Origin of the sequence: Paenibacillus sp. CFBP 13594, from assembly GCF_014842675.1 — a bacterium.
In the GTDB taxonomy this organism is placed as follows: domain Bacteria; phylum Bacillota; class Bacilli; order Paenibacillales; family Paenibacillaceae; genus Paenibacillus; species Paenibacillus amylolyticus_B.
Window position 1 is genome coordinate 115344 of record NZ_JACYVQ010000010.1, and the last position, 57671, is coordinate 173014.

Annotated in this window: 52 protein-coding genes (2 of these 52 cut by a window edge); 45 read left to right on the plus strand and 7 right to left on the minus strand. The window is 46.3% G+C overall.

From position 1 onward, the window contains the following. From IFU39_RS26205 to IFU39_RS26215, 3 genes are all read left to right on the plus strand, one after another. Positions 1 to 1233, plus strand: partial view of a glycoside hydrolase family 32 protein gene (locus IFU39_RS26205; protein ID WP_197997929.1) — the 3' portion only. The gene continues 330 nt to the left of window position 1, outside the view; only the last 1233 of its 1563 coding nucleotides appear in the window; its start codon lies beyond the left edge, outside the window; it ends in the stop codon at positions 1231 to 1233. Positions 1234 to 1316: 83 nt separating this feature from the next. Further along, the gene (locus tag IFU39_RS26210) at positions 1317 to 2810 is read left to right on the plus strand and encodes an alpha/beta hydrolase family protein (protein ID WP_192135745.1); all 1494 of its coding nucleotides are present in this window, start codon (positions 1317 to 1319) and stop codon (positions 2808 to 2810) included. Between the two features lie 25 nt (positions 2811 to 2835). Further along, entirely contained in the window at positions 2836 to 3237 is a 402-nt protein-coding gene (locus IFU39_RS26215) for a MerR family transcriptional regulator (RefSeq protein WP_091019207.1), read from the plus strand. 90 nt (positions 3238 to 3327) lie between these two features. Here IFU39_RS26215 and IFU39_RS26220 read toward each other — a convergent pair whose 3' ends face one another. The 4 genes from IFU39_RS26220 to IFU39_RS26235 all read right to left on the minus strand — a co-directional run bounded on the left by IFU39_RS26220 (position 3328) and on the right by IFU39_RS26235 (position 6666). Continuing rightward, positions 3328 to 4005, minus strand: coding sequence for a succinylglutamate desuccinylase/aspartoacylase domain-containing protein (locus IFU39_RS26220; RefSeq protein ID WP_192135747.1), 678 nt, complete (start codon positions 4003 to 4005; stop codon positions 3328 to 3330). A 96-nt stretch (positions 4006 to 4101) separates the two neighbouring features. Beyond that, a complete protein-coding gene (locus IFU39_RS26225; protein ID WP_192135831.1) occupies positions 4102 to 5070 on the minus strand; it encodes an ABC transporter ATP-binding protein in 969 nt (322 codons plus the stop codon). A gap of 22 nt (positions 5071 to 5092) precedes the next feature. Next, positions 5093 to 5893, minus strand: coding sequence for an ABC transporter permease (locus IFU39_RS26230; RefSeq protein WP_192135750.1), 801 nt, complete (start codon positions 5891 to 5893; stop codon positions 5093 to 5095). Beyond that, positions 5890 to 6666 (minus strand): ABC transporter permease, encoded by a 777-nt coding sequence (locus IFU39_RS26235; protein ID WP_149846811.1) that lies wholly within the window; start codon positions 6664 to 6666, stop codon positions 5890 to 5892. The genes IFU39_RS26230 and IFU39_RS26235 overlap by 4 nt, the downstream gene beginning before the upstream one ends. A gap of 305 nt (positions 6667 to 6971) precedes the next feature. Between IFU39_RS26235 and IFU39_RS26240 the strand changes: the two genes are divergently transcribed. The 10 genes from IFU39_RS26240 to IFU39_RS26285 all read left to right on the plus strand — a co-directional run bounded on the left by IFU39_RS26240 (position 6972) and on the right by IFU39_RS26285 (position 16027). Continuing rightward, positions 6972 to 7823 carry a DegV family protein gene (locus IFU39_RS26240; protein ID WP_149846810.1) on the plus strand — a complete coding sequence of 284 codons (852 nt, stop codon included), beginning with the start codon at positions 6972 to 6974 and terminating at the stop codon, positions 7821 to 7823. Positions 7824 to 8029: 206 nt separating this feature from the next. Beyond that, complete coding sequence (locus IFU39_RS26245) at positions 8030 to 8695, plus strand: response regulator transcription factor (RefSeq protein ID WP_446740356.1); 666 nt, start codon at positions 8030 to 8032, stop codon at positions 8693 to 8695. Next, positions 8692 to 9624, plus strand: coding sequence for a sensor histidine kinase (locus IFU39_RS26250; protein ID WP_192135755.1), 933 nt, complete (start codon positions 8692 to 8694; stop codon positions 9622 to 9624). The genes IFU39_RS26245 and IFU39_RS26250 overlap by 4 nt, the downstream gene beginning before the upstream one ends. A 128-nt stretch (positions 9625 to 9752) precedes the next feature. Continuing rightward, positions 9753 to 10676, plus strand: a complete 924-nt coding sequence (locus IFU39_RS26255) for an ABC transporter ATP-binding protein (RefSeq protein ID WP_091019219.1) — start codon at positions 9753 to 9755, stop codon at positions 10674 to 10676. Then, positions 10660 to 11367: an ABC transporter permease gene (locus tag IFU39_RS26260; RefSeq protein WP_274599300.1), complete on the plus strand. Its 708-nt coding sequence runs from the start codon at positions 10660 to 10662 to the stop codon at positions 11365 to 11367. Before IFU39_RS26255 ends, IFU39_RS26260 begins: the two co-directional genes overlap by 17 nt. Before the next feature lie 105 nt (positions 11368 to 11472). Next, positions 11473 to 12285, plus strand: coding sequence for a bifunctional hydroxymethylpyrimidine kinase/phosphomethylpyrimidine kinase (gene thiD, locus IFU39_RS26265; protein WP_192135759.1), 813 nt, complete (start codon positions 11473 to 11475; stop codon positions 12283 to 12285). A gap of 250 nt (positions 12286 to 12535) precedes the next feature. Continuing rightward, positions 12536 to 13216, plus strand: a complete 681-nt coding sequence (locus tag IFU39_RS26270) for a response regulator transcription factor (protein WP_091019223.1) — start codon at positions 12536 to 12538, stop codon at positions 13214 to 13216. Beyond that, a complete protein-coding gene (locus IFU39_RS26275; RefSeq protein WP_091019224.1) occupies positions 13213 to 14961 on the plus strand; it encodes a sensor histidine kinase in 1749 nt (582 codons plus the stop codon). The genes IFU39_RS26270 and IFU39_RS26275 overlap by 4 nt, the downstream gene beginning before the upstream one ends. Positions 14962 to 14982: 21 nt before the next feature. Next, positions 14983 to 15528, plus strand: coding sequence for a CDP-diacylglycerol--serine O-phosphatidyltransferase (pssA, locus tag IFU39_RS26280; protein ID WP_091019226.1), 546 nt, complete (start codon positions 14983 to 14985; stop codon positions 15526 to 15528). A gap of 13 nt (positions 15529 to 15541) precedes the next feature. Further along, complete coding sequence (locus tag IFU39_RS26285) at positions 15542 to 16027, plus strand: DedA family protein (protein WP_091019228.1); 486 nt, start codon at positions 15542 to 15544, stop codon at positions 16025 to 16027. A 302-nt stretch (positions 16028 to 16329) separates the two neighbouring features. On the opposite strand, the gene IFU39_RS26290 is transcribed toward IFU39_RS26285, so the two are convergent. After that, the gene (locus tag IFU39_RS26290; protein WP_091019230.1) at positions 16330 to 17520 is read right to left on the minus strand and encodes a cation:proton antiporter; all 1191 of its coding nucleotides are present in this window, start codon (positions 17518 to 17520) and stop codon (positions 16330 to 16332) included. 379 nt (positions 17521 to 17899) lie between these two features. On the opposite strand from IFU39_RS26290, the gene IFU39_RS26295 reads away from it, so the two are divergent. From IFU39_RS26295 to IFU39_RS26315, 5 genes are all read left to right on the plus strand, one after another. Further along, the gene (locus IFU39_RS26295; RefSeq protein WP_017692198.1) at positions 17900 to 18472 is read left to right on the plus strand and encodes a DUF420 domain-containing protein; all 573 of its coding nucleotides are present in this window, start codon (positions 17900 to 17902) and stop codon (positions 18470 to 18472) included. Positions 18473 to 18545: 73 nt separating this feature from the next. Further along, positions 18546 to 19289, plus strand: a complete 744-nt coding sequence (gene gpmA / locus IFU39_RS26300) for a 2,3-diphosphoglycerate-dependent phosphoglycerate mutase (protein WP_076328872.1) — start codon at positions 18546 to 18548, stop codon at positions 19287 to 19289. A gap of 216 nt (positions 19290 to 19505) precedes the next feature. Continuing rightward, positions 19506 to 19676: a hypothetical protein gene (locus IFU39_RS26305; protein WP_190945097.1), complete on the plus strand. Its 171-nt coding sequence runs from the start codon at positions 19506 to 19508 to the stop codon at positions 19674 to 19676. A 181-nt stretch (positions 19677 to 19857) separates the two neighbouring features. Beyond that, a complete protein-coding gene (locus IFU39_RS26310; protein WP_192135761.1) occupies positions 19858 to 20766 on the plus strand; it encodes an aldo/keto reductase in 909 nt (302 codons plus the stop codon). 85 nt (positions 20767 to 20851) lie between these two features. Continuing rightward, on the plus strand, positions 20852 to 21178 hold the full coding sequence (locus IFU39_RS26315; RefSeq protein WP_091019235.1) for a thioredoxin family protein: 327 nt from the start codon (positions 20852 to 20854) through the stop codon (positions 21176 to 21178). A 661-nt stretch (positions 21179 to 21839) separates the two neighbouring features. Here the strand turns inward: IFU39_RS26315 and bacA are convergent. Next, complete coding sequence (bacA, locus tag IFU39_RS26320) at positions 21840 to 22649, minus strand: undecaprenyl-diphosphate phosphatase (RefSeq protein ID WP_017692204.1); 810 nt, start codon at positions 22647 to 22649, stop codon at positions 21840 to 21842. A 214-nt stretch (positions 22650 to 22863) separates the two neighbouring features. Here bacA and IFU39_RS26325 point away from each other — a divergent pair, with 214 nt between their 5' ends. The 26 genes from IFU39_RS26325 to IFU39_RS26450 all read left to right on the plus strand — a co-directional run bounded on the left by IFU39_RS26325 (position 22864) and on the right by IFU39_RS26450 (position 56561). Beyond that, positions 22864 to 23496, plus strand: a complete 633-nt coding sequence (locus IFU39_RS26325; protein ID WP_091019239.1) for a TetR/AcrR family transcriptional regulator — start codon at positions 22864 to 22866, stop codon at positions 23494 to 23496. A 114-nt stretch (positions 23497 to 23610) separates the two neighbouring features. After that, positions 23611 to 24462 (plus strand): substrate-binding periplasmic protein, encoded by an 852-nt coding sequence (locus tag IFU39_RS26330; protein ID WP_091019240.1) that lies wholly within the window; start codon positions 23611 to 23613, stop codon positions 24460 to 24462. Positions 24463 to 24494: 32 nt separating this feature from the next. Continuing rightward, on the plus strand, positions 24495 to 25139 hold the full coding sequence (locus tag IFU39_RS26335; RefSeq protein ID WP_017692207.1) for an amino acid ABC transporter permease: 645 nt from the start codon (positions 24495 to 24497) through the stop codon (positions 25137 to 25139). 16 nt (positions 25140 to 25155) lie between these two features. Further along, complete coding sequence (locus IFU39_RS26340; RefSeq protein ID WP_047841601.1) at positions 25156 to 25902, plus strand: amino acid ABC transporter ATP-binding protein; 747 nt, start codon at positions 25156 to 25158, stop codon at positions 25900 to 25902. A gap of 277 nt (positions 25903 to 26179) precedes the next feature. Further along, complete coding sequence (locus IFU39_RS26345) at positions 26180 to 26602, plus strand: OsmC family protein (RefSeq protein ID WP_017692209.1); 423 nt, start codon at positions 26180 to 26182, stop codon at positions 26600 to 26602. A 217-nt stretch (positions 26603 to 26819) separates the two neighbouring features. Further along, the gene (locus IFU39_RS26350; RefSeq protein WP_192135763.1) at positions 26820 to 28610 is read left to right on the plus strand and encodes a sensor histidine kinase; all 1791 of its coding nucleotides are present in this window, start codon (positions 26820 to 26822) and stop codon (positions 28608 to 28610) included. Beyond that, positions 28603 to 30201, plus strand: coding sequence for a response regulator transcription factor (locus IFU39_RS26355; RefSeq protein WP_192135765.1), 1599 nt, complete (start codon positions 28603 to 28605; stop codon positions 30199 to 30201). Before IFU39_RS26350 ends, IFU39_RS26355 begins: the two co-directional genes overlap by 8 nt. A 175-nt stretch (positions 30202 to 30376) precedes the next feature. Next, complete coding sequence (locus tag IFU39_RS26360) at positions 30377 to 33286, plus strand: glycoside hydrolase family 2 protein (RefSeq protein WP_192135767.1); 2910 nt, start codon at positions 30377 to 30379, stop codon at positions 33284 to 33286. A 278-nt stretch (positions 33287 to 33564) separates the two neighbouring features. Continuing rightward, positions 33565 to 34548 carry an ABC transporter permease gene (locus tag IFU39_RS26365; protein WP_036606891.1) on the plus strand — a complete coding sequence of 328 codons (984 nt, stop codon included), beginning with the start codon at positions 33565 to 33567 and terminating at the stop codon, positions 34546 to 34548. A 15-nt stretch (positions 34549 to 34563) separates the two neighbouring features. Beyond that, on the plus strand, positions 34564 to 35466 hold the full coding sequence (locus IFU39_RS26370) for a carbohydrate ABC transporter permease (RefSeq protein ID WP_036606894.1): 903 nt from the start codon (positions 34564 to 34566) through the stop codon (positions 35464 to 35466). Positions 35467 to 35652: 186 nt separating this feature from the next. Continuing rightward, a complete protein-coding gene (locus tag IFU39_RS26375; protein WP_192135769.1) occupies positions 35653 to 37341 on the plus strand; it encodes an ABC transporter substrate-binding protein in 1689 nt (562 codons plus the stop codon). Positions 37342 to 37715: 374 nt separating this feature from the next. Continuing rightward, a complete protein-coding gene (locus IFU39_RS26380) occupies positions 37716 to 39419 on the plus strand; it encodes an ABC transporter substrate-binding protein (protein WP_192135771.1) in 1704 nt (567 codons plus the stop codon). A gap of 321 nt (positions 39420 to 39740) precedes the next feature. Then, positions 39741 to 41438 (plus strand): ABC transporter substrate-binding protein, encoded by a 1698-nt coding sequence (locus IFU39_RS26385; protein WP_017692217.1) that lies wholly within the window; start codon positions 39741 to 39743, stop codon positions 41436 to 41438. A 189-nt stretch (positions 41439 to 41627) separates the two neighbouring features. Beyond that, the gene (locus IFU39_RS26390) at positions 41628 to 44009 is read left to right on the plus strand and encodes a glycoside hydrolase family 95 protein (RefSeq protein WP_192135773.1); all 2382 of its coding nucleotides are present in this window, start codon (positions 41628 to 41630) and stop codon (positions 44007 to 44009) included. A gap of 16 nt (positions 44010 to 44025) precedes the next feature. Further along, positions 44026 to 45387: a GH1 family beta-glucosidase gene (locus tag IFU39_RS26395; protein ID WP_091019252.1), complete on the plus strand. Its 1362-nt coding sequence runs from the start codon at positions 44026 to 44028 to the stop codon at positions 45385 to 45387. A gap of 360 nt (positions 45388 to 45747) precedes the next feature. After that, positions 45748 to 46011, plus strand: a complete 264-nt coding sequence (locus IFU39_RS26400; protein ID WP_036606904.1) for a hypothetical protein — start codon at positions 45748 to 45750, stop codon at positions 46009 to 46011. A gap of 318 nt (positions 46012 to 46329) precedes the next feature. Further along, positions 46330 to 47304, plus strand: a complete 975-nt coding sequence (cyoA, locus tag IFU39_RS26405; protein WP_036606906.1) for a ubiquinol oxidase subunit II — start codon at positions 46330 to 46332, stop codon at positions 47302 to 47304. A gap of 21 nt (positions 47305 to 47325) precedes the next feature. Then, a complete protein-coding gene (locus IFU39_RS26410) occupies positions 47326 to 49296 on the plus strand; it encodes a cbb3-type cytochrome c oxidase subunit I (RefSeq protein WP_076212762.1) in 1971 nt (656 codons plus the stop codon). Further along, positions 49297 to 49917, plus strand: coding sequence for a cytochrome o ubiquinol oxidase subunit III (cyoC, locus tag IFU39_RS26415; RefSeq protein ID WP_192135775.1), 621 nt, complete (start codon positions 49297 to 49299; stop codon positions 49915 to 49917). Then, positions 49918 to 50247, plus strand: coding sequence for a cytochrome o ubiquinol oxidase subunit IV (gene cyoD, locus IFU39_RS26420; RefSeq protein WP_091019256.1), 330 nt, complete (start codon positions 49918 to 49920; stop codon positions 50245 to 50247). A 225-nt stretch (positions 50248 to 50472) separates the two neighbouring features. Continuing rightward, on the plus strand, positions 50473 to 51462 hold the full coding sequence (locus IFU39_RS26425) for a zinc-dependent alcohol dehydrogenase family protein (protein ID WP_192135776.1): 990 nt from the start codon (positions 50473 to 50475) through the stop codon (positions 51460 to 51462). 153 nt (positions 51463 to 51615) lie between these two features. Continuing rightward, a complete protein-coding gene (kduI, locus tag IFU39_RS26430; protein WP_036606918.1) occupies positions 51616 to 52455 on the plus strand; it encodes a 5-dehydro-4-deoxy-D-glucuronate isomerase in 840 nt (279 codons plus the stop codon). An 87-nt stretch (positions 52456 to 52542) separates the two neighbouring features. Next, entirely contained in the window at positions 52543 to 53301 is a 759-nt protein-coding gene (locus tag IFU39_RS26435; protein WP_091019281.1) for a DeoR/GlpR family DNA-binding transcription regulator, read from the plus strand. A 78-nt stretch (positions 53302 to 53379) separates the two neighbouring features. Next, entirely contained in the window at positions 53380 to 54132 is a 753-nt protein-coding gene (gene kduD, locus IFU39_RS26440) for a 2-dehydro-3-deoxy-D-gluconate 5-dehydrogenase KduD (RefSeq protein WP_192135777.1), read from the plus strand. 37 nt (positions 54133 to 54169) lie between these two features. Next, positions 54170 to 55015, plus strand: coding sequence for a sugar phosphate isomerase/epimerase family protein (locus IFU39_RS26445; protein ID WP_192135778.1), 846 nt, complete (start codon positions 54170 to 54172; stop codon positions 55013 to 55015). A gap of 238 nt (positions 55016 to 55253) precedes the next feature. Then, entirely contained in the window at positions 55254 to 56561 is a 1308-nt protein-coding gene (locus IFU39_RS26450; RefSeq protein WP_192135779.1) for a homocysteine synthase, read from the plus strand. A 183-nt stretch (positions 56562 to 56744) separates the two neighbouring features. On the opposite strand, the gene IFU39_RS26455 is transcribed toward IFU39_RS26450, so the two are convergent. Further along, the gene (locus IFU39_RS26455; RefSeq protein ID WP_192135780.1) at positions 56745 to 56897 is read right to left on the minus strand and encodes a hypothetical protein; all 153 of its coding nucleotides are present in this window, start codon (positions 56895 to 56897) and stop codon (positions 56745 to 56747) included. A gap of 84 nt (positions 56898 to 56981) precedes the next feature. Here IFU39_RS26455 and IFU39_RS26460 point away from each other — a divergent pair, with 84 nt between their 5' ends. After that, positions 56982 to 57671, plus strand: the beginning of a protein-coding gene (locus tag IFU39_RS26460; protein WP_192135781.1) for a heavy metal translocating P-type ATPase. Its footprint extends 1326 nt past the window's final position; only the first 690 of its 2016 coding nucleotides appear in the window; it begins with the start codon at positions 56982 to 56984; the stop codon falls past the right edge of the window.

Below are 57671 nucleotides of genomic sequence, written 5' to 3' on the forward strand. Positions count from 1 at the left end.
CCTGTTGCACTGGCACCCGATCAGAGCTACGACAGTGGAGGCTGTTTCTCTGGAAGTGCGATCGTGCAGGATGGCAAGTTGGTGCTGATGTACACGGGGCATGTGGTGACTGGACCCGACAAGGATAACGATTACTTGCAGACACAGAATATCGCTGTCTCGGACAATGGAATTGATTTTGTCAAAAGCGCGATGAATCCCGTCATTCGACTGGATCAAATCCCAGCTCATACCAGTCCCAAGGACTTCCGTGATCCAAAAGTATTTGAACGAAACGGTGTGTACTATTGTGTCCTTGGATCGAATGATGCTGCGGGCAAAGGTGTCATTCTGTTATACCGTTCAACGGACTTGCAGGATTGGAGTTATGTTAACATTATGGCCCAGAGTGACGGGACGCTTGGCGACAATTGGGAATGTCCCGATCTGTTCACACTGGATGGTCAAGATGTGCTGATCATGTCTCCGCAGCGCATGCCTGCTCAGGGAGATAACTATCGCAACTTGCATTCGACCGTTTATATGATGGGAACGCTGGATGAAGACCAAGGTGTGCTGAAGTACGAGCAGTACGTTCCGCTGGATTGCGGCTTCGACTTTTACGCACCTCAGACGATGGAGGATGCACAGGGACGACGAATCATGGTGGCCTGGATGGATACGTGGGAAACGGAAATCCCGACACAACAGTCTCATGCCTGGGCTGGAGCGATGACGTTGCCGAGACAACTAATTCGCAGGGGAGAACGATTGATATTCCGGCCTCTGCCCGAACTTATACAGTACAGATCGGAAGGCAATGAGCAGTATGGTATACATTTAAGTGGTGATGAACATGATCTTGATCTTGGAATCAGCGGAGACCGTTACGAAATGTATGCTGTATTCGAAGCGGAGCAAGCACAGCACTTTGGGTTGAAACTGCGCACGGGTGAGGACGAAGAAACCGTGATTTCCTATGATGTGCAGCAGCGTCGTCTATGCTTAAATCGCGAGCGGGCGGGACAAGGGCCGGGGGGAGAACGTGCTGCGACCGTGGAACTGCTTGACGGGAAGCTGGAACTTCATATTTTTATGGATGTCAGCTCCATTGAGGTGTTCATTCAGCAGGGAGAGCAGGTAATGACAGGGCGGATATATCCTGGGCCGAACTCAACAGGTATTAAGGCTTTCGCGTCCGGAACGTGTACATTGACCGAACTTAGCAAATGGGATATACGAATTCCTCAATAAATTGTTTCTGAAATTCAGCCTTGACCTTGAAGTATACTTCAAGGTTTATTCTGGTTTCATCAACAACGTTTGGAGGATAAATGATGAAACTAATGGAATGGATACTGGTACTTGTAACGATTGCTGCAGCGTTGTGTATACCTTTGTACTCAAAGCGTCGGAAACTTGCGGCAGGGATGTCGGCTGCCTTGATATTAGCATTGCTGCTTCACGGCATATTAGATTCGTTTCGCGTGATGCTGCTGCCAACGTATCTTGTTGCAGGCATAATCTTCATCGTATTAATCATTAAGGTAGTGAAAGAGTATCGTAACAGAGTCACTGGGTATTTTGCAGAGAAGCAGAAACCGAAATGGCGTTCTTGGCTTCAACTCACGCTGGTTGCGATGCTGTCGCTGGTCTCTGGCGCTGGCTCAGGACTGCTCACTTGGTATTTTCCAGCATTTAAGATACCTGATCCTACAGGGCAGTTTGCAATCGGTACATTTTCGCAACAATTGGTGGATGAAACCCGTGAAGAGACGTTTACACCCGAAAGCGGGGACAAGCGGGAACTGATGATTAACGTGTGGTATCCAGTGAACCCGGAGGATGCCAAGGGGATAACTCCTGAGTCTTACCCGTCTGAACTTGGAGAAGCCATCAGTCTGGTATTTGGTATCCCGCCCAAGGTGTTCAGCTACCTTGATACCATTCCGACACATGTGGTTAAAGGCGCAGCCATATCAGACGCAAGCCGTTCTTATCCGGTGGTGCTGTTCTCTCCCGGTGTCCGTTCTGCCCGTTTCCAGAGCATGACTGCTGTCGAGGAGCTGGTCAGCCATGGCTATATTGTTGTAGGTATGGATCATCCGTATACCTCAGCTCGCGTTACCTTCCCCGATGGGCGTAAAGTGTCTTATGAAGCCGGGCCTGAATTTGCAACGTCAGAAGAACTGTATCAATATAATGTTGAGGGCGTAGGCATTCGTGCAGCAGATGCACGTTTTGTACTCGACACGCTTGAACAGTGGAATCGGAATGATCCCAATCAGGTGTTGGAGGGCAAGCTTGACCTGAATCATACAGGCATTATGGGGCACTCTTATGGCGGGGCTACAACAGCCGAAGCACTCGCACAGGATGAACGTTTACGTGCAGGACTCAGTCTGGAAGGCGGCTTCTGGGGCAGCGTCTCCAAGACGTCATTAAAACAGCCTTTTATGTACATCATGTCTGGTGAAACGGCTAAAAGCTTCGATCCGAATGCTACATCCAAAGATAACGTGTTCTACCCTGAGTTTGAGCCGGATCTGGACCATGTGATGACGAGCAGTCTGAATGATACCTATTATCTGAAGGTGGAGAATTTCTTCCATCAAAGCTTTACGGATATTTCATTAATTTCACCGAAACTATTTGCCAGAGGCATGACGCCAGAACATAATGTGGATATAACTAGATCCTATGCGCTCGCATTCTTTGACCGTTATCTCAAAGGAGAGGAGCAGCCGTTATTGCAAGGCCCTGCATCTCAGTTTTCTGAGGTTACTTATGATGCCACGTATACCAAGATACGCAACAAACAAACACAATAAATTCGCAAGGGGTGGAGGAGTAGGCATGGAAACCATGACAAGAGGAATGTTGGCCAAGCGTACAGGTGTGAGTATGGCAACTCTCCGTTATTACGAAGATAGTGGAATTCTGCCTGCTCCCCGTCGTTCCTCCAACGGATATCGGGTGTATACCGAGGATTATCTGGTCAAAATTAAGTTCATTAAGGATGCCCAGTTGCTGGGTTATTCCTTAAAGGAGATACAAGAGACCCTGCAACTGCTCAGCCAGGAAGACATGGAAAAAGATACGTTAAAAACACTCGTCCGTGACCAAATCGCTGATATTCAGAAGCATATTGACCATCTGGAACAGATGCAGATTCATCTGGCACGACTGTTGCATACACCGGAGGACGATATTGACAATTATATTCAATCGTTCAGGGTGCAAAAGAAAGAGTTATAAACTGTAAAACCTCGAACAAAGAGCGCCTTAAGATGTACTTCGGGCGCTCTCTGTCCGAGGTTTCTTTTAGTTCTATTGTAATGTTCTTCATCACGACATGCCCGCCTCACGCAGAAAATGGTGAACAATCTCCGTCTGATACTTGATTCGGGTCGCGCGCTTCAGACTCCAGCAGGTCTCCACCGTAACAGAACGGGCTTGTAATAGTCTTGAAGCCGCTGTACGGGCAGATCCCGGCAATTCATGCTGCTTGAGGTTAAAATGACGATCACGAATGGCAATCGATCGATTCATCCGTTCGATAACTCTTCTGCAAGCTGGAATGGTGCGACTGCCGGGATTGGTGATCAACGTCTGTCCAAGCACCCGCGAACTCAGTTGAGACAGGCCGTTGGCTTCATGCAGATCGAGCCACCAGTCGGCCCGATGTTCACGCGCCAAACGAAAAACTGCCGCAGCGAGCGGATGCTTGGCCTTGCCTGACATACGGCGTGGAAACGTACGATTCAGATCTGGCTTGCCTCTGATTTTCTTAACGTAGGCTTGCTGGTTCACGCGTGGCACGATAATTAACAGCCCCCGCTGAATGGCGTGACGACCTGTCGCACAATCATCTGCGAGTTTTTGCGCAGCAGCCATGCTCGCCGTTTCGTTCCCGTGAACCCCGGATGTAATGAACATCACGGGCCCCGGCGTGATGCCACGTACGATGAAGTAGGGAGTAGCGTGTACGCTGGATGCTGCAAGGACATGTTTGGTCACAAGCATGACGCTTCACCTCCAATAGTACAGTACGCCATGTCCCTCTTTCATGTAACGGCGTAAGAACAGGTCTTCATCCTATTTCCTCACAAAATGGGCCAACTAATACACCCGGTGGATGATATCTTCGAAATCGGGTTCCTTCATCTCCACATCTTCAATCTCACCCCATTGCTCAAGCTGCTTCAGAATGTCCATCGTGCTCCATTCCTTCCGGTTAACTTCGACGGTGACAATCTGCCCTTCCACTCCTGTGATCTGAATGGCGGACGGTATGGTATCAGGCATAAGAAATGAACCCCGATACGTAACTCGGATAAGTGTCGGCAGACCGATAGTGTCACGCAGAGAAGGGATCGAGCCGTCATATGTAAGTTGACCGTGATTGATCACCATCACCCGACTGCATAACTGCTCAATGTCATCCATATCATGGGTGGTCAGCAAAATCGTTTTGCCAAACGTTTCATTTAATGTACGTAGAAATTGACGAATGTTCCGCTTTGCGTTCACATCCAGTCCAATCGTTGGTTCATCGAGAAAAAGCAGTTCGGGATCATGCAGCATGGAAGCTGCGAGATCCGCACGCATGCGTTGTCCAAGCGAGAGCTTGCGGACAGGCGTGGCCCAGAACGATTCAAGGTCCAGCAGCTCGGAGAACTGGGACAGCCGTCTCTTTTTGTCCTCGGTACGGACGCCGTACATCTCGGCCAGAATATCATATGAATCTTTCACGGGCAGATCCCACCAGAGCTGGCTGCGCTGTCCAAACACGACGCCGAGTCGACCCACGGTCCTGCGCCTGTCCTGATGCGGGTTCATACCGTCAAGCCTTACCTCACCCGAGGTGGGGTGCAGGATACCTGTCAGCATTTTGATTGTGGTAGACTTGCCAGCCCCGTTCGGACCGATGTAACCCACAAACTCACCTGGGCCGATATCAAAACTGATATCGCGTACCGCTTCCTTGGACACATATTCACGTGAAAATAACGTACGTAGACCTGAGAAACGTCCTTCGCGAATAACAGGAGTTTTGAATTCCTTTTGCAGATGCCGTGCTGTGATCATGTTCATAATTCGTTACGCCTCCTTAGCTACCTGTACTTTGATATTTGGTCATGCCGAATTGCCAGAAACGCAGACTTGCAGCCAAGCTCAGTACGGCAACCGCAGCAACAGCAACAAGGACCCATGCTCCTCCTTCACCCCGCAGTAGATAGAGTGACGGAATATAGTTGACGAATCCCACGGGAATCACCGTTAGCAGAATGCCAGACATCCATTTGGGATATAACGTTAGCGGATATTGGGCAGCCGTTCGTGCTGCATCTTCAGTAATCGTCTGTAATTCCTCGATGCGTGTGGTCCAGAATCCGAGTGTGGCAGTAGCGAGTCCAATGGAAAAGAGAATGACTGCACCCGTCAGGATAATAAACAGGGAGAAGGGAATGGCGATCCAGCCAATCTGTCCGCTATGCATCATGCCTACCAATGACCAGCAGAGAATGAACCCGCCTTGCAGGACTTCCCCAGCCATGATGCGGAAGTTTTGCGGCAGCAGTGCCAGCAATACGGGCATGGGACGTGTTAACAGTTGATCAAGCTCACCATTAACCAGATATTTTTCCAGATGATGAACTTCGTTTCCGAATGTGCGATACAGTGTTTTGGATAACGTCATGATGGCAAAGAGATAACCGATCTCATGGAGGGACCAGCCTTTAATTGCTCCGAATTTGTGCAGCACGAGAGCAACCATCAGAAACTCGGAGATCTGAATTAAAGCGGCCAGTACGGACGCCATGATGAAATTGAACTTGTATTGCATCCGGCTGCGGATGCTTGTTCGAATCAGCATTTTATATAAATTGAACCAGGAAGTTCGCTTCATCCGCCTTGTACCTCCACTTTACGACGTAACACTTGGGTAATCGCAAGACAGATCAACGTCATACAGACACACCAAAGCAAGGTTCCCCATAACAAGGAGCCATCTTCGAAACCAAGATAGATTCGGGTAGGTACATAGAGCAGGAAAGGGTAGGGGGATATCCAGGCAAGTTGTTCAAGCCAGTCCGGTAGCCATTCCAGCGGAATGAAAAAACCAGCCAGCAGATTCATCATCGCGTGATTGCCCCAGTGAAGCCAGGAGGACTCCGTGGTCCACATCGACGTGGCACCAATAATGTAGTTCATGCAGATGGACAAGTATGCGGCACCGGCAAGACCAAGTGCGGCATAGAATAGTGTTGAAACGTCTGAGGGCCAATCCAGGGAAAAGACAATGGAGAAGAGCAGGTAGATTGGAATACTTTTGTACACGAACTGGTAGGCAATCTGCCCCCATTCGCGTGCCAACAGGTGGGTGAACAGATGAACAGGCCTCATCAGATCAAGTGCGATCTGCCCTGTCCTGACGGATAAGGGAATACCCAATCCGTTCGTGAGAAAACCCGAGATCCAGAGAGAGGATTGCGTGAACGCAATGTAACTGATCATCCCCTGTGTCCCGTATTCTCCGAGCGTATGGTCGGCCCCGATGCCGATCCAGAGGCAGGCATACATGTAACCAAACATGGCGCTTGCCAAGTTATGTACCATGTGTGCCCCGCGGTATTGCAGATTCCGGGAGTAGGCTTTGGAAGCCAGAGTGAAATAAAGCATGTGACACCTCCGATAAGTGGATTGAACGGCGTTTCCGTTCACTTCAGTCAAGGCGAAAAAGAGAGAAGGACAACAGCATACCAATTTATTCCTTCACAGGCAAGACATTTTTTTAGCTAATAATGGTATAAACAGGGGTGTTCATGATTGCGCCACAAGACAACGGTCTGTCCGTTCATTTATAATTGAGAGGTAGTATCGCAAACGTTTACAATGTGAAATATTCAAATTTTAAATAAACCGCCGGGCTTGTGCTTGACGATTGAAGATACAGAACAAACAATCCGGCAAGAGAGAAGGATGTCATGAAGAAAATTGCATGGGTCACCGATAGTACCAGTACACTGGATCCCGTTTTTGCGGAGCAAAATCATATCTACATCGTACCGCTGCGCATCGTATTTGGAGAGGAATGTTACCGGGAAACCGATGACATTACATCTGAAATGTTCTATGAGAAACTTGCGGAGGCTTCACGTGCGAGCAGTTCGCAGCCACCCATTGGCGAATTCATTGAACTGTATGAGTCGCTCAAAGACAAGTACGATGAGATTATTACGATTCATTGCTCTACAGAGCTTAGTGGAACGCTGCATACGTCCATGCAGGCTGCAGAGATTGCAGGAGTGACGGTGACCGCAATTGATTCGAAGGCAGGTGCCTATCCTCACCGTGAGATGATTATGCAAGGACTGGAATGGCAGAAGCAGGGATGTTCAGCTGCCGAGATCAAAGTAAACATTGAACAGATGATTGATAACATGTCCTTTTACCTCATCCCGGCCAGTCTTCAGAATCTTCATCGCAGTGGACGGGTGTCCGGCACACAGCTAATCATCAGTCAACTGCTCAAGATCCATCTGCTGCTTCGATTTGAAGAGGGCAAAGTGGTTGTGAATGAGAAGATTCGCACGTTCAAGCGAACGAAAGATCGCATGCTGGATATGCTCAAGCTGGATATGGAGAAAGTAAAACATGTGTGCATTATGCATGCGAACAATCAGGAAGAAGCCGTCACGATCAAGAAGCAGATTGCCAATCTGCTCCCTAAATTAAAGACCGAAATCATGCCGTTTATCCCTGTGGTGAGTATTCATGCAGGTGCAGGAACCATTGGACTGTGCTGGATTCACAGTGAGAACGGATATAGAGAATAGAAGCACCAGCATTTATCTACAGACACTCATAGACCTGGCCGGAAACACACTTTATACCGAAGTGTACTTCCTGTCAGGTTTTTTCGGTATATCATTGCCAATTCAAACAAACTGTGAGGTAATAAAGAAAAAATGTTCATGCTGGAGGGGAAATCGTGTCAAGTTACCGCTTGTTGCTTGTTGAAGATGATCGTTCAATTAGTGAAATGGTCGGACCTTATCTGGAAAAAGAGGGCTACGACGTCACTTATGCATATGACGGCTTAGAGGCAGAACGTCAGTTCAGCCAGTCACAACCCGGGTATGATCTGGTTATTCTGGACCTGATGCTCCCTCGCAAGAGTGGGATGGATGTGCTGCAAACCATTCGGGCAGTCAGTCTGGTACCTGTGCTCATTCTGTCTGCGAAGGATGGGGAGGTGGACAAAGCGTTAGGTCTGGGCTTCGGTGCAGATGATTACTTGAGCAAACCGTTCTCGTTAATCGAACTGACTGCCCGCATCAAAGCTGCGATTCGCCGCGCCAATTATACGACTCAGCCTGTGGCTGAAGTGGCTAAAGATCAGCGTATTCACATTGGAGGACTCGTAGTTGACATGGAGACGTACGAGGTAGAACGTGAAGGTACACCCGTCAAGCTGACATCCAAGGAATTTGGAATTCTGAAGCTGTTGGTTGCCCATCCTGGTAAAGTGTTCACCAAGGCTCAGATCTACGCCTCCGTCTGGAACGATCATTATTATGGAGACGAAAATATCATTAACGTACATATGCGTCGTCTGCGTGAGAAACTGGAAGCAGATCCTTCGGCTCCCCAGTATATCAAGACACTCTGGGGCATCGGATATAAGCTGGAGGCGGAGCAGGGATGACACTGATTTTTGCCAGTACAACAGCTATTCTGGCCATTGCCTTCATTGTATTGTGGTTGAAATTCAGGAAAAGAAACCAACACCTGTCCTATATTCATCAGAAAATATCCTCTATTTTGGATCAAGGCACCTTTGAGCGATTACTCGTATTCAATAGTGATGACCAAGTCAGTCAGCTTCTAAAAGACATGAACCAGCTGCTTGACTATGCCCACCGCGCTAAGGCCGGTTATGCGAATCAGGAGAAGGAGATGCGTAATATGCTCTCCAACATTTCACATGATCTGAAAACGCCACTCACGGTGGTGCTGGGTTATAGTGAGACCTTGCTGCACAGTCCATCACTGACCGATCAGGAACGGAAGATTATGACGGAGAAAATACAAGATAAGGCGCAGGAAGTGCTGCGTTTGATCCATTCCTTTTTTGACTTGGCAAAGCTGGAATCTGGAGACACGGAGCTAGTGCTTAGTCGAGTGAATATCAGCGAATTATGCCGGTTGAAGATGCTTTCCTTTTATGAAATGTTGACGAATCTGGGGTTACACGTGGAGCTAGAGATTCCTGATGGTGATATCTTCGTGCAAGCGAATGAAGAAGCATTGGACCGTGTGCTGGATAATCTCATTACCAATGGAATGAAATATGGAGCAGAGGGTAAGGTACTGGGGCTTTCACTGGATCATTCGATCGGTGAACCTGTGACGCTACAGATCTGGGACCAGGGAAAAGGGATTCCTGAGAGCGAGCATAGTCGTGTGTTTGAACGCATGTATACACTGGAGGATTCCCGCAATCGACTCTATCAAGGCAGCGGCCTGGGTCTGACCATTACGAAACGGCTAGTTGAGCGGATGGGTGGAAGTATTCACTTGCATAGTGTGCCACATCAACGGACTGTATTCTCGGTTACCCTAAAGGCTTGGTAGACTCTGAGTTTGGCTTGTCCGGTCAGACTTAAGGTTTTTGTAAGATTTGATTAATAAAAAAGAAGACTTTTCTCTTTACAATATAGATATAGGAACCCGGACAGGGGACGTAAAGGAGAACAAGGACGATGAATTATATCGCACGAACAATAGATGTGACCAAAGTATATGAAGGGGTGGAGGTTGTATCCAACGTCAATATGAATATTAAGCAAGGTGAGATCTATGGATTCCTCGGTCCAAATGGTGCTGGTAAAACAACCATCATGAAGATGCTCACCAATCTCGTCAAACCAACCACAGGGGAGATAGAACTGTTTGGGGAGAAGCTTACGCCGACCTCTTATGAAGTGCTGAAGCGAATGGGCAGTATTATTGAATATCCTTTTTTCTACGATAGACTGTCTGCTCGCGAGAATCTGGAGCTTCACTGTGAATACATGGGATTCTACAATAAAAAGATCATCGACAACACGATGGAAATGGTAGGGCTGAAGAATACGGGCAAGAAACCGGTCAAAGACTTCTCCTTGGGCATGAAGCAGAGGCTGGGACTGGCTCGTGCACTTATAACCACACCTGAACTGCTCATTCTGGATGAACCGATCAACGGATTGGACCCTGTAGGGATCCGGGAGATGCGAGATTTGTTCAAGCGGCTTAGCAATGAGTATCGCATTACCCTGTTGGTCTCCAGTCACATTCTTGGTGAGATAGAGCAGATTGCGGACACAGTTGGTGTCATTCGCGGCGGTCGTTTGGTGGAAGAAGTATCAATGGAGAGCATTCGTGGAAGTCAAAATGAGTACATTGAGTTACAGGCGGTGGATATCCGCAAAGCGACCTATGTCATTGAACACCAGCTTGGTTTGAGTAATTATAAACTGGTTGATAACCAAACGTTACGCATCTATGATCCGGGAATCATTCCATCGGAACTGAACACCAAGCTGATCCAGCACGGCATTGAGATCGAATCGATATCCAAACGGGCTCATTCCCTGGAAGAACACTTCATGAAGCTTGTGAAAGGGGATGAAGACGTTGCTTAAACTAATCAGACTTGAGATGCGGAAGCACCGTTTTGCACGTAATTTTGCAGGGGCAGGTATTGCCAGTATAGCCATTCTTCTTTTCCTGATCATGATTGGATTCGTGGATGTGGGAGCAGAAGATTATGCCTATGCCGATTACCAGACCGCCTTTATGATTATCGATACGTTTGTGAGAGCGACCTTTATCATATTTGCCGGAGCTTTATTATCCAAGCTGGTGATCAGTGAGTATAGAAATAAAACGATGAACGTCATGTTCACCTATCCTATCCAGCGTCATAAAATCATTGCTGCCAAATTGATTATCGTGTTTGGTTTTACATTTGTGATGATTATGGTTACCGACCTGTTGATGGGTTCACTGCTGTTGATTGTTAATCATTTCTACTCCTTCATTCCCGGATCATTGACAAATCAGGATATATTGGGACTTCTGGTGAAGTACAGTATGAGTTCTTTATCGGCTGCGTGTATGGCACTCATTCCCCTATTCTTCGGTATGCGTAAGCATTCTGTTACAACTACAATGGTCTCGTCCATTTTGCTGGTTTTGATTGTCTGCTCCGGTTTCAACGGGTCGGAAGTTTCCATTCATTCGCTTATTATTATCCCTCTGACCCTTGGAGCAATAGGGATATGGATTGCTTCGATGTCCATGGTTCGTTTGGAGACAAAAGATGTGAACTGAATCATTCGGAAAACCATGCTCTGTATGGCTTCAGATGCCATTGACATCCGCTCGTACAAGGGATAGGATAATGTCAACTGAGACACGAAGGAGAATGCAACTACCATGATGATTCCAAAAACATTAACAATAGCTGGTTCGGACACGAGCGGCGGAGCAGGTATTCAAGCTGATTTGAAAACTTTTCAGGAGCTGGGTGTGTATGGTATGACCGTACTGACTACGGTTGTGGCAATGGAGCCCGAAACATGGGATCACCAGGTCTTTCCTGTTGAATTAAATGTAGTTGAAGCACAGCTTCGCACGGTTCTGGACGGTATCGGTTTTGATGCCATGAAGACAGGTATGCTCGGTTCAGTAGATATTATTGAACTGGTAGCAAAACATATTCGCCGTAGCGGTCTGCCACAGATCGTTATTGATCCGGTAATGGTCTGCAAAGGTACAGACGAAGTACTGCAACCGGAAAATACGGAAGCGATGATCGAATTCCTGTTGCCAGGTGCTGATCTGGTTACACCTAATCTGTTCGAAGCATCCCAACTGGCGAAGAGTGGACCGATTCGTTCCAAGGAACAGATGGAAGCAGCGGCAGCAGCAATTCATGCCCATGGCTCGAAACATGTCCTAATTAAGGACAGAGGTGTCATTAGCCCGGGTAAAGCAATGGATCTACTCTATGATGGAACCAACTACGAATGGTTTGAAGCCGATGTTGTCGGCTCCGGATATACGCATGGTGCGGGCTGCACAACGTCTGCGGCGATTACCGCAGGGTTGGCTCGTGGTCTTTCAGTGAAAGAGGCTGTTCGTGAAGGTAAAGCCTTCGTGACCAAAGCGATTGCCGGCGGATTCCCGCTGAACCGTTTTGTTGGCCCGACACTGCATGTGGCACACCGTCTGGAGCAACAACGTTAAGTGTTGCCAGGGAGCGCGCAGTAGCGCATCAATTCTGGACAACATACTTCGATTACATCCAAGTAGCTGTCAATGAGCTGGAGCTTGCTCGTTGACGGCTTCTTTTTTATGCGAATTTTTATAAAAATTAGTAACTTTTGGCTTATATTAATCGTATATATCATGGGAGCATTCCAAAACATGTATGGACACATGAACGACACATGGAATAGGTATGTTATCATCAGAAATCTAAAAAGGAGAGTCGGCCATGATCAGAACAGTGCTTCTGGTGGAAGATGAAAGCCGCATTCGTGAGATTGTGGCCGATTATTTCATAAAAGAACAATGGAACGTCATAGAAGCAGAACATGGAGTACAGGCACTGGAACTGTTGGCTCTGCATGAGGTGGATTTGGTTATTCTGGATGTTTTGATGCCTGAAATGGATGGATGGACGTTATGTGGGCATATTCGATCCCAATCCACCGTACCTATTATCATGCTGACTGCACGGTCCGAGGATGACGATAAAATTCATGGATTTCAGCTGGGCGTAGACGATTACGTTACCAAGCCGTTTAGCCCACGTGTGCTGGTTGCACGTGCAGAGACATTAATGAAGCGTGTTGAAGGTGCATTTGGACGAGAGCAGGGTGTGATTCGTTTCGGAGAGGTAACCCTTGATCCATGGGCCAGACGCTTGGAGAAGGACGGAATTGAATTGGAACTTGCACCAAAGGAATATGATCTGTTGCTTTATCTGGTACGTAATGCAGGCATTGTGTTGTCCCGGGATGCCATTTTGAATCGGATCTGGGGATTTGATTTTGAAGGGGACTCACGTGTTGTAGATACCCACATCAAGAAGCTGCGGAGCAAATTGGGTGATGAAGCCAAGTGTATCCGTACGGTGATTGGCACTGGATATCGTTTCGAGGCAGAAGCATGAGAAGAAATGGCGTAACAATGAAGCTTTTCCTGGTCATGGCAGGATGTCTGGTACTTCTATATGGGACGACGGTTTTTGCCCAGTTGGTCTGGTTCCCCGATTTCTATCAGCATCAAAAGGTCAGTAGTATGAAGAAAAAGCTGTCCAAGTTCGAACAGCAATATTCCAATGGACATTGGAGTGATTTACAGCTGGCTAAGGAGACCGGGAAGTTCATGCGTCAGAATCAATCACATCTGGTCATTCTGACGAATACCGGAAGACTGGTTAATGACCCGTTCCACATTACGTTGCTTCAAGAGGATGGAAGTCACGTGAAAGTGTCCTTGTCCTTGTTTATCAATAGTGAGAATGCTGGCTGGATTACATCCCATCTGAAATATGGGCAAGAACTGACGGTGAAAGGTCCGGCCAGCGAATCCATGGTCTATCCATTCAAAATCCAGGATGCCACTTCTGCCGCATGGGGAACTGAAAGCTTTCAGGAATCAATTGAACCGGTAAAGGAATGGTCAGGTGTATTGACTGAGGTCGTTCTTCCCAATCTGGCAACGTGGAGTCAGAGGCAAGGACTGCTGGTGCAAGCACTGGATAGCCGGTTCCCTTTGTCCACCGAAGACCAACTGGCCTTGGCAAATGGCAAAATGCTCAATGAAGAATGGATGGATAGCTGGAGCGGTGTTCGCAATGTCATCACCATTGCTCCAGTGCATCGTTCCGGACCCGAGCAGCAACTGATCTTCTCGCTCACGTCTCTACAGGAGATGAGGGAAGCGAATGAGGCAACACGTTTGTTCTATGCGTATTTTGGCATAGGGGCATTTATATTGATTCTGTTGCTGGCGTTACTCCTGTCCCGAATTGTAACGAAGCCGCTCTTGGCCTTGAACCATGTCGCCAAGAAAATGTCTACGCTGGATTTCACGGTGAAATCACCCATCCGGCGTAATGATGAAATCGGCAGTCTGTCTAACAGCCTCAATGCCTTATCGGGAACCTTGGGTCAGACACTGGAAGAGCTGAGGCAGGCCAACACGCAGATGCGTACAGATATGGAAATGAAGCAGGAGATTGAACAGCGTCAGCGCAAGTTTTTTGCCGATGCATCACATGAACTTAAGACACCAATCAGCATTATTAAGGGATATTCTGAAGGGCTGAAGGATGGCGTGAGCGAGAGCAAACGGGAGCGTTACATTGAGATCATTGCCGATGAGACGATCAAAATGGAAACAATGGTTGAAGAGATGCTGGATCTGGTGCGACTGGAATCCTCAGCGGTTCAATTGAATACGGATGCTGTTGCACTGGCTGACATGATTGAGGATATCGCCGGCCGTCTGGGTCCGCAACTGAAGGACAAAGGATTGGATGTGGTGCTTGTATCCACAACAGAACAGACGGTGGAGGGTGACCGAAGCAAGCTGGAGCAGGTTATTTTCAATATCATGATGAATGCTATACGTCATGCAATACCACATACCGATATAACTATTGAGATCAGCAGGCGTGAAGGTTTTGTCCATATTTCCATTGAGAACAAGGGTGAGCAGATCGCTGAAGCTGAGCGGCAGTATATATGGGAGAGGTTCTATCGGGTAGAGCGCTCACGTAATCGTAAAATGGGGGGGACCGGGCTCGGTCTGGCCATTGCGAAGCAGATTCTTGATCTGCATGGGTGCAGTTATGGAGTGGAGAATACACCGGATGGAGTCCGTTTTTATATTATTTTTCCTAAAGCCTAGTACGAAAGGGAGTCAAATCTTATGAAGTCTTTACCATCGATTTTAACCTTGGGGAATCTGAGTTCAGGCATGCTGGCAATCATTATGGCTATTCATGGTGAATTTGCCCTGGCTGTAATGATGATATGGGTAGCGATGTTCTTTGATCTGTTTGACGGGTATGCGGCTCGTAAATTGCATTGTGAGGGTGAGTTCGGCAAGTCCCTGGACTCGCTTGCGGATGTAGTTTCATTCGGAACAGCGCCCGTGCTGATTCTGTACCTGAATTCCATGATTGAAGTGAGTGTGCTGGGGATGGCACTGACTGCATTATTTCCCATTTGCGGTGCTTTGCGTCTGGCCCGTTATAACTGTCAGAAGACAGCAAGCAGTGGTTTTGTCGGAATGCCGATTACATTTGCGGGAGGTCTGATGTCCTTTTTCGCACTCTGGAGTCCTTATTTCACACATGGTGTAGCCTATCTTGTCATTATTGTATTATCCGGTCTCATGGTGAGCCAAATCCGATTCCCGTCTCTAAAACAAGTGCTAGCCTCACATGAGAAGGATATTGTGGAACCGAAATAAGGAGCGAGTCAGTATGGAATTTGCAAAAGAATTTATTGGTCAATATGGTTATTTCGCAATCTACGGACTACTGGCTCTTGGCGTTATTGGCATGCCGATTCCGGATGAGGTGATGATGACGTTTGTCGGTTATCTCGCCTCCATCTCGGTGTTGAATTACTCCGTATCCATCGCCGTCAGTTTCGGTGGCGCATTTACCGGGGGGCTGCTCAGCTACATGATTGGCAAGAAGGCAGGCAGGCCGCTGTTCGATAAGTATGGCAAGTGGATTGGCGTGAATGCCAAACGATTTAGCAGGGTGGAGTCGTGGTTTCTGAAATATGGATACTGGTCAATCATCCTCGGTTACTTCATTCCGGGCATTCGTCATCTGATGTGTTGTTTCTCAGGGATGAGCCGCATGGCAATTGGCAGGTACGTAGTTGTATCGGGCATTGGTGCATTCGTCTGGTGTGTTGTCTTTATCTCGATTGGTTTTTATGTTGGTGTGTTAACTTAAAATGGGACAGCCTGTTGTAACAACGGGCAAGGATGGAAGACCTCTTGAGTGTAAGGTGGTCTTTTTTTGTTTTCTACGATATAGCGAACTTGAGTGAGTAACGAATACGTATGACTTGTAAAAATACAAAAAAAACCGCTCTGACCACCTCTAACCTTCATGTTGAAGGGGAGGAATGGATCAAAGCGGCGTGTGCTTCACGAACGTATTGAATCTTCTAAAGAAGATATAGCCAATATCTCCCAAACTAAAAATATTTCACAAAGCCATCAGGTAAGCTAAACGTAGATATTCTTTTACAGTTACCCACTTAAATGTGATTCTTCAATTCCTCTTTCGACTTGCTTTTCACCCTTTTTGCGTGCAAAGGTAATTTTGAGCAGAGGTGGCGTAACAAGTGTAGTGATTATGACCATGATTACTACGCTCGTAAAGTATTCCGGATCAAGTAAGCCGGAAGCAAGTCCCGTTGAAGCGATAATGAGCGCAACTTCACCTCTTGATATCATTCCTGAGCCAATGGCCAATGAAGATGACATATTAAATCCAGTCAGTCGTGCACCAGCTCCGCCACCAATCAGCTTGGTTACAATTGCAATGAGGCTTATAACGACAATAAACCAAATTTGTGAACCCACACCATCAAACGTGACATTCAAACCAATACTGACAAAAAACACCGGAACAAAAATTCCGTAGGCGATCGGTTCCAGTTTGGTTTCAACTTCATGTTTGAAGTTGGTTTGGGAGATGGCGATCCCAGCGGCAAATGCACCAATGATTCCGGCAACACCCATCCACTCCGCAAAGTAGGAGAAGCCAAAACAAATAATCAATCCCGCAGTAATGACGGTCTCGGTTACTTTCAGTGGTGCCATCCACTTCATGATGCGAGGAACAAGGAACCAGCTGGCAGCGATGATGATCACAAAGAATAACAGCTTCTTGCCGATAAGCAGAGAAATCGAAGTGTCTCCTCCGCCTGTACCCAGCAAGCTCATCATAACAGCAAGAATGACAACGACCAGAACATCATCGACAACAGCTGCACCAAGGATTGTTGTACCCTCACGAGAGCTGAGTTGATCCATATCTTTTAGTGTCTGAACGGAAATGCTGACGGACGTGGCACAGAATAAAAGTCCAAAGAACAATGCGTGTGTCTGTGACATACCGAACGCCATGGCCGAACCGTATCCTCCGATGAATGGTAAAATAATACCACCCACAGCAACGGCAAAGGCTGCTTTCCAGTTTTTCTTCAATTGTTCCAGATCGGTCTCCAATCCAGCGATGAACATCAACAATAGTACCCCGATTTCGGCCATATAATGGACGAAATCACTTTGCTGAACCCAACCGAGAATTGCAGGCCCGAGGATGACACCCACAATCAGTTTCCCCAGTACCGACGGCTGACCCAATCTGACGGATAGATCACCGGCAAGTTTGGTAAAGATTAAAATAAGTGCAAGAACCAAAATAAATTCCATAGGTGTGCTCCTCTCCAGCAGTAGCGTTTATAGGTTTACCTGCCCAAGGGGGGATCATTCCAAGCCTTTAGAACAAAAAAAGGCATAAAAACAGCGCTTGTTAAGAGTGCCGCTTTTATGCCTAAAAAAGACAAAGAGGGGCCCTTGGTGACAGGCTCCTCCAGTTTCAACGCGTATGTGATTAATTGCATTAATTATACCACAAATAAAGACTTGGGTAAATGGGAGCCGGTTTGGATTTGATTGAAAACGGCCGTAAAGGGGCATTTTATAGGGGAGTGCAGCGGTTTTTGTTCAGAGTGTTGTCACTTAACAGCCCGGAATTGCCGAGATATAATGATATAGAACATAGAAGTTAGGATATGAGGAGGATTTTGCATTGGGCAAAAATAACAAAGGGGAACCGAACATTCCATCCCCGACGAGCAATAAAAATTTTGCAGGTATCATTATCACGATTTCCATTCTCGCTAATGTCATTATTTTATTATTGTTCTTCGCACCGTCTATTGGTTACAAAGGTGATGTAACCTTTGATATTACGGTGTTGCCGCGGTTTAATGCCGTGTTTAACAGCTTTACCTTCATCTTCCTGCTTGCAGCGCTTATTGCTATTATTAAGCGGAATGTGAAGCTGCACAAACGATTTATTCTTGCTGCATTCTCAACAACACTGTTATTCCTCGTGACCTATCTGACGTTTCATTACCTCTCACCAGAGACGTCCAAATACGGCGGCGAGGGCATCATTCGTTCCATTTATTTCTTCATTCTGATTACCCATAGTATACTGGCAGCCCTCATTGTTCCATTGGCGTTGTTCACACTGGTATGGGGTTGGACGAATCAATTGAAGAAACACCGTAAAATTGCACGTTGGACTATGCCTATCTGGCTGTATGTAAGTTCTACAGGTGTTGTAGTATACCTGATGATGGCACCATATTATTAATGTGATGAACGTTTCACTGTGCTAATTAGTTTGACTTGCGGGTAATGTTTCCATGGAAGGAGGGTTCACGTTTATGTACAGAGTTGTTTTGATTCGCCATGGACAGAGCATGTGGAATGTAGAGAATCGTTTTACCGGATGGACAGATGTGGATCTGACGACGGATGGTTACGCAGAAGCTCGTAAAGCAGGGAAGATCATGAAGGAACAGGGATTTGATTTTGATTACGCCTATGCATCCGTGCTGAAACGTTCTATCCGAACACTCGATATTGCGCTGGATGAAATGGACCTCATGTGGATTCCCATTACGAAGACTTGGAAGCTGAATGAACGCCATTATGGTGCGCTGCAAGGACTGAACAAACAGCAGACTGCTCTGAAGTATGGGGAAGACCAAGTAAAGGAATGGAGACGATCCGTGAACGTATCTCCCCCGGCACTGGACGAAACCGATGACCGATATGTGCAGGATCTGGACAAGTACAAGCGGCTCGGATGCACCATCCCTTTTACGGAGAACCTGATGGATACTTCGAAGCGTGTTCTGGAGTACTGGAATGCGGAGATTAAACCGATGGTGTCTGCTGGCAAAAGAGTGCTGATCTCTGCGCATGGTAACACGCTCCGTTCACTCGTCATGCATCTGGACCAATTGTCCGAAGCAGACGTGATGGCGCTCAATATCCCGACAGGCATTCCGCTTGTCTACGAATTGGATGAAGATCTGCATCCGATTGGTCACTTCTATCTGACGGCGGATGGTTCGACCTACAAACATGAAGAAATGACCCATGTGGCAACGCCATCTGATTAATTGGACATGGACGTTTGTCTTGATTGTACGAAAGCTTGTTTGATTTATCTTGTTCGGTTGATGTTTCAACTGGACGATTGGAAGATGACCGCTGAATTTTAATTCGGAGGTCATCTTTTTTTCTGCGATCAAGCTTGCACTTCGTTTCGTTTTGCTCCCACAGGGTAATTGTCAAACAAGACACGATGTACATTTATCCTGAAGGAGGAGAAGCACATGTCTAAAAGAAGAGGAATACTCATGACGGCGATCGGCGCAGGTGTGACTTATCTGATGAGGAACAAACAAGCAAGAGATAAGCTGTTTAGCACGGTCTCGGGTATGATGAAAAGCTCCAATTCGTCCAACGGAACAAGTAAAGCCAGACCACGCGTGGAAGTGAAATAGATTGCGATAGCTCGTTTATCGCTTGAATTCAAATGATGATCATAAGAAACCTGGAGATGAAGTCGTTCCAGGTTTTTTTGTGCAATCAAAAGGCAATCCCTTGCTTTTGTGTGTAATGCGATTTTTGCCAGCAAGAATGATACAATGGATACTTGCAGAACGTATGGAGGGAGATGCACATATGAAGAAAAATCGTCTGGGTACATCCGAACTGATGGTGTCTGAGATTGGGCTGGGATGTATGTCACTTGGAACTGAAATGGAGCACGCTGTGGGCCTGGTTCATGAGGCTCTGGATCATGGGGTCAATCTGCTGGATACAGCCGATCTGTACGACGCAGGGCGTAATGAAGAGATTGTAGGACAAGCTATTAAAGGGCGTCGGGACCAGGTCATTGTGGCGACCAAAGTAGGTAATCGTCGTCTGCCGGGTAAAGAGGGCTGGTCTTGGGACCCGTCCAAAGCCTACATTAAGCAGGCTGTACATGAAAGTCTGAAGCGGTTGCAGACCGATTACATTGATCTGTATCAGCTGCATGGCGGCACGTTGGACGATCCCATCGAAGAGACAATCGAAGCGTTTGAGGAACTGAAGAAGGAAGGACTTATCCGATATTACGGAATTTCCTCCATTCGTCCCAATGTGATTCGGGAGTATGTAAAGAGGGCATCCATCGTCAGCGTGATGAACCAGTACAGCATTGCTGACCGCAGAGCGGAAGAAGAAGTGCTGCCTTTATTGGAACAAAAGGGGATCAGCGTAATTGCCCGTGGGCCCGTAGCTAGCGGAGTGCTTGCCGATTCTGGATCTGCCAAGGCAGACAAAGGTTATCTGGACTATACGCCAGAGCAACTATATACCATTCGGCAAGGGCTAAGTCGTCTTGTTACAGACCAACGCAGTATGGCTCAGACAGCTATTCGCTACGCGTTATCCCATCCTTCCGTAGCAGCAGTTGTCCCTGGTGCCAGTTCAAGAGAACAGTTACTGCACAATATTGCTGCTTCGAATTCGCCTGAACTCACCGCTGCGGAAATTCAGGAAATACGAGAACTCAGTCCCGCTAATCTGTACAAGCAGCATCGTTAACTCTATTAAGCCTATTTTCAATTGTAACCATACGAGGTACAATGGAGATCAGCCAAAAAAGGAACATATAAGGGAGAGAAGACATATGGAAAGAATTCAAAGTGAACAGCAATATCTGGATACAATTAACTCTGATGGTTTTACCGTCATTAAATTTGATACAACCTGGTGTCCGGATTGCAAAAACCTGGATCGTTTTATCGGGGATGTTATCGACCAACATGCGGACAAAACCTTCTATGCCCTGGATGCAGAGAAGTTCCAGCCGTTTGCCGAAGAAAATGGTGTACGCGGCATTCCAAGCTTGCTCGTCTTCCAGAACGGCAAGAAAATCGCACATCTGCATAGCAAATGGGCTAAAACACCTGCTCAAATCTCCGAGTATCTGGAGACGCTTGAATCCAAAGTTTAAGCGTACGAAGGCATCAGCAGTTTGATTAAATAACCTAGCTAAAGAGACCTCTTCTTGTCCTGCGACGGAAGGGGTTTTTCTGTTTCATTCCAGTCCGCATGATGTGCATTTGAATAACTGTGTTGAGAAACAACGCTTGTTTAGAATTTGTTCAGTGCTCCCATGTATACTGTGAGAACAAACTGAATATTTGGAGTGAACAAGATCCGTATGAAGAATGAAATTTTTGAAGAAATGCACCAATTAAGTCACAATGATGACCGAAGATACCGATTGTTGATGATCGGGGTGAAGCAATTGCTGCAGGAACAAAAGGAGAATAGATATAATCTGCGTGAGAGATTAAAGAATCGAAAGAAACACCGGAACTTTCAAATAAAAGATTGGTATTAGACAGGCTGCTTTCAGAAGTGAACATAAATATGGTTGTCCATGATACATAATAAACCTAGTCGGCATCACCAATGATCCAACCCACTAAAGAAGGAAGTAATGAAGAATCAGGCTTCTTCTAATTACGGATATTCCTGTCTTTGGAGCAGCAACAGAATCGTGAAGCAACAGAAACATAGTTCAGAATATAAAATATGGCGGCCTCGCTTCCCAAGGGAACGTGAGGCCGCCATTGATTTTGCCTGTCTAATTACTTGAATTGTAATGCTTACATCAAAATAATAAAGAACACGGCTGCCAAGACAAAGCGATACACAGCAAAGACGGTCAGGCTCAATTTTTTCAAAATGGACAGGAACGTCTTGATCGCAAGCATGGCGACGATGAAAGCAGCGATGAATCCAATCGCAAAGATTGGAAAATCACTGCCGTTCAGGTGATCGATACTTTTGTACAGGTCATATCCCGTAGCACCAATCATAATTGGCACAGACACGAGGAATGTGAACTCCGCAGCGGCTACACGGCTTACCCCTGCAAAGAGACCGCCTGAGATCGTTGACCCGGAACGGGAGAAGCCTGGCCACAATGCCAAGATCTGAAATATACCCACCGCGAATGCCTGTTTGTAGGAAATATCATCGACATCATGGGTAGTAATCCGCCCACTCTTCCGGCTCCAGCGTTCGGCCACGATCATCAATATACCACCTATAACGAGACTGTACAGCACTGTTTCCGGACCAAACAAATGTGCTTTGATCCAATCGCGGAATACAAGTCCGATGACTACGGCAGGAACCATCGCCAGGAAGATATGTCCCAGATTGAGGCGGCGGGAGTAAGGTCTGCTTCCTCCGGTGAAGCGGAACATATCAATGAATTTGTTCCAATACAGTACAACAACAGCAAGTACAGCCCCGAGTTGAACAACCACCTCAAACGTTTTGACTGACTCGTTGTCCTCTGATAAACCGAGCAAATGGGCAGTCAGAATCATGTGTCCAGTGGAGGAAACGGGCAAAAATTCTGTCAAACCTTCGATGATGCCCATAATAATGGATGATATAATATCCAATTCTCTTCCTCCTTGAAATACAGGTTACAGCACGGGCTGTCCTGCTTGACCATGCCTGTTCATCTGAACAAGACTATCACCTATTATGATCACAAATACGCTCAACTTCAACTTATACTTGTAACCATTTGTTTAAAACTATATTGACAAAAACCTAGTTATCCCATAGGATATAAATTAACTGACTGACTGATCAATCGGGAGGGTTACATGAATGACCAAAATTAACGGTTTGGAACCCGGTGAAGAACGCCGGGACCAAATAATACGCATAGCGATGGAGCGTTTTGCAACCCAAGGCTACCATCAGACGAAAATTTCCGATATCGTCCGCGAGGCTGGTGTGGCGCAAGGGACATTCTACTGGCACTTCAAGAGTAAAGAAGCCATTGCTTCAGAGATTGTCTTAACGGGCAAGGAGGAGTTGCTTGAGGCGATCGGACAAGGGTATCGCAAGGATGCCGGATCGGTAGAGGATATGGTGAAAGCATCGGAAAGGCTGTTCACTGACTTGTTCTTGTTTGCCGCGCAGAATCGCTATTTTATGGAACTGTTGCTCAAAGGCATCGTGACGGAAGAATCCGTACAACGCCTGGTTGAGGAGACACGTAATGCTGTGGAAACTGCGTTTCGTCACAATATGGAACGAGCCATCGAACTCGGCATGTTGCCTAAGGGCATGGATGTACCGCTTCGAGCAGCGTTATTGGTAAGCATGATTGAAGGCATGATATCACGCTGGTTGTTCGGTTCCGATGAGTTGCACAGCAAATTCTCAGCCATGACAGCTTCATCGCTGGCATCTGAGGCAGCAAGCTTTGAATTTTACGGACTATTGGGCACATAAGATTCACATGATTAAACAAATAGCAGGGAATAATGGGTACAACTGCGGTTTAGTCACAATAAAGTAACCAAATGTACACCCAGATTAATACACGACTGAGAGGAAGTTAACGTAATGAACAAAACATATGGATCGAAAACTCGTAAAGGCTGGTCTTTGACAGCAATTCTGCTGATGACCGTGCTGGTACTTAGTGCTTGTGGTAGTAAGGCGACAGACAATGGAAGTACAAATGGTGCAGAGGCAAGCAATGAACTGGAGCAGATCAAGTCTGCTGGCGTGATCAAAGTAGGCATGATGGGCACATATGCACCATACAACTTCCTGAACGATAAAAAAGAAATGGACGGCTACGATGCCGATATCGCACGTGAGGTTGCGAAACGTCTTGGGGTTAAAGTTGAATTTGTATCCCAGGAGTTCTCTGGTCTGACACCGAGTCTGCAAGCCAAAAAGCTGGATGCCATTATCAGCCAGATGACGATTACCGATGATCGTAAGAAAGTACTCGACTTCAGTGATCCGTATATTACGAACCAAGTTAAAATCATTGTCAAAGAAGACAATAACGATATTACCAAGCTGGAAGATTTCAAAGGGAAAACAATTGGCGTAGGTTTGGGTACAAATGATGAATCATATCTGCGTAATGAAGTGTTACCTAAAGTGGGAGACTTCACGATTAAAACCTATGACGATGTCATCTCTTCACTGAAAGACCTGAATGCTGGACGGATTGACGCCACAATCAACAACATGTACGCACTGAAACCGATTGTTGATGCCAACGGATTAAAGATCAAAGCTGTGGGCGAAGCAATCAAGAGTGACCAAGCAGGTATCGCTGTTCGCAAAGACAATCCAGAACTCGTAGCAGCGCTGAATGATGCTCTCAAAGGCATGAAGGATGATGGCACGTACAATACCATTTTCAAAAAATGGTTTGGTGAAGAGCCTGCGCAATAATGAACCTGCAAGGCGAAGGGAAGATTTGACCCATGGAACTGGTATTTGAGAATATCCCCTTCTTTCTGAAGGGGGCCTATTATACGCTGTATGTAACTGTGATCTCCATGTTTTTTGCGTTTATCATCGGGGTCCTTGTTGCGATTGCTCGTCTGAAGGGACCGATGTGGCTGAGGTTGATCGCAAGGTTTTATGTATCCATCATGCGGGGAACCCCGCTGCTGGTGCAATTATTCGTTATTTATTACGGATTGGTCGATTATGGAGTGACCTTGGGATCACTCACGGCTGCCTGTCTGGGACTGAGTCTGAATGCAGGTGCATTTTTGTCGGAGACGTTCCGTGGAGCCATTCAGGCTGTGCCTAAAGGACAGACGGAAGCTGCATATGCAACGGGAATGACCCCGGCTCAAGCGATGAGACGGATTATCTTCCCGCAGGCTGTACGCATTGCCATCCCGCCGATGGGAAACACCTTTATTGGCATGTTGAAGGAAACATCACTTGTGGCGGCGATTGGTGTTACTGAGTTATTACGGTCAGCACAACTGCTGGTATCACAATATGCATTGAACATGCCATTTTATCTGGCAATTGGTGTGATCTACTGGATCATGAGTATCGGCTTCTCGGCCATTCTGGAACAAGTGGAGCGCCGGTTGGCCCGGGCTTACTGATGGGAGGAGAGAACCGATGATTACAACAACTGGACTTACCAAACGTTTTCAGAAAAATGAAGTACTTACGAACATCGATCTTCATGTCGATGCCAAAGATATTGTTGTATTGCTCGGCCCCAGTGGTTCAGGCAAAAGTACCTTGCTGCGCTGTCTGAATGGGCTGGAAGAGTTGTCTGGAGGACAGATTGAAGTGAACGGCATTGTGGTTAACAGTGCAGATCCGCTGCGAGTCCAGCGTGCCCGGGTACTGGAGATTCGTCGCCAGACCGGCATGGTATTCCAGCAATTCAATCTGTATCCGCACAAGACAGTGCTGGGTAATGTGATGGAAGGTCTTGTTACGGTGAAAAAAATCAAGCGGGACGAAGCGGCTGAACGCGGCCGGATTCTTCTGGATCGGGTCGGCTTGTCGGACAAGCAGGATGCGTATCCATCCCGATTGTCCGGTGGACAACAGCAGCGGGTCGCCATTGCACGTGCACTTGCAATGGAGCCGGAAGTGATGTTATTTGATGAGCCCACTTCAGCTCTTGATCCTGAACTGGTCGGAGAAGTGCTTTCCGTCATGAAGGAGCTGGCAGAGGAAGGCATGACGATGCTGGTTGTGACGCATGAATTGAAGTTTGCCCGTAATGTGGCGAACAAAATCGTCTTTATGGCGGATGGATCGATTGTGGAAGAGGCAAGTCCACAGGCCTTTTTCGAACAGCCGAAGCAAGAGCGCACCCGTCGTTTCTTGCAACAGATTACTGAATTTTGATGAAGATAACAGCGATCGGAAGAACGAACGTACCCGGAGCGGGTATTTAAGGTCGTTAACGATATCAGTTCAACTAAACTTTTTGCACAAGAACGGAGAGGACAGAAGAAACCTGAAGAAGCGGAGCGTGCGCCTTTATCCCCTGATTTTCCCCTTGAAGAAGGGAATCAAAAAATCTGGGGATAACAGCGATCGGAAGGTTATTCTGTCATCGGAGTGGCAAGTGCAAACCTTTTTCGCTTGAAATTAACCTATTCTGAGAAAGAAGGATAACATCATGAATGTAACAACTGTATGGAAAGGCAAACGCGCGTTTACTTCCGAAGGACCCTCTGGCTACGCTGTTGGCATGGATGCCACTGCTGCTTATGGTGGTGACAGCAAGGGGGCGACCCCGATGGAATTGTTACTGGCGGGTCTCGGGGGCTGTATGGGAATCGATATTACGATGATTCTGGACGCTTTTCTGGACAAAATTGAATCGATTGAGATTGAAGCGCAGGGCACACGCAGTGAAGAGATGCCCAAAGGCTTCACATCCATTGATCTGATCTTCAAAGTCGATGGGGATATCCCGGATTATCGCATTTGGAAAGCCATCCAGATGGCTGAGGAAAAATATTGTGCAGTTTCCGCTTCGCTGAACGCCGATATTCATCCTAAACTGATCCTCAATGGGGTAAGTACACCTCGTCCTTAATAACAAACGAACAGATTCTATACTAAGCAGGCACTTCCAATCGTGGGAGTGCCTCTTTTGTTAGAGGTTAGGCTGATTTGTTGCATGGCAGTATAGTACCCATTGCAATGACAATCCGAATTCTGACGGTTATGTGGTATGATTAATTCTAAGGACAGAACATCCTGATCCTGCTGTTTATATGTAAGCGCTTATACAGATGACGGAAGGTGCAGACATGTTGAAAAGGCTGATACGAACCACTAATAATCTCAAATTAAAGCATAAATTGCTCATTTCTTATGTACTGGTTGTCATGATTCCGGTCCTGATTGTGGGTCTTGCTGTGACCAGTTATTTTCGCCAGCAAGCCCTGGACAATGCAATAGGACAGACGATCATCAATGTGGACAAGATCAAGAGCCAGACGGCAACCATGCTGCGTGTACCCACCGATATATCCAATCTTTTAATGTTTAATGCGGATCTCAAGGAGATTGTGAATAAGCGGTACAAGAGCGTTGTGGAGCTAACCTCAGCGTATCTTGCATACAAAGACTTTCAGGAGTACAGGCGTTTGTACCGTGAGATAGCCGGCATTCGTTTTTACTCAACTAACCCAACATTGATCAACAACCTCGAATTCATCCCGGTAGACAAGCAGACTGAAGAGAGTTATTGGTACCAACAGGCACTGAAAACAACCAGCATCGGGTGGTTCTACATTCCGGACAAGGAAGATAATCCTGTACACAAGCTCAGCCTGGTGCGCAAAGTACCTTTTGCCGAGTATCGGACAGAGGGTGTGTTGATGATTGTGATCAATCAGGATGAGCTGAATGGATTGTTGCGTCAGGAACAGTTCGAGACGATGATTACGGACGAGCAGGGGTATGTGGTTGCAGCCAAGAATACTGAGCTGGTGGGTAAAACGCTGGATGAGCTTGATTTTGGCGTTGATCTGCAGAATCAGGCGAAAGGCACCATAGAAGGTGATTTCCGGGGGGAACCATCTAATATTGTTATTGATGAGTTAGGCCCTGGATCGAGTATGAACAGCCTGAAGGTGATTTCGGTTTTTGCCACCAAAAATATAGTCAAGGACGCCAACACGGTCAGCTTGATCGGCATGATTTTTATTATACTGGTGCTGGTCATTGCCCTACTATTCGTATATATCATCTCGTTCCTCACTTCGAACCGATTGCTCCGGCTGAGTAAACACCTCAACAAGCTGGCATTAGGAGACCTGAACGTGACTTCACGGATTGATGGAAACGATGAGATTGGACAACTGTCACGACAGTTCAACTATATGGTGAAAAGTATCAATGAACTCATGACGCAGGTGGTAGAAGCGACCGAACAGAACAATCAATTGGAAATCGCCCAAAAAGAGATTAAACTGAAAATGATGGCGAGTCAGATCAATCCCCATTTCTTGTTTAATGCACTGGAGTCCATTCGGATGAAAGCGCATATTAAGGGAGAAGCAGAGATTGCCAACATCGTCAGGCTGTTGGGCAAGCTGATGCGCAAGAGTCTGGAGATTGGCAGTGGAAAAACAACCTTCCAGGCTGAACTTGAAATGGTACGTTCCTATTTGGAAATTCAGAAATTTCGTTACGGCGACCGCCTTGCATTCCAGATCCATATCGATCCCGAGGTGGAGAAGATGTACATTCCGCCTTTGATTATTCAACCCTTGGTTGAGAATGCGATTGTCCATGGTCTGGAGAACAAAGAGGGTACAGTCCGTGTTCATATAAGTATTCGTTTAGTAGAGAACATTGTGCAGATCCGTGTGGATGACAATGGTGCAGGCATAACGCCAGAACGACTGGCTGAGGTGATGCAGTTTATCTGTGGTCCGGAGGAACAGGAGAAGAGTCGGATCGGCATGCGTAATGTACACCAACGTTTAACATTGACGTACGGGGAGCCATATGGATTACAGATTACGAGTGTATATGGGGAAGGAACAGAGGTTTCTTTCACTTTGCCAGCAGGAGGGGACCAACATGTATAAAGTGTTTTTGGTGGATGACGAACCGAGCATACGTGAGGGACTGACAACCATTATCGAGTGGGAAAAATACGGATTCCAGGTCATCGCTACAGCTGCCAGCGGGCGTGAGGCCATCTCCCGGTTTGAGGAATTGGAGCCTGATCTGACGATTATTGATATTCGCATGCCCGGTATGACCGGGCTGGATGTGATTGAAGAAGTGCGCCGGAATCATCCGGATTCGCACTTTTTGATATTGAGCGGTTATGCCGATTTTGATTATGCCAAAAAAGCCATCAGTTTTGGTGTGGACGGTTATCTGCTCAAACCGGTGGATGAAGATGAGATGATTAGTGAACTGGAGCGGATTGCTACGATCCTGACCCGTGAACAGGAGACAATGGCACGTCAAGCTGGTGAAGATACTGTCTATCTGGAGCACCAGATTGAGGCTTTGCTCTTTGACAGTTTGGAAGGTGCGGGCAGCATGGAAGAAGACAGCCTGGGGCTGCACTGGCCTCACTATCAGATTATTCTGCTTGAGATGCATGCGGCCCCCGACCTGCAACGGGGAAGTGTTATGAAACGCAAACTGATTGAAGCATTTGACCAGAAAGACCGAGGCATCGTATTCTCGTTCCATTCCGGTCTGGGGTTGTTAAGCAAGGAAACAATCACATCTGAGTCATCTGCAAGAATTCTTTATGATGAGCTGGAAGGGCTTCTGGGAGAATGGGAGGTCCACATGTATGGTGCTGTGGGTGAACCCGTACACTCCACTTCTGAAATTGCGCGGTCATACACGCAGGCGAATCGTACACTTGGTGAACGCTTCTTGTTCACGGAGAAGCGCATCATGCTGTGGACTGAAGGTAGCGAAGGCAAAGGCGTTGTTAAGCCGGCAGTTGAAGCTGTGGACGGAACACATGAGCCAGTTGAAGACGAACTCGCGGACAAGCTGTATTATGCGTTAGACATCCGCAGTAGTGAGTCCGTTATGCGGGTGCTGGGTGAGATGGAAGAGCGCCTGGTTCCATATCACCGAACAGAGCAAGCGATCAAGACGGCGTTCTCACAGGTATTTTCCCTGGCGTTCAACAAGCTTGCAGCGACGAATCAACATATGCACTCCATTATGCAAGAACATTCGGTTCTGATTAATGAAGTCTATCATCAATTTACGATGTCTGATCTCAAAGTCATGGCGTCGGAACATTTGAATCGACTTATTCAACGTATGGGTGGGGGAAGCAAGGATACTGTATTGAAACAGATGATTGAATTTATCCAGCGTAACCCTGGCGAGAATCTCAAGCTTGAAGTACTGGCAGAAGTGTTTAATTATAACAGCAGTTACTTGGGTAAGTTGTTCAAGAATCATACTGGAGAGTATTTCAATGCATTTCTGGACAAGGTTCGTATGGAAAAGGCCAAAGAATTGCTGGACGAAGGACTGAAGGTCCATCAGGTCGCGGCGAGAGTGGGATATGCTAATGTGGACTATTTTCACGGTAAGTTCAAGAAGTATGTAGGGGAATCCCCTTCCGCTTACAAACAGGCCAGAACCCAATCATCAATTAAAGGAACGGCTAAGGATATAAACGAGGAATAAGTATAGAGTGCTGGGCTTTGTCCCTGTCTATTGTGTAAAACGTTTTCGGTATTGCTGAGAAATTTCCAGATTCATCATATTGTCCATGCACATCCCATGATAAGCAATGGTCACGGAGTGTTTCACATTTTAGACTGGATTTACAAGAATCCAGATGAAGGGATGGCTATACGATATGAACTTGTCTGATATAGGCGCTGTACGTCATACATTGAACTTAAATGGAACATGGCAGTTTTGTTTGGATCTGGAGTCCGATAAACTCGTTGAGCAAGAGATATTACCGCCTTCACAGTGTGAAAATACATCATGGGAGACCATTCAGATTCCCGGTTCATGGGAAGAGCAAGGATACGGAGATGAGCCTGAATACGAAAGGCTTGATACCTGGACCAAGGTACGCGAGTATGAAGGCTCAGCCTGGTATGCTCAGGATGTTCATGTTCCATCAGACGATCCCGGAGGCCACTATGTATTCAGATTGGAAGGTGTCCGATGGACAACGAATCTCTGGATCAATGGACAGTATGCCGGGCAGCAGGATAGTCTGGTGAATCAACAGAAGTGGGATGTTACCTCTCTGGTGAAGCAGGGAGAAGTGAATCGGGTGGAGATCCGCGTGGATAATACGATGAAACTTCCGCTGGCGGGTAGCCATATTCATTCATTGCATACGGCCACAGCCTGGGGTGGAATCACAGGTGGTGTTTATTTGGACAGTCTGCCCCCATGCCGATTACAGACGTTACGTATTCAACCAGATGCTGAGAATGGAACCATTCTCGTTGATTGTACTGTAAGCGCTCCCGCAAAAGAATCCGCTAGACCGATGCAATTACATGTGGATATCCAGCATCCGGATGGCAAATGGCTTGATCGATATAGTTGTAATGTGAATCTGAGTGATCCATCACATGTGGATATAAGCTCAGCAGGTTTAACTGAAATCAACGCTGTAATAGATCAGTGGCGATTGGAACTTGGTACAGGGAAATCTATTGCAAGATGGTCGGATGAATCCCCCGAATTATACAAGGCAGTGATCCGTCTGCATGACGGTGAGCAGGAATTGGATCGGCTGGAGCAATCATTTGGTGTTCGGTCCTTTGCAACAAACGGGAAGCAGCTTGAATTGAATGGAACACCGGTGTATCTGCGCGGGTACGTCGATTGTTGTATCTTTCCACTGACAGGTTATCCTGTGTGGGATAAGGAACATTATCTTCAGCAGTTTCGAATCGCCAGAACATACGGCTTCAACCACGTCCGTCTGCATGGGTGGAGCGCGCCTGAGCCTTTCTGGGACGCGGCTGATGAAGCTGGCATGCTGGTGCAGGCAGAACTTCCACATTGGTCTCGTTTCTTTGAGCAATCGAATCAGTCTGCGCCAGCTGAAGTATTGTCCTATCTGACACAAGAACTGGACGGGTTGCTTCAGTCGCTGCATAGACATCCTTCATTTGTCATGTTCTCCATGGGGAATGAACTCATTGGTCCGAATGGCCACCCTGAACTCAATGCATGGGTATCTAGAGCAAGGGATATGGACCCGACCCGCTTATATACGGACAATACAGGTTTTGGACAGCTTCCGGCGCAAGGGCGGGAAGGTGATTATTATATTCAATCGTTGAACTGGCATCCCCCGTTGGAATCCGCATATTCTGCTGTACCGGATACCACACTGGATTATCATGCAGTCACCCGCCTTGCGGAGCATCCCGTCATTGGACACGAACATGCACAGTACACCATGTATGTGCGGCCCCAAGAGCGAGCCAAGTATACTGGCGTATTGCGTCCTAGTTGGTTACGACCGATCGAAGAATCGTTAACAAACAAAGGCATGATGGAGGACCTGGAGCATTTTCAACAGGTCAGTGGTACCCATCTGGTACGTTCCTTAAAAGAAGCCATGGAGCGGATTCGGCGAACACCGGACGCTGCGGGCGTACAGCTTCTGGACATTCGTGATTTTCCAGGGCAGGGACATGCTACGACGGGCATTCTGGATGTATTTTGGGATGACAAAGGCGTTACAACTCCAGAAGAATTCATGCGTTTCAACGCAGACGTGGTGCTATTGTTAAGCTGCAAGGAGCGTACATTTTACGCCGGAGAACCTATTCATGTCGATGTACGCATCTCTCACTACGGTAAGGAGCCGCTTGAGGAAGCAGTCATTCAGTGGAAGTTAATAAGCGATGATATGATATTTACTGAAGGGGCATGGAAGACCGGAGATATCCAATGTGGGTCGGTCATGTCACTGGGAAGCATCGTCGCTACCGCTCCTCATGAAGGAGCAGCAGCTTTTCGGATCGAAGCGGAGTTGATATCAGGCGATTTGGACAGAACTGTAGCGAATGTATGGCATGGCTGGTCGTTTCCTTTTTATCGGTCTCATCCGGGTTCGAATCGGTTCTGGAATACCGTGGCAGAGTTGAGGCCATTTCTGGGTGAAGCGCATGATGATTGCGTAGATCGCATCGATGGATTTCAGTTGTTGAAAAATCGGGAGATTGACTTGGTTATCGTTCAGTCGTTAACACCCAATGTCGTTGATTATGTGGTCAACGGGGGGAGTGTTTGGCTACAGCCAACCGCAGAAGGGTTATATGATTCAGTGGAGACCAAGTATCTGCCTGTATTCTGGAATTACCTGATGTTTGCTACACAGCCTGGTGCAACGATGGGCATGTATTTGAGAAAACAGCTAGCACTACTAGGCTCCTTCCCGCATGATGGAGCTTCGGACTGGCATTGGTATCACTTGGTGAACGGGACACCAGCGATATGTTTGGATACGTTGCCCGGGGTGGAACCGCTGGTCGAAGTGGTGGACCATTTCCATCGGGCCAAACGACTCGCTTATGCCTTTGAGGCAAAAGTAGGAAAGGGCAAGATTTTGATATCCTCACTTCCGTTTGCTGACCTGGCTTTAATGAAGCGTCCGGAAGCCGCCTACTTATTTCAGGAGATACTTGCGTATTTGAATGGAGATCAATTCCGTCCAGCAACCTCCATATCCGTAGCGCAATTACTCGGCATCGTTAAACTGCAAACCATTCAGTTTACATTGTAATCAGAGGGACCCGAAAGGGTCCTTTTTGTATGCCATGTGGTCAAAGTAAACGATTACTATAAAACGTTTTCGAAATTTACCATTTTAGATAGTTTTTAACCTTAATATTACTTTAATATCATTTAAAAGTAGAATTTATCACTGATTTTAACGAATTAATGTCTGATTATATATGTCTATATCTAATTTTTATATGATTTTCTCTAAAATCCAGATGGTATTTTGAAAACGCTCTATCGAGTATGATTATTTTATAAAACAGAGGAGGGGGAACGGAGATGGAAACGCTAACAAAAAAATCCGCTTCCGCGAACAGAAGCAGTGACCCCAAACCGCCTTTAAAGAATCGGCGGAACGGAATTTGGGACAGAATGAAACAGCAGAAATATCTCTATCTCATGTCATTGCCATTCGTAGCTTGGGTTTTCGTATTTAACTATCTGCCACTATGGGGATGGACGATGGCTTTCCAAAATTATAAACCTGCCAGGTCGTTTGGTGATCAAGAGTGGGTTGGTTTTAAACACTTTGTAGAGCTGTTCAGTGATGATCGTTTCTATCTGGTACTTCGTAATACGCTTGCAATGAGCTTGATGGGACTGGTTGTCGGTTTTATCGTACCGATATTCTTCGCTATTCTCCTGAATGAAATGAGAGGCATGTTCTTCAAACGTGCCGTGCAAACGGTATCATATCTGCCTCACTTTGTATCCTGGGTTGTTGTAGCCGGGATCATTACGAAGATGCTCTCCACCGATGGAGGGATTATCAATGATCTATTGGTAGGACTGAACATTATCGATCAGCCGATCCAATTTATGGCCAAGGGGAACTTGTTCTGGTACATTGTAACCGCTTCAGATATGTGGAAGGAAACCGGTTGGAATGCCATCATCTATCTGGCGGCGATTACAGGTATCGACAATGAGCTGTATGAAGCTTCCCGTGTGGATGGAGCCAACCGCTGGAGACAGATGTGGCATATTACGCTGCCTGGCATACGGACCACGATTTCCGTACTTTTCATCATGTCAATTGGACATCTTATCAGTATCGGTTTCGAGAAGCAGTTCTTGCTTGGCAACAGTCTGGTCACAGACTACTCGGAAGTACTTGATCTATACGCGCTCAATTATGGTTTGAATATGGGACGATTCTCGTATGGTACAGCCATAGGTATATTCAACTCCGTTGTCAGTATCATCCTTCTGTTTACTGCGAACGGCTTGTTCAAAAAATTCACAAAAGAAAGCATCATGTAGGGAGGGGACGACATTATGGCGAACAAAGCATTCAATGCTACTCGGGGCGATAAACTGTTCGATATATTCAACATCCTCGCGATGACCATGGTGCTGGTTGTAACACTTTATCCATTCCTTAACGTACTAGCCATCTCACTCAATAACTCGACAGATACAGTACGTGGCGGAATTTACCTGTGGCCTCGCGAATTCACATTACAGAACTACAAAACGATTTTTCAATATGATGGATTGTTACAAGGTTTGCAGATCTCCATTCTGCGTACACTTGTAGGTACCGTGCTCGGATTGATCAGTTCATCCATGATCGCCTTTACACTGAGCAGACCTGATTTTGGACTTAGAAAATTTGTTTCCACAACGCTCGCGCTCACGATGTATTTCTCCGGTGGTCTGATTCCGGTGTACATTCTGATGCGTGACTTGAACCTGATCGGTACATTTTGGGTATATGTATTGCCTGGCATGATCAGTGCATTTAACGTGTTCATCATCCGTTCATTCATTGATGGCCTGCCATACTCATTGCAGGAATCCGCGAAGCTGGACGGAGCGAATGACTTTACAATCTATTACAGAATTATCTTGCCACTGTGTAAACCAGTGCTTGCTACCATCGCATTGTTCCTGGCTGTAGGTCAATGGAACGCGTGGTTCGATACGTACCTGTATAATGGTTCAAAGGCACATTTGACCACGCTCCAATATGAGCTGATGAAAGTATTGCAAAGTACACAGCAGGGCTCAGGTGCTGGACGAAATGCCAATGATATGGCGCAGCAAATGACACAGATTTCACCGGAATCGATTAAAATGGCGATTACGATCGTTGTAACGGTTCCAATCCTCATTGTATATCCATTCCTTCAGAAGTACTTTGTTGGCGGTATGACACTGGGCGCAGTAAAAGGTTAAACAATTGGGTACAGGCTGCCACATAGAGCGGCCGTACATCTACAAATGAAGCATCAGGATACCCGAAGCGCAGCCATTTGGTCTGCGCTTCACCGTATAGGGCTGCGGTGTGGTATTCATGAAGCTATAGACAGGGACAAAAAAGTCCCGGACAAACAGACATATGAAACAGGGAGGATTACCATTATGGCAAGTTCCAAAATGAAGATTGCACTGGCACCAGTGCTTGCAATGTCTTTAATCGCAGGTTGCGGTGGAGGAAGCGGCAGTGATACGTCGTTCAAGGATACAAGCGCAGAGACAACTCCACTTACTTTTGATTTCTTCAGCGTTGACCCCAGTCCGAACTGGAATGGCATGAAGGATGAAGTAGGTAAGGTCCTTACGGAAAAAACAGGGATAACCCTTAACGGTGAATTTGCCGTTAGTGGTGGTCAAGATAAAATATCCTTAATGGCGGCGAGCGGAGACTATCCGGATATTGTCTCCCCCAAAGGAGAACTCAGCAAACTGGTGGATGCCGGAGCAATGCTCGATCTGACAGATCTGATCGACCAATATGCTCCCAATCTGAAGAAGCTGTATGGTAATTACATGGACCGGTTGAAATACAGTAATGAAGATCAGGCTATTTATGTGCTGCCAACGTATTATGCGGTAGACCAGAAGTACTTTGATGCAGGTGGTGGATTTGGCATTCAGCACCGTGTACTAAAAGAACTCGGATACCCGGAAGTGCGTACACTTGAGGATTACGAGAATGTATTGAAGGCGTACAAAGAGAAACACCCAACAATTGATGGTCAGCCAACGATCCCGTTAACACTGGACGCGGATGATTGGAGAATCATGATTACCGTAACGAACCCGGCCTTTCAGGCAACAGGAGCTCCGGATGACGGTGAATACTACATCGATCCAGAGACGTATGAAGCAAGTCTCCATTACAAACGCCCAGAGGAAAAAGAGTACTTCCGCTGGTTGAACCATATGTACAACACTGGATTGCTGGATCAGGACAGCTTTATCCAGAAAACAGACCAATACAAATCCAAAATTGCAAGTGGACGTGTTCTGGGTGTCATTGACCAGGATTGGGGTTACTCCGATGCAGAAAATGCATTGAAATCCGCTGGTAAGACTGAAGCAACGTATTCACACTTTCCAGTAACCCTGTCCGAGGATATCAAGGATCATGCCTACCAAGACCCTGGTTTTGTATCGGGTTGGGGTGTAGGGATTACAACATCAAATCCTGACCCGGTTCGTACGATCAAATTCTTCGATTACCTGGCTTCTGAAGAAGGGCAAGTGCTGATGAATTGGGGAATTGAGGGCAAACAGTATGAAGTGAAGGACGGCAAACGTGTCATTCCTGCCGACATTCTGGATCAGAAAACCAATAATGCAGCCGTATTCCAGAAAGAAACGGGTATTGGATTGTACACCAATATGTCCGGTCACTATGGAGACGGTGTGAAGGATTCAACGGATAACTACTACACTACAAATTTCCCTGAACAGATCGTGGCAGCATATTCCGATGCAGAGAAAGAAACACTCAAAGCTTACGGTGCTACGACGTGGAAAGATCTGTTCCCGAGTGAAGATGAGTTCCCAATCAAACCATGGGGAGCAGCATACAATCTGCCAACACCAGGTGACTCCAACTACAACGTCATCTTCAAGAAAACACAGGATATCATTCGGAAACGTATCCCGGAAGCCATTCTGAGTACTCCTGAACAGTTCGATGCGATCTATGACGGCATGATTGCAGAAGTGAACCAAGCAGGAGCAGAGGATATGGAGAAACAGTATACAGAACTCGTTCAAAACCGTGTTCAATTGTGGAGCGGTGAAGAGGCTAAATAAACGTTTAGCAATTCAGATCTAAAACAAAAAGGACCCAGAATATCTGGGTTCTTTTTTTATCTAAAACGTTTTCTAAAAAACGTTTTCAATTTTATAAATTCACTATTGACAAGGGATATAGGAGCGATTATTATTCAAGTATGAAAGCACTTACATTTGCTTGTACAACACGTGTCATACACCTGAATCTCAAAGTAAACATTTGCAGAATGAAGAGGAAGTAAAGCAAGAGAAGAACATTTTTTGTTTTTCAGAAAACGCTTCTAATGTTATAAAAACAAGAAATTTACATTTTTTTATCTGGTCACGGTATGTGCAGGTCAGCCTGTTATACAAATATACAGCTTCATTAATATCCATAAGGGGGATTACACATGAAGGGCAAAACACCAAAAACATTCGCAATGCTTCTGTTAGCCAGTGCTCTTGCAATTACAGCAGGATGCAGCGGCAGTGGAGGAGGAACTAACGCTTCAGAGAAACCGGTTGATTCCGGAGATACAACCAGTCCAGTGACCTTTACATTCTTCGGTGCAGACGCGAGTCCGAACTGGAATAACATGAAGGATGCTGTCGGTCAAGAGATTACTAAGGCAACGGGAGTTACAATCGAAGCTGAGTATGATGTGAATAATGGTGGTGACCAAAAGATTCCTTTGATGGCTGCCAGTGGTGATTACCCTGATATTATCTATCCTAAAGGCAACTTGTCTAAGCTTGTGGATGCAGGCGCGATGCTGGACCTGACCGATCTAATTGAGGAGCATGCTCCCAACTTGAAAAAAATCTATGGTGATCAGATGAACCGTCTGAAATACAGTTTGGAAGATCAAGCTATTTACACGATCCCGACCAATATGGGTGTAGATAACGTTTCATTTGACGCTACGGGCGGATTCGAAATTCAACAAAGAGTGTTGAAAGAGCTTGGCTACCCTGAAGTAAAAACGCTTGAGGACTACGAGAACGTACTGAGAACGTATTATGAAAAACATCCAACGATTGATGGTCAACCGACTATTCCGTTAACATTGAATGCAGATGACTGGAAAATTATGATTACGGTAACGAACCCTGCATTCCAAGCTACAGGTGGACCGGATGACGGTGAGTATTATATTAATCCTGAGACCTATGAAGCCGTTCTACACTACAAACGCCCTGAAGAAAAGGAATATTTCCGTTGGTTGAACAAAATGTACAATGAGGGTCTGCTTGACAAAGATACATTTGTTCAAAAGGATGACCAATACAAATCCAAAATTGCCAGTGGCCGTGTACTTGGTTTAATCGACCAGGAGTGGAACTATGGTGAGGCGGAGAATGCTTTGAAATCGTCTAACGGTGGCGATAAAACATATGCCCACTTCTCCGTATCCCTGAACAAGGATATTGTGGATCATACGTTCCAACCGACAGGCTTTGACGGTTATGGTATCGGAATCACAACTTCGGCCAAAGATCCGGTACGTATTATCAAATTCATGGATTGGCTTGCTTCCGAGGAAGGTCAGGTCCTGAGAAACTGGGGTGTTGAAGGCCAACATTACCAAGTAGAGAATGGTAAACGCATCATTCCGGATGACGTACAAGATCGCAAAACCAATGATAACTCTGCTTTTACCAAAGAATCAGGCATAGGCATGTATAACGTATTTAGCGCCAGATACGGTGATGGTGTGAAAGATGCCACAGATAATTATTACACAACGAATTTCCCTGAACAGATCCAAGCAGGTTACACTGCCGCTGAGAAGGAAACGTTGAAAGCCTATGGTATTACAACATGGAAAGATTTCTATCCTTCCGAAGATGATCTGAAGCTGAAAGATTGGGGCGCGGCATACAACATGCCTGTACCATCTGACACGGATTACAACGTAACGTTCCAGAAAACACAGGATATCGTACGTAAACGTATTCCAGAGGCGATCCTTGCCAAACCTGAGAACTTCGACAGCGTATATGATAGTCTTCTGGCTGAACTCGACAAAGCGGGTGCAGTGGAGATGGAGAAACAATACACGGTTTGGATCAAAGAACGTGTAGCTCTCTGGACTGGAAAAGATGTGAAATAAGCTTGAAAACCAAGCATTAAAGTTAAGGATTTTCATAGCAAAAAGAGCCCTTGAGAAAGGGCTTTTTTTATTGTTGACGTGAGGTGATGGATAGCCTATAATCTATCATGTAAGCACTTTCAGTAAGCGGTTTATTCCATTTACGAAAACGTTTTACGTTTGTTAGAAGAAGAATCTTTCTTTTTGCAGAATCTAAACGTCAGCTTCAGTAAATAGGTCGGAATAAACGATACCGAAAGCGCATTCAAAAAAAGTGGTATCCTCAGGCATAAAGCCTGTTATACAGATAAAACCTTCATAAATAATAGGGGGAACTAGACAATGAGAGGCAAAATGAAAGGCAATACACCCAAGACGTTTGCAATGCTGATGCTCGCAAGTGCAATGTTGGTTACAGCTGGTTGCGGGAATTCGGGAACCAAAGAGACTTCAGAGTCCAGCGGAACCGAACCGATCACAGTTACATTCTTCGGGGCGGATGCTAGTCCAACCTGGAACAAGATGCAAGATGCTGTTGGTAAAAAGATTACGGAGCAAACAGGCGTTACCATTGAAGCAGAGTATGATGTAAACGATGGTGGTAACCAGAAGATTGCACTGATGGCTGCCAGTGGTGACTTTCCTGATATGATCTACCCTAAAGGTAACTTGTCCAAACTTGTGGATGCAGGCGCGATGCTGGATCTCACGGATCTGATTGAAGAGCATGCTCCCAATCTGAAAAAAATCTATGGGGAACAGATGAACCGTTTGAAATACAGTTTGGAAGATCAAGCGATCTATACCATTCCAACCAATATGGGCGTTGATAATGTTACGTTTGACGCTACAGGTGGATTCGAAATTCAGCAAAGAGTATTGAAAGAGCTTGGATACCCTGAAGTGAAGACACTTGAGGATTACGAGAATGTACTTAGAGCCTATTACGAAAAACATCCAACGATTGATGGCCAGCCAACCATTCCATTAACATTGAATGCAGATGACTGGAAGATCATGATCACGGTAACGAACCCGGCTTTCCAGGCAACAGGTGCACCGGATGATGGTGAATATTACATTGATCCTGAAACGTATGAAGCAAAATTGCACTACAAACGTCCAGAGGAAAGAGAATATTTCCGCTGGTTGAATAAAATGTACAATGAAGGCCTATTGGACAAAGATGCCTTTGTTCAAAAGGATGACCAATACAAGTCCAAAATTGCCAGTGGCCGTGTCCTCGGTCTGATTGACCAAGAGTGGAACTATCAAGAAGCGGAGAACGCGCTAAAATCATCGGGTAAGGATGATGCCACATACGCTCACTTCTCTGTATCACTTAACGATGAGATTGTGGATCACACGTTCCAACCAGCCGGATTTGACGGTTATGGCATCGGGATTACAACTTCGGCCAAAGATCCAGTACGCATCATCAAATTCATGGATTGGCTTGCTTCCGATGAAGGACAAGTTCTGAGAAACTGGGGTATCGAAGGTGAACATTACAACGTAGAAGATGGTAAACGCGTGATTCCAGATGACGTTCAGGACCGCAAAACGAATGACAACTCTAATTTCAGTAAGGAAACAGGAATTGGGATGTACAACGTATTTAGTGCAAGATACGGTGATGGTGTAAAAGATTCAACGGATAACTACTACACAACCAACTTCCCTGAGCAGATTGTAGCTGGTTACACGGCTGCAGAGAAAGAAACGCTGAAAGCTTATGGTATTACGACTTGGAAAGAGTTCTATCCGGCTGAAGAAGATCTGCCAGTTAAGGATTGGGGCGCAGCTTATAACATGTCCGTACCTTCCGGTACAGACTATGAGGTAACGTTCCAGAAAACGCAGGATATCATCCGTAAACGGATTCCGGAAGCTGTTCTGACTACACCAGCAAACTTTGATGCAACCTATGATGCTTTACTGGCTGATTTGGACAAAGCGGGTGCAGTTGAAATGGAGAAACAATTTACGGTTTGGGTTAAGGAACGTGTCTCTCTATGGACAGGAAAAGACGTAAAATAATATGGATTGTCTGTGATCCATGGTTACACAAGGAAAGGGCCCTATATGGGGCCTTTTTTTGTGTAATGATGTGATGATTTGCATTGACGCAAATTTTGAAATCACATATAATTTTATTATTGTAAGCACTTACCGAAAACGTTTTATGACATAAGAAATATAATGCTGATTTAGGAACAGGAGCTATTCATGTCCCAACACAATAACCAAACTAAAATCAATCGTCTATGGTATCGACAACCGGCAAAACGCTGGGAAGAAGCATTGCCCATCGGAAACGGCCGTCTTGGAGGTATGGTATACGGTAGCGCAGCAGATGAACGAATTCAGCTCAATGAAGATACATTATGGTCAGGGTTTCCACGGGATACGATTCAATACAGCAGTCAACGGTATTTGAAGCAGACGCGAGAGCTGATCATGTCTGGGCAGTATGGTGAAGCTGAGGATTTGTTGAACCGTGAAATGCTGGGTCGTGATGTAGAGGCCTACCAGCCGATGGGTCATTTTCTATTGCACCATGAGGGTCTGGATGATCTTTCATATGATGCATTTGAACGGGAGCTTGATCTGGAATCGGGTATTGCAACCACAACCTACTCATTGGAAGGAACTCAATACGTACGTGAAGTGTATTCCAGTGCTTTGGATGATCTAATGGTCTGCACATTAACTGCTGATCAGAAGGGCGCTGTGAGTGTAAGTGTTACGCTAGACAGTCCCCATCCTTATCGCGTTGAGACTTCGGGAGATGCTCTAACCATGTTCAGTCGGTGCCCAAGTCATGTGGAGTCCAATTACTTCAGAGATCACCCGGAATCCGTCCTCTATGAAGAGGATCGGGGAACGGCTTATGCTGTCCGTGTAGCATTTACGGCATCTGGCGATCAGGTGAAGGTCTCCAATCTGGAAGGCAAGTTACATATTCAGGGTGCTGATCAGGTTGTGTTTTATCTGGCAGCAGCTACGTCCTTTGAAAGTTATGATGTTTTGCCTGTGAAGGATCATCTTGTATTGGAAGAGGAATGCAAGGAGATGATCTCCAAAGCGACCACACATGGCGCAGAAGCGCTTCGTAAACGACATATTCAGGATCATAGCGCGTTGTTTAACAGAGTCTCTATTGATCTAGGGGTATCGGCTAACGCCGAATTACCTACAGATGAGCGGTTGCAGGCTTATCAGGCAGGGCAACAAGACCCTGGACTGGAGGCACTGTATTTTCAATATGGAAGATATCTGTTAATGGCTAGTTCACGTCCGGGCAGCCAGCCTGCCAACCTGCAGGGAATCTGGAACCATCAGGTAGAGCCGCCATGGCATAGTGATTACACAATCAATATCAACACGGAAATGAATTACTGGCCAGCAGAAGTCTGCAATCTCAGTGAATGTCATGAGCCGCTGTTTGATATGCTGACCGATCTCAGTGATACAGGACGAAGAACGGCGCGGATTCTGTATGGAGCCCGTGGATGGACTGCCCATCATAACGTGGATATCTGGAGAACCTCTACACCGACAGGTGGAGATGCAAGCTGGGCTTTCTGGCCGATGGGCGGCGTCTGGTTGACCTCGCATCTATGGGAGCATTACCAATTTACCGGGGATCAGCGTTTTCTTGAGGAACGTGCGTATCCCATCATGAAAGAGGCCGCCTTGTTCTGTCTCGATTGGCTGGTGGAAGGGCCCGATGGTTATCTGGTTACGATTCCATCCACTTCACCAGAGAACAAGTTTCTCACAGATGCTGGGGAGGCACGCAGTATATCCATGGCTTCAACGATGGATATGACGTTAATTCGTGAACTGTTCAGCCACTGTATTGAGGCCGCGAAGCAATTGAATCTAGATGATTCATTGGCGAGCGAGTGGGGGGAGGCTCTTGAGAAACTCTATCCTTTCCGAATTGGAAGCGAAGGACAATTGCTGGAGTGGTTTAAAGATTTTGCTGAATCTGAACCAGGGCATCGTCACGTCTCCCATCTGTATGGACTGTATCCGGGAGAGCAGATCAATCGAGTGCACACACCAGAACTTGTGGAAGCTGCAAGGGTATCGCTTGAACGTCGTATTTCACAAGGGGGCGGGCATACAGGATGGAGCTGTGCGTGGTTGATCAACCTGTATGCACGACTGCTGGATAGCAGCCAGGCACATCAGTTTGTCCGCACGTTGCTGGCGCGGTCCACACATCCAAATCTGTTTGATGACCATCCACCATTCCAGATCGATGGTAATTTTGGAGGCACGGCTGGAATCGCAGAGATGTTAGTGCAGAGCCACTTGAACGAGTTACATTTACTGCCTGCACTTCCTGAACTCTGGACTCAAGGTCGTGTTGAAGGGCTTCGTGCAAGAGGTGGTTACACGGTAGCAATAACGTGGACGGACAACAAGCTTGTGTCAGCGGTTATTAAGGCAGATCGAAGTGACTCGCTGACCCTTCGCAGTGCTTATCCGCTGCGTGTAGAAGGAAATGAACAAGCCAAGGCAGAGCTTACGCCTCAGGGCGATTATGTAATTATTTTAACCATGACCGCAGGACAGACGATCCGCGTGTCATCATGAGACGGAGGAGCCAACCATGACCATTTTTAAATTTCCACAAGATTTTCGCTGGGGTACAGCAACAGCTTCCTATCAAATAGAAGGAGCGGCACAGGAAGGTGGACGCGGGGTATCCATCTGGGATACGTTCGCGCGCACCCCTGGCAAAGTATATAACGGAGATAATGGAGATGTAGCGTGTGATAGTTACCATCGGTATGAGGAAGACATCGAACTGATGAAGAAACTCGGGATTAATACATACAGGTTCTCCATTGCCTGGCCGCGTATTATTCCTGACGGAGATGGGGAGATCAATCGGGAAGGACTGGACTTTTACCACCGCTTCGTGGATGCATTGATCGAGGCTGGAATTGAACCGTTCCTCACACTGTATCACTGGGATCTTCCGCAAACGCTGGAGGATGACGGGGGCTGGGGCAACCGCAGAACTGTGGATGCTTTTGTGAAATATGCCGAAGTGATCTTCAAAGAATTCTCTGGCAAAATCAACTTCTGGCTGACATTCAACGAACCATGGTGCATCGCGTTTCTGTCAAACCTTCTCGGGATTCATGCGCCAGGAAACAAAGACCTGCAGACGTCAATCAATGTTGCTCATGGATTGCTAGTTGCTCACGGTAAAGCCGTTCAATCCTTCCGTCGCTTGGGAACAACCGGTCAGATTGGTATTGCTCCGAACGTATGCTGGGCTGAGCCGTACAGCAAATCTCCTGAGGACCAAGCTGCGTGTGACCGATCCATTGCGCTTAATACCGATTGGTTCCTTGATCCAATCTACAAAGGTTCATATCCGCAGTTTATGGTGGATTGGTTTGCAGAAGCAGGGGCTACCGTGCCCATTCAGGAAGGCGATATGGAGATTATCTCGCAACCGATCGATCTGCTCGGCATTAACTATTACACGATGGGGATCAATCGCTTCAATCCGGAGGCAGGTGCTCTGCAATCGGAAGAAGTTGATATGGGCCTCACCAAAACTGATATTGGCTGGCCAGTGGAATCACGTGGTTTGTATGAATTTATGCACTACTTGCAAAAATACGGCAATGTGGATGTATATATCACAGAGAATGGTGCCTGCATCAACGATGACCTGGAGAACGGAAAAATTAACGATGATCGCCGGATTTCATATTATGAGCAGCATTTGGCTCAAATTCACCGCATCATTAATGACGGCATTAACCTGAAAGGGTACATGGCATGGTCACTGATGGATAATTTCGAGTGGGCAGAAGGCTACCGCATGCGTTTTGGTCTTGTACATGTGGACTATCGTTCACTCGTGAGAACACCGAAGGAGAGTTATTACTGGTATCAGAACGTCATCAAGAATAATTGGTTGGAGACACGGAACGAACATAATCCCCAATAGTTTGGGTGGCAGGTTTTAAGGGAAAAGCAGTCTTCATTATATATGGTTCCCTTATTGAAGATGAAAAAGACGGTAACATTGGAGTATTTCAATGCGCCGTCTTTTTTTTGTATTTTTACCGTTGGAAATGAGTAGTTCATATAGATTTCGTAAGGTCAAGTGCAGTTCCTGTTATGAAGAGTCTATTTTTGGGTTATAAGAAGTAAGGAAGAAATGAATAATGTTTTGTCAACGGATAAATTTAAAATAAAGTGTCCAAATTGCGAAGAAAATTTGAACATTTGTTGACTAAAAATCATACTGATGTGGTATATTGGTATAAGGAAAGCACTTACAAAAAGGGAAAAGGAAGTGTTTACTATGGCATCGAAGACAGCAATGGTTAGCCAATTGGAGCGCAAAGACAAAAATATGCGGCGCGCCGTCTTGACGATGACAGTTCTGGCATGGGTCGCACTCATTACTGGAGTGATCATGTGTCTGATCAATCTGAACGAATTTAATGATCGTAATCTTGGCTTGATGGTTGGTATTGGATTCCTTGTAGGTAGTGTATTTATTTACGTTATTGCCAAAGCAATTGGCCTTGTTCATACACGCCGGGAAGACGAAGGCGCCGATTGATTATAATCCTGCGTTAATTCGTTCATAATAAGACTGGATAAGTTCCCGGAATCCAGTCAATAAAGCCCTTTGTGGATTCGTTGACACTGTTCAACGGGACTGCAAAGGGTTTTATTTTGCGACTTGATGTGTAAAGATTACGAAGTACAAATATCAAGCATGCAAGCGATTTGTGAGAAAAAATTCACACATTTAAGGTGTAAAATCGACAAATTTGTTAACAAGAACAAAAAAGTTGTTCATTTCTGATATCTTTAGTAGGAAGAGAGTAGTATACTGATTTTTCAGTATGAGCGAATTTAAGGAGAGGGGATCAAAATGAACAAGAAACCTAGGTCGCTAATCCGGATTATCATTCCGGTTGTCCTGACGTTGGTTACAATTGCATTGATTGTCTGGCCAATGCTGGCAGGCGGACAGTACGTTGTTCTGGATCCGAAGGGGCCAATTGGCGCTTCGCAGAGAGATTTGATTGTCATCTCGACAATTTTGTGTGCTGTCATCATTGTGCCAGTACTCATTTTGGCTGCCGTAATCGTATGGCGTTACCGTGAGAAACCGGACAACAAAGCAGCATATGAACCTAACTGGGCTCATAGCACCAAAGCGGAGGTTGTATGGTGGACCATTCCAATTATTATTATTGGGATACTTGCAATTGTAACGATTCGTTACACTTATGTTCTGGAACCTTCGAAGCCGTTGGCTCACGAGAAAGCACCAATTACCATCCAAGTGTCTTCACTGGACTGGAAATGGCTGTTTATGTATCCAGAACAAGGAATTGCAACGGTTAATACGTTGAATATTCCGGCAGACCGGCCTGTGAAATTTGAACTCACTGCGGATTCACCGATGAACTCATTCTGGATTCCGCAACTTGGAGGACAGATTTATACGATGTCGGGTATGGCGATGACCTTGTATCTGCAGGCAGATCATGAAGGCAAGTACTGGGGTTCAGGCGCTAACTTCACAGGTGAGCATTTTGGAGAAATGCGTTTTGATGTGAATGCTACATCGGACGAAGATTTTGACAATTGGGTAGCTGAAGTGAAACAGAGTTCTCAAGCTTTGACTACAGAAGGTTACAAAGCACTGGCTGAACCAGGAACAAGCAACGTTGCTTATTATTCTGCTTTCCCAGAAGGATTGTTCCAAAATATTGTGACCAAGTATGTTGTAGATGGTCAAAGTGCTCACAGTAAGCATGGAACTTCAAAAGAAGCTTCTGGAGCCATTCAAAATGCAACGGATACGTCCAATCAAGACGAGGACAAGAGTGCTAACTAAAGATTCGAAAGGAGGCCCCCAATGTTAGAGGGACTTAAAGAGTTTGCATCGGAGTTTTTCGTAACCGGTGATCCGCTCATTTATGGTGCGATGGTAGCTATCGGAATTACCATGATTACTATTGTAGCGGTGCTAACTTATTTCAAAAAATGGGGCTGGCTCTGGCGTAACTGGTTAACGACTGTCGATCACAAAAAGATCGGTATCATGTATATCATCGCTTCCATTATCATGTTATTCCGTGGTGGTGTGGATGCGCTAATGATGCGCCTTCAGCTAGCTATGCCTAACAATGAATTTCTGAATCCTGAGCATTATAATCAGGTCTTCACAACTCACGGCACGATCATGATTCTGTTCATGGCGATGCCATTTATGTTTGGTCTATTTAACGTTATCGTGCCATTACAGATCGGAGCAAGGGACGTTGCGTTCCCGTTCCTGAATGCACTGAGCTTCTGGTTATTCTTCCTGGGAGCAATGCTGTTTAACCTGTCATTCGTTATCGGGGGTTCACCGGATGCAGGTTGGCTGAGTTATCCGCCTCTATCGGAGCTGTCGCACAGCCCTGGGGTAGGACAGAACTTCTATATATGGGGTATTCAGATATCGGGTATCGGTTCCCTAGCTACCGGTATCAACTTCCTGGTTACCATCATTAAAATGCGTGCGCCAGGCATGAGATGGATGAAAATGCCGATGTTCACATGGTCGGTATTCTCGACTTGTATCATTATCTTGTTTGCTTTCCCGATCTTGACCGTGACACTTGCATTGTTATTCCTCGACAGGTTTGCCGGGGCGCACTTCTTCACACTTGATCTGGGCGGTAACCCAATGATGTATATCAACTTGATCTGGATGTGGGGTCACCCTGAGGTATACATTGTCGTCTTGCCGGCATTCGGTGTGTTCTCCGAGATTGTAAGTACCTTCTCTCGGAAAAAACTGTTTGGCTACAAGTCGATGGTATTCGCAATGTTGATCATCAGCTTCCTGTCCTTCTTCACATGGGCGCATCACTTCTTCACGATGGGTTCTGGAGCAGACGTGAATGCATTCTTCGCCGTAACTACGATGTTGATTGCTATTCCAACAGGGGTTAAGATATTCAACTGGCTGTTTACCATGTATCGAGGAAGGATTCGCATGGCGACTCCGATGATGTGGACACTTGCCTTTATCCCGTGCTTTATTGTTGGGGGTATGACAGGCGTTCTGTTATCCGTTGCTCCTGCTGACTTCCAGTTCCACAACAGTTACTTCCTGATTGCCCACTTCCACCAGGTGTTGATCGGTGGCGTTGTCTTCGGATACTTCGCAGGTCTGTACTACTGGTGGCCTAAAATGTTCGGTTTCCAACTCGAAGAGAAACTGGGCAAATGGGCATTCTGGACTTGGAATATTGGTTTCTATGTCTGCTTCATGCCGCAGTACGCTGTCGGTCTGATGGGTATGACACGTCGTCTGAGCACATACGGCTGGGATACTGGCTGGTGGGAACTGAACTTCGTATCCACAATCGGGGCATTCCTGATGGGGGTCGGATTCCTGTTCCAAGTTGCACAAATCGCAGACGGTATTCGCAAATACAAATCACTCAAAGCTCCTGCCGATCCATGGGATGGCCGTACACTGGAGTGGTCAATTCCTTCACCAGCTCCTGAATACAACTTCGCCGTTACACCGCGCGGAGATGATATTGATGAGTGGTGGGAAGAGAAAGAACGTCGTGCCAAAGGCATCTATCCGCCAGAGCAACCGCTTGAGCCGATTCATATGCCGAAGAACTCTGGAATTCCGTTCATCATGTCTGTCTTCTGGTTCATCGCTGGTTTCGGCTTTGTCTTCGGATGGCTGTGGATGGCAATTCTCGGACTCGCTGGCGTAGGGATCTGTATGATCGCCCGTTCATTCTCATACGATACGGATTATTACATTCCGGTCGACGAAATTAAACGTACCGAAGCGTCGTTAAGGGGGTCGGTATAGATGGCTCAAGCAGCCGCTAAGCACGGTGAGAATCATGCACATGGTCACGACCATGGACATCATGATCCACAGGAAATGAAAGTTCTCGGTTTCTGGTTCTTCCTGATTTCCGACGTTATCCTGTTCTCCGTATTGTTCGCAACCTTCATTGTGTTGCGTGACAATACGGCGGGCGGACCGATTTTGTCTGAATTGATCAAAATGCCTGGCGTTATCGCCGAGACATTTATCTTGCTCACAAGTTCATTTACGAGCGGACTTGCCGTTCTAGCAATGAACCAGGGTAAAGTGAAACAATTGATTAACTGGCTGATTGTTACAGCTGTTCTGGGTGCAAGCTTTATCGCCCTGGAGGTTTATGAGTTTATTGAGTTGATTCACGAAGGGTTTAGCTTTACAACGAGTGCTGCTTCTGGTGCATTCTTCACCCTCGTGGGTACTCACGGACTTCACGTATCGCTTGGTCTGATCTGGATGATTGGACTCATGTTCCAACTGAAAAAACGTGGTATTACTGATGTTACTCGCGGTAAAATCAACGTTATCAGTTTGTACTGGCACTTCTTGGACGTCGTATGGATCTTCCTCCTGTCGATCGTCTATCTCATGGGGGTGATGTAGATGGCAGAGCACAACTCACATGATTCCCACGGCCATGAACAACATGGCTCACTGAAGTCTTATGTCATCGGCTTCATTCTGTCCGTCGTACTGACAATCATTCCACTTGTGGTGGTTTTGAACGACATGATGGGCAAAACAGGAACACTCATTGTGATTCTTGGTACAGCAGCACTTCAGTTTGTGGTTCAACTCTTCTTCTTCATGCATATTCGTGAAACAGAGAAACCACGCTGGAATGTCATGGCTCTTATTTTCGGATTACTGATTATGATGACCATCGTAATTGGTTCGATCTGGATCATGCTTAACAATGCTGTTGCACATTAATTCATATGTTGAAAGAGCTTCACGACCTTGGAATTCAAGGTTGTGAGGCTCTTTTTTGTTTCTAAGCAGAAGTTATCGCATATTTTAATGAAAAAAAGTTGGATTATATCATAATAAGTCGTTGATGAAATAATTTACGATTGATACTATTGTTATACACTCTGGAAATATATTCAATATCCTAGTTAGAGCTATTCCAGCAAAATTATTTTAGGAGATGCACCAATGAAAGCAAGGATAATCCGTTATTATCGTTTTGGCGAACCAAGTGAAGTGTTATGTATGGAAGAAAAAGATGTGATACCCCCTGGCCCTGGTGAATTAGCAGTGAGGATGTCTGCTCGGCCTATTAATCCCTCCGATCTCATTCCTGTTCGGGGAGCTTACCCGCATCGTACCCGATTACCAGCTGTTCCCGGGTTTGAGGGTGTGGGGATAGTAGAAGCAGTAGGGCCGGGAGTATCCAATCAAATGTTGGGACGCCGCGTCTTGCCGCTAAAAGGTGAGAATACTTGGCAGGACGTCGTGAAGACCTTGGATCGTCATACAATCATCGTGCCGAATGATATCGATGATCACTCAGCCACTCAGCTATATATTAATCCGGTTACGGCTTGGTTGATCTGTACAGAGGTGCTTAAGCTTACGTACGGTGATACCCTGATTGTGAATGCAGGGGGATCTGCAATCGGGCGAATCTTTGCACAGATCTCAAAAATTTATGGATTTAAATTGATTGCGCTTACGAGAGATGATCGTCATACTGCTGAACTGTATCGTTTTGGAGCAGTTTCTGTTATCAATACAACGAAAGAGTTGCTCCAGGCTAGAATCGCAGAATTAATAGAGGGGTGCGGTGCTGATGCAGCCGTGGATTGTATTGGAGGGACAGATGGGGAACAGTTGGTCAGTTGCCTTAAGCCAAATGGTACGGTCATCAGTGTAGGATTGCTTTCGGGGATCACACCGTTATGGCATGAAGTAACCCGAGGAACACAAGTTCATGTGAAACTTTTCTGGTTAAAGCATTGGGTGGAACGCTGTTCGCAAGAACGCTGGGAACAGGTATTTCATGAGGTGATGGAGCTGGTCAGAGCAGGGAAGCTTGTCATGGCAAACATTGGGGCGACGTATGAACTAACGAATGTACAACAGGCTATTGCAGCGGCTGAATCGGGTATCGAGGGGAAGGTTCTCTTAATACGTAATACATAAAAATTGGAAAAAAGTCTTAATCTCATTATCACATAAATTAGTTTTTCGAAAATAAAGGTACACAAAAGATACATAATGAACTAAAATGAACTTATATGAACATGTTCAAACTCAATCTCAACTAATTTAAATGACGAAAGGAATGGATTAATAATGGAAAATCGTTATGCTGCACATCCCAATGAAGTGAAAACGTATGATACATCTCGCCTGCGTGAGGAATTTTTGATGGAGCAACTGTTTGCAACCGATGAATTGGTAACGGTGTATTCTCATGTGGATCGTTATATTGTGGGAACGGCTGTACCTGAGAGCAAGGACATTACTCTTGAAGTGAACCTGAAAGATATCGGAACGAACTTTTTCCTGGAGCGTCGTGAAATCGGTATCATTAATGTCGGTGGTCACGGAACAGTGACAGCGGACGGACAAGGTTATGAGATTGGAGCGAAGGAATGTCTCTACATCGGTAGAGGTGTGAAGGAAGTTGTGTTCACAAGCAGTGACAAGGCTCAACCTGCACAATTCTATTTTGTATCCACACCGGCTCATCACACCTATCCAACAGTAAAAGCAACGCAAGAACAAGCTCAGCCAAATCATCTGGGCAGCATCGAAACTTCCAATGAGCGTACGATCTATCGTTACATTCACCAAGGAGAAGGTGGAATTCAGAGTTGTCAGTTGGTGATGGGCATTACCGAACTCGACAAGGGTAACATGTGGAACACGATGCCTGCACATACCCATAACCGCCGTTCCGAAGTATACTTGTACTGGAACTTGCCTGAAGACGGTGTTGTATTCCATATGATGGGTGAGCCAAACGAAACACGCCATCTGGTTGTACGTGATCGCCAGGCAATCATTTCTCCAAGCTGGTCCATTCACAGTGGTGTGGGTACAAGCAATTACACCTTCTGTTGGGCGATGGCTGGTGAGAACCAGACGTTCGAAGATATGGACGGCGTAGCGATGAAAGACCTGAAATAATAAATTACAGATGTCTGAGTTAAATTGACAGGGTAGACACTAGAACACTCATTCATTTGACTCAGGTGGTATAGGAAGTTGATTAGGATGAATCCATTGAAAAGACATGAAAAAATCATGGAGGCTCTTCTGGAGCGCCAGGAGGTAACCGTCAGTGATCTGAGTGAATTGTTGCAGGTGACTGGGAAAACAGTGCGAGAGGATCTCGACAAGTTGGAGAGTATGGGACTGCTCGTACGTGTCCATGGTGGTGCTATGTTGGCCCAGAATGACCAATATGGCATCTTGAATAGCCGCGGAGTTACCGAGAAGCATCATTCGGAGAAAACGGAGATTGCTGAACGTGCTCTGGCTTACATTCGACCTGGAGATATCGTTGCTCTTGATGGTGGCAGCACCACGCTGGAGATGGCCAAACGTCTCGACAATCAGCCGTTGACGGTGGTGACCAATGACTTGTTCATTATTGCGGAGCTTACCAAGAAGGAGCAGGTACGACTGGTTGTGCCTGGCGGGGCTCGTGTTCGGAATATGCTGGTGGGGGATGATACAGCTACCTTTATCTCCGGTCTTAACATTCATAAAGCCTTTATATCCACGACAGCCCTTCATCCGGAATTTGGATTATCCATATACACGGGAGATCTGGTTCCTTTGAAAAAAGCAATGATATCCGCCTCGCAGCAAGTATACGGCGTTGTGGATCATTATAAATTCGGACAATTTGCACTGCGAACTTTCGCCCAGTGTTCGGAACTGGACTATATTATCAGCGATAGTCGTTTGGATGAAGAGACGGCTGCCTTATACGAGCAGAGCGGTGTCACAGTGGATTATCAAAGTTAACCTCATTCATTATTCATGGGATTAAAGTACGGACGGATCTAAGGAATTGCATATCAAAACCATGCGGAGGAATCATTCATGAACCCATTTGATTTAAGCGGACAAGTTGCACTGGTGACAGGTACCTCGGGAGGACTTGGACAAGGGATGGCCATTGGTTTGGCAGAAGCAGGTGCTAATGTGGTGCTGGTCTCTTATTCCAAACCTGCGGCAACGGCAAGTGCTATTGAAGCACTCGGACGCAAAGCTTATGTGATTGAAGCGGATTTAAGTCGTGAAGATGAGTTGTCGGCTGTGTTCGAACAGGCGCTTGCGTTCCAGGGCAGAATTGACATTCTCGTCAACAATGCCGGAATCATTCGTCGCACACCTGCGGCTGATCATGCAGGGCAGGACTGGCATGATGTAATTGGTCTGAACCTGAACACTGTATTTTTCCTAAGCCAATTGGCAGGCAGACATATGATTGAACGCGGAAGTGGCAAAATCATTAATATTGCCTCCATGTTGTCCTATCAAGGTGGGATCAACGTGCCAGGGTATACAGCCAGTAAACATGGCGTTGCCGGTTTAACCAAAGCACTCGCCAATGAATGGGCAGGTAAAGGAATCCAGATTAACGGTATCGCACCTGGTTATATGGAAACCGATAATACTACCCAGATCCGTGCGGACGAGAATCGTTACCGGGATATTACAGCCCGTATTCCTGCGGGGCGTTGGGGAACACCTGAAGATCTGAAAGGCCCGGTTGTCTTTCTGGCATCTGCCGCTTCGGATTATCTGAATGGTCATGTGCTGAATGTCGATGGCGGCTGGATGGCACGTTAATCACTTGATCATCGGATTAGCATAAGGAGGCAGTGAGATGAAACTTGGTATTCTGGCACATACATTTGGCAAACAGCCTACAGCACAGCTTGCGCAGACGATTGCGGATAACGGATTTAATTCCGTACAGCTGGCGCTGGCCAAAGCATTATCCGATGTGGACTCATCAAATGGCAAGCTGAGCCCAGGGCTAGCGAATGAGATCGGAGATCAATTTGCACAGCGCGGGGTGAAGATTGCGGTACTGGGCTGTTATATTAATCCGATTGACCCTGATCCGGTAAGCCGCCGTGCGGACATTGATCGATTCAAGGAGCATCTGCGTTATGCCCGGGATTTTGGTTGCAGCATGGTAGCAACGGAGACCGGGGACTTGGACACTTATCAGGATACACATCCGGATGGATATGAAGGGAAGGCGTGGAGTGTGCTGAAAGAAACGGTTGAGGAGTTGGCTGAAGAAGCCGAGAAATGGGGCGTGCATGCGGCGATTGAGCCTGTGTCCACACATACTCTTCATACGCATGAACATATGACACGTTTGTTTGAAGAGATTCCTTCATCGAATCTGGGGATGCTGTTCGACCCGTGTAATCTGATCAAGCAACCACATGCTACAGATCAAGGGGCTTTCTTACGCGAGGTGATGGAATCGCTGTATCAGCGCATGATTGTGATCCATGCCAAAGATGTAGCCTTTGATGCACAGGGAGAGAAGTACAATCCGGTACCTGGGGCAGGCATACTGGATTACCCGTTATTTTTTGAATTGCTAAAAACGTATAAGCCACATATCGATATTTCACTTGAAGGTGTAACTGCGGAGGAAGCTGTACCTGCGGCCAAACATTTGCGTGAAGTATGGAGTGCAGTTCGGGTCTAAGAGACAGCCGGATTGAAAAGTGGTGCAGCGCATCTGCAGCAGCCGAAAAACCTTTGCGAGGGCAAAGGTTTTTTTGGTATGGAAATGTTAATGTACATATTTAATATTTCTCATCGGAAAAATCGGAAATAAGTCTTTTCAAATGCAACATCTTGTGAGAGAATATGGAAAACAACGCCACCATGTCAAGACATCATGAAATTTATCGAACGTATATATCAAGGGAGGATTCAGATTTATGTCAAACGAACGTGAGCTTTCATTTGAAACATTGGCAATTCATGCAGGCCAGGAGATTGATCCAACCACCAACGCACGAGCTGTACCCTTGTATCAGACAACATCCTATGGATTCAAGGACACCGAGCATGCAGCTAACTTGTTTGGTTTGAAAGAGTTTGGCAACATCTATACCCGTCTGATGAATCCAACAACCGACGTGTTTGAGCAACGAATTGCGGCGTTGGAAGGCGGAGCTGGAGCGCTGGCTACAGCTTCTGGTCAGGCAGCCATTACGTTTTCACTTCTGAATATTGCTGGTGCAGGCGATGAGATCGTGTCTTCGGCGAGTTTGTATGGAGGTACATACAATCTGTTCTCGACAACTTTGCCGAAACTGGGTCTGGACGTGAAATTTGTAGATTCCAGTGATCCTGAGAATTTCCGGGCGGCGATTACGGAGAAAACGAAAGCATTGTATGCCGAAACGATTGGTAATCCAAAGGGGAATGTACTGGATATTGAAGCGGTAGCAGCCATCGCTCATGAACATGGAATTCCCTTGATCGTGGATAATACGTTCCCAAGTCCGTACCTGCTTCGTCCAATCGAACATGGTGCAGATATTGTCGTTCACTCTGCAACGAAATTTATTGGCGGTCATGGTACATCCATTGGTGGTGTTATCGTGGATAGCGGAAAATTTGACTGGAAAGCAAGCGGCAAGTTCCCTGGTTTGACGGAGCCTGACGCCAGTTATAACGGTGTTATATATACGGAAGCGGTTGGACCGATTGCTTATATTATCAAAGCTCGTGTACAACTTCTGCGTGACCTGGGTGCAACGATCTCTCCATTCAACTCATGGTTGTTGCTGCAAGGACTGGAGACATTGCACTTGCGCGTAGAGCGCCATAGTAGCAACGCGCTTGCGGTTGCTGAATTCCTTGAGAAACATGAGGATGTGTCTTGGGTAAGTTATGCAGGTCTGCCGAGCCATGGTTCTTATGAGCTTGCACAGAAGTATCTGCCAAGAGGGCAGGGCGCCATTCTGACCTTTGGCATCAAAGGTGGTGCGGAAGCGGGTCGTAAATTGATTGAAAATGTTAAACTGTTCTCTCACCTTGCAAACGTGGGCGATTCCAAGTCACTGATCATTCACCCGGCAAGTACGACTCACGCGCAGTTGACTGAAGATGAACAAACTGCCGCAGGGGTTAATCCGGAGCTGATTCGTCTGTCTATTGGCACAGAGAACATTCAAGACATTATCCATGATCTGGAGCAAGCGATCAAAGCAAGTCAGGGAGCAAGTGTAGGTGCATAAATGGTATTGGGTGGATGTGAAACATTCACTTAAGCGATATGCTATAAAATAATCAAACGCCTATCAATAGATGCTTTAAGCCGTTGTCCCATGGACAGCGGCTTTTTGCCTTTTTAACGCGCATTTAGGAGTAACCGTCCGGAAAATATCCATTTACAAATGAGGATTACAGGCATATACTGATTAAAAGTTGTATTGGGTAAAAATAATTGCATAAGCACAAAAATGATTATCATTCTCATTCGAGATTATTTCAAAATCATTCACAAAACCATGCTGCTGCGGGATTCCCGCAGCAGCATGTGTCATTTTTAGGGCATTAACAATGGCTCTCATTCTCAATACAACTTCATTTCTGGAAGCGGAACTGGAGCACATTCACTCTCCGCAAACCTACCATTCGAAAGGAACGTGATTTATATGCAAGCGATACATCAACCTCTACACAGACAGAAACAAGTAGAACAAAGCTCATCCCAAACACCCGGCCCCAATCGGGGCAAGAAGCCTGATTTTCGAGCCATGGTGCAGAATAAAGAGATGCAATCAGCATTGGGCAGCGGACTGTTGATGCTGATTGCCTGGGGAACTGCACCGTATTTTGGTACTTTATCCATCGTGCTCTACATTGTGGCGTATGCCGTTGGCGGCTGGACCAAAGCGAAGGATGGCATCGAGACACTGGTCAAGGACCGTGATCTGGATGTAAACCTGCTGATGATTGCCGCATCCCTTGGGGCAGCAGCCATCGGTTACTGGAATGAAGGCGCGATGCTGATCTTTATTTTTGCACTCAGTGGTGCGTTGGAAAGTTATGCGACAGAGCGCAGTCATAAGGATATCTCATCGTTGCTCGCGCTGAAGCCGGAGACAGCACTGCGTATTGAGGACGGACAGATGAACCTCGTGGCTATTGATGATCTGCAGCCGGGTGATCTGCTGTTGGTCAAACCGGGAGAACTCATCCCAGCAGATGGTGTCGTGTACCGGGGGAGTTCTTTTATCAATCAGTCGTCCATCACCGGAGAATCCCTGCCTGTGGACAAAGTTGCGGGGGATGAAGTCTATGCAGGTACGGTAAACGGGGAGGGTGCCTTATACGTAGAGGTT

What these genes read in the sequence shown, in the direction of transcription:
- thiD (WP_192135759.1), top strand. Translation starts at nt 11,473, where the DNA reads ATGATGATTCCAAAAACATTAACAATAGCTGGTTCGGACACGAGCGGC.
- IFU39_RS26390 (WP_192135773.1), top strand. Translation starts at nt 41,628, where the DNA reads ATGTCCCAACACAATAACCAAACTAAAATCAATCGTCTATGGTATCGA.
- IFU39_RS26400 (WP_036606904.1), top strand. Translation starts at nt 45,748, where the DNA reads ATGGCATCGAAGACAGCAATGGTTAGCCAATTGGAGCGCAAAGACAAA.
- IFU39_RS26275 (WP_091019224.1), top strand. Translation starts at nt 13,213, where the DNA reads ATGAGAAGAAATGGCGTAACAATGAAGCTTTTCCTGGTCATGGCAGGA.
- IFU39_RS26210 (WP_192135745.1), top strand. Translation starts at nt 1,317, where the DNA reads ATGAAACTAATGGAATGGATACTGGTACTTGTAACGATTGCTGCAGCG.
- kduD (WP_192135777.1), top strand. Translation starts at nt 53,380, where the DNA reads ATGAACCCATTTGATTTAAGCGGACAAGTTGCACTGGTGACAGGTACC.
- IFU39_RS26435 (WP_091019281.1), top strand. Translation starts at nt 52,543, where the DNA reads ATGAATCCATTGAAAAGACATGAAAAAATCATGGAGGCTCTTCTGGAG.
- IFU39_RS26225 (WP_192135831.1), bottom strand. Translation starts at nt 5,070, where the DNA reads ATGATCACAGCACGGCATCTGCAAAAGGAATTCAAAACTCCTGTTATT.
- IFU39_RS26410 (WP_076212762.1), top strand. Translation starts at nt 47,326, where the DNA reads ATGTTAGAGGGACTTAAAGAGTTTGCATCGGAGTTTTTCGTAACCGGT.
- cyoA (WP_036606906.1), top strand. Translation starts at nt 46,330, where the DNA reads ATGAACAAGAAACCTAGGTCGCTAATCCGGATTATCATTCCGGTTGTC.
- IFU39_RS26375 (WP_192135769.1), top strand. Translation starts at nt 35,653, where the DNA reads ATGGCAAGTTCCAAAATGAAGATTGCACTGGCACCAGTGCTTGCAATG.
- cyoD (WP_091019256.1), top strand. Translation starts at nt 49,918, where the DNA reads ATGGCAGAGCACAACTCACATGATTCCCACGGCCATGAACAACATGGC.
- IFU39_RS26250 (WP_192135755.1), top strand. Translation starts at nt 8,692, where the DNA reads ATGACACTGATTTTTGCCAGTACAACAGCTATTCTGGCCATTGCCTTC.
- IFU39_RS26325 (WP_091019239.1), top strand. Translation starts at nt 22,864, where the DNA reads ATGACCAAAATTAACGGTTTGGAACCCGGTGAAGAACGCCGGGACCAA.
- IFU39_RS26240 (WP_149846810.1), top strand. Translation starts at nt 6,972, where the DNA reads ATGAAGAAAATTGCATGGGTCACCGATAGTACCAGTACACTGGATCCC.
- IFU39_RS26340 (WP_047841601.1), top strand. Translation starts at nt 25,156, where the DNA reads ATGATTACAACAACTGGACTTACCAAACGTTTTCAGAAAAATGAAGTA.
- IFU39_RS26445 (WP_192135778.1), top strand. Translation starts at nt 54,170, where the DNA reads ATGAAACTTGGTATTCTGGCACATACATTTGGCAAACAGCCTACAGCA.
- IFU39_RS26380 (WP_192135771.1), top strand. Translation starts at nt 37,716, where the DNA reads ATGAAGGGCAAAACACCAAAAACATTCGCAATGCTTCTGTTAGCCAGT.
- IFU39_RS26425 (WP_192135776.1), top strand. Translation starts at nt 50,473, where the DNA reads ATGAAAGCAAGGATAATCCGTTATTATCGTTTTGGCGAACCAAGTGAA.
- IFU39_RS26395 (WP_091019252.1), top strand. Translation starts at nt 44,026, where the DNA reads ATGACCATTTTTAAATTTCCACAAGATTTTCGCTGGGGTACAGCAACA.
- IFU39_RS26335 (WP_017692207.1), top strand. Translation starts at nt 24,495, where the DNA reads ATGGAACTGGTATTTGAGAATATCCCCTTCTTTCTGAAGGGGGCCTAT.
- IFU39_RS26285 (WP_091019228.1), top strand. Translation starts at nt 15,542, where the DNA reads ATGGAATTTGCAAAAGAATTTATTGGTCAATATGGTTATTTCGCAATC.
- IFU39_RS26235 (WP_149846811.1), bottom strand. Translation starts at nt 6,666, where the DNA reads ATGCTTTATTTCACTCTGGCTTCCAAAGCCTACTCCCGGAATCTGCAA.
- IFU39_RS26355 (WP_192135765.1), top strand. Translation starts at nt 28,603, where the DNA reads ATGTATAAAGTGTTTTTGGTGGATGACGAACCGAGCATACGTGAGGGA.
- IFU39_RS26360 (WP_192135767.1), top strand. Translation starts at nt 30,377, where the DNA reads ATGAACTTGTCTGATATAGGCGCTGTACGTCATACATTGAACTTAAAT.
- IFU39_RS26365 (WP_036606891.1), top strand. Translation starts at nt 33,565, where the DNA reads ATGGAAACGCTAACAAAAAAATCCGCTTCCGCGAACAGAAGCAGTGAC.
- IFU39_RS26315 (WP_091019235.1), top strand. Translation starts at nt 20,852, where the DNA reads ATGGAAAGAATTCAAAGTGAACAGCAATATCTGGATACAATTAACTCT.
- IFU39_RS26455 (WP_192135780.1), bottom strand. Translation starts at nt 56,897, where the DNA reads ATGAGAGCCATTGTTAATGCCCTAAAAATGACACATGCTGCTGCGGGA.
- IFU39_RS26220 (WP_192135747.1), bottom strand. Translation starts at nt 4,005, where the DNA reads ATGCTTGTGACCAAACATGTCCTTGCAGCATCCAGCGTACACGCTACT.
- IFU39_RS26230 (WP_192135750.1), bottom strand. Translation starts at nt 5,893, where the DNA reads ATGAAGCGAACTTCCTGGTTCAATTTATATAAAATGCTGATTCGAACA.
- IFU39_RS26245 (WP_446740356.1), top strand. Translation starts at nt 8,030, where the DNA reads ATGGTCGGACCTTATCTGGAAAAAGAGGGCTACGACGTCACTTATGCA.
- IFU39_RS26255 (WP_091019219.1), top strand. Translation starts at nt 9,753, where the DNA reads ATGAATTATATCGCACGAACAATAGATGTGACCAAAGTATATGAAGGG.
- IFU39_RS26345 (WP_017692209.1), top strand. Translation starts at nt 26,180, where the DNA reads ATGAATGTAACAACTGTATGGAAAGGCAAACGCGCGTTTACTTCCGAA.
- IFU39_RS26310 (WP_192135761.1), top strand. Translation starts at nt 19,858, where the DNA reads ATGAAGAAAAATCGTCTGGGTACATCCGAACTGATGGTGTCTGAGATT.
- gpmA (WP_076328872.1), top strand. Translation starts at nt 18,546, where the DNA reads ATGTACAGAGTTGTTTTGATTCGCCATGGACAGAGCATGTGGAATGTA.
- kduI (WP_036606918.1), top strand. Translation starts at nt 51,616, where the DNA reads ATGGAAAATCGTTATGCTGCACATCCCAATGAAGTGAAAACGTATGAT.
- IFU39_RS26260 (WP_274599300.1), top strand. Translation starts at nt 10,660, where the DNA reads ATGAAGACGTTGCTTAAACTAATCAGACTTGAGATGCGGAAGCACCGT.
- IFU39_RS26270 (WP_091019223.1), top strand. Translation starts at nt 12,536, where the DNA reads ATGATCAGAACAGTGCTTCTGGTGGAAGATGAAAGCCGCATTCGTGAG.
- IFU39_RS26215 (WP_091019207.1), top strand. Translation starts at nt 2,836, where the DNA reads ATGGAAACCATGACAAGAGGAATGTTGGCCAAGCGTACAGGTGTGAGT.
- IFU39_RS26330 (WP_091019240.1), top strand. Translation starts at nt 23,611, where the DNA reads ATGAACAAAACATATGGATCGAAAACTCGTAAAGGCTGGTCTTTGACA.
- IFU39_RS26385 (WP_017692217.1), top strand. Translation starts at nt 39,741, where the DNA reads ATGAGAGGCAAAATGAAAGGCAATACACCCAAGACGTTTGCAATGCTG.
- pssA (WP_091019226.1), top strand. Translation starts at nt 14,983, where the DNA reads ATGAAGTCTTTACCATCGATTTTAACCTTGGGGAATCTGAGTTCAGGC.
- IFU39_RS26370 (WP_036606894.1), top strand. Translation starts at nt 34,564, where the DNA reads ATGGCGAACAAAGCATTCAATGCTACTCGGGGCGATAAACTGTTCGAT.
- IFU39_RS26290 (WP_091019230.1), bottom strand. Translation starts at nt 17,520, where the DNA reads ATGGAATTTATTTTGGTTCTTGCACTTATTTTAATCTTTACCAAACTT.
- cyoC (WP_192135775.1), top strand. Translation starts at nt 49,297, where the DNA reads ATGGCTCAAGCAGCCGCTAAGCACGGTGAGAATCATGCACATGGTCAC.
- IFU39_RS26350 (WP_192135763.1), top strand. Translation starts at nt 26,820, where the DNA reads ATGTTGAAAAGGCTGATACGAACCACTAATAATCTCAAATTAAAGCAT.
- IFU39_RS26305 (WP_190945097.1), top strand. Translation starts at nt 19,506, where the DNA reads ATGTCTAAAAGAAGAGGAATACTCATGACGGCGATCGGCGCAGGTGTG.
- IFU39_RS26450 (WP_192135779.1), top strand. Translation starts at nt 55,254, where the DNA reads ATGTCAAACGAACGTGAGCTTTCATTTGAAACATTGGCAATTCATGCA.